A 54973-nucleotide genomic window follows, 5' to 3' on the forward strand; every position below is an offset into this window, starting at 1 on the left:
CCGTCCGCTGCCTGCCCCTACCCCGTCGCGGTCATGCCCCGCACACGAAGAAGCCCCTGCTCATCGAACAGGGACTCCCTTTGCCACAACGCACTCAGATAACTGTGGGCAGGGCGAGGTTCTGACCTGCGGTGCCTACGGTTGAGTGGGACAAGTTGGCGGTCGGTGTCCCGCTCAACCGTAGGCAGCGTGGTGGTTCACCCGCGGAGCCAAGCCAGCAGGCGCGCCGTGGAGTCGGTCGCCATGTACTGGCCAGCATGGAGCGGGGGCCGATTTGGCTTTCCTGACTTGCTGGGTGAGTCGGTATTCGTCCGCCTCGCGGATGAGTTCGTGGGAGCGGACCTGGTGCAACTCGAAGTGCATGCCGCTCGCTCCTACTGCTGGAGCTCCATGACACCGGCGACCACGCAGCTGACGTTGTCGGGGCCGCCGGAGCCGTTGGCGAGGGCGACGAGTTCGCGGACCGCCTGCTCGGGCTCGCTGATGTCGGAGAGCACTCGGCGGATTTCTTCGATCGACACGACGGTGGACAGGCCGTCGGAGCAGAGCAGGTATCGATCTCCCTGCTGGGCGTCGTGCAGACGCATGTCGGGGGTGGAGTCGGCCCCTTGGCCCAGGGCACGTATCAGCAGGGACCGCTGGGGGTGGGAGGCGGCTTCCTCCGGGCTGAGGCGCCCTTCGTCGACCATCGACTGCACCATGGTGTGGTCGTGGGTGATCTGGAACAGCTCTCCATCTCGCAGGAGGTAGACGCGGGAGTCACCGATGTGGACGAGGGCCAGCTGCGAGCCGGTCCAGAGCATCGCGGTGAGTGTGGTGCCGGCGTCCTCGGAGGAAGGGCCGAGTCCGGAGATGCCGTGCACGGCCTGCTTGGCCTGGTCGATTGCGTCTTCGAGGACGTTGAGGAGATTGCCCGCCGGGATGCTGTCGGTTTCGAGGCTCTTGAGCGCGTCGACAGCGGCGGCGCTTGCGGGGGCACCTCCGCTGCCGAAGCCGTCGGCGACGGCGAGCAGGCGGGACCCTGCGTAGGCGGTGTCCTGGTTGCTCTCTCGGACAAGGCCGGTGTCGGAAAGGGCGGCGTAACGGATACCCAGGGGCTTGGCGGTCGGGGACATAGCAGGGTCCTTCCAGGAGAGGTGGTCGATGAGGAAGGTGGCCAAGTCCCGCCGTGCGGCGGTGTCGGCTTCGACCTGGGCCCAGAACGCGCGGATCTCTTCGGCTGCCGGACCTGCCTCCAGCGAGCAGACCTGTTGGATGCGGGCGAGAGGCATCCCCAGCCGCCGGAGCCAGGCAACCAGCCGGGCCTGATCCAGTTGCTCCGGTGCGTAGAGGCGGTAGCCGGTCACCGGGTCGACGCGAGCGGGAGTTAGCAGGCCGAGCTCGTCGTAAAGACGCAGCGCCTTCGGTGACAGCCGGGACGCCTTCGCGAACGTCCCGATGGTCAGCAACCCCATGCTCGTTCCTCCTCATGCCAGGCACGTCGCCCGGCCCCACTGATGCTGTGGGCTCCCCCAAGGTGAAGGTCAACCAAGGGCTCCATTCGGCCCGTCTGAATGGTCTCCTACTCGGTCGGAGGCTGCGTGACCAACCGGGGACGCTGGTCCGCCGTTGGGCTCACTGGGCAGGCCCAAGAGCGCTTCGATCTGTGTTGCTGTGGCGGTGATAGTCGTGCTGAGCCATGTGCGGCTGGTGCCTCGCAGGGGCGTCTGCAACGGGAAACGGCGGTGGAATTCGGCGAGGGCCTGCGTGGCGGCGAGGAGGTCGTCGCTGAGGATGGACCGCCTCCAGTGGACTTGCGCGAACAGGCTGATCAGCGTGATGTGCTCCGGATATCCAGCGGCGATCCGCCAAGGGGCCGTCCTGTCCGGTTCAACTGTCGGTCCCTTGACTCGGACCAGATCGTGGAGGAGTTCGACCCGGCGGTTGAGCCGGTAGTGGCGGTGGGCCAGGCCGCTCCAGAGCTTGCTGGTGGCTTCCTGGCAGATATCGGTGACGCTTGGGCCGTAGCGTCGTCGGAGTCGCCAGTAACGTCGTTGAGCGCGGCTGACGTCGGGGGTCCGGGACAGGTCGAGCTGCTGCTCGGGGGCAAAGACGTCTTGGCCGATCCAGAGGTTGTGACGGAGACAGACCTCGTCGTGGACGCAAGCCCAGGCACGGACGGGAAGAGTCCATCCGGTGCGTGCGGCGACGCAGCGGCGGCAGGCCCAGCGAAGAACGTGATCGTCCGGGATGGGGGGCCGGGCCGGGGGGAAGACCTTCGGTGTAAAGGTCGGGGATCGTGCGGGCCAGGTGCTCTCGGGACTGGCCGCTGAGGATCCAGAGAGTGTCTGCGGTGGCCAGGTGGGGCTTCAGCCAGCGTGACGGGGCCCGAAGCCGGGCCAGGGGGACACGGTTGGCTTGGGACAGCCGGTCCCAGTAGGACGACTCGCACTCGCCGGGAAACGGCGGCAGCTGGATCGGCAGAGGACGAATCAGGGCCGGGCGGAACACGTTCACCCCGTGCGGGGCAGAGACGAGGGGCGGCCGTGGCCGGACGACTCGCTGCTGTGGTCGATGCGGATGTTCTTGATCGTGGCTCGCGTGATCCGCTCGCTCTGGTCGAGGATCGCGGAGATGGCCGCGGCCCGGACGAGGTGGGAGAGGCTTCCGATCATGCCGCCGGTGCGCTGGTGGAGGTACTTCGCCATCGTCACCAAGGTGCTCGGCTCGTGCCGGTGGAGACGGAGAGTGGTCTCCATGGAGGCGATCAAGGACCGCCACTCGGCGTTGAAGGGGAAGGGGCCGGTGCGGACGAGGACGCAGCGGCCGGCGAGCTGCTTGCCGCGGATACCGGTGAACAGCCCGGATTGTTCGACGTTGATGCCGGCATAGACGAAGGTCGCGGGCAGGTGCTCGGTGAAGTACTTCATGTGGTCGGAGAGGTCTTCACCAGCGATCGTGGCGTGGTTGAGCAGGTGGATTTCGTCGACCAGCACCAGGTCTGTGCGGGCCTCGATGAGCACCTGGCAGACGGCGCTGGTGACGTCGATGGTGTTGTGCCTCGGGCCGATCACGGGCAGGCCGAGGAATCGGGCGAACTCCATGGCGAGTTTGCGCGGGGAGCCCTTGGGCGGTGCGGTGATGTAGACGACCGGGATGCGGTCGCTGCCCGGGTAGCGCTGCCGGACGCGCAGTTCATGCAGGCGGCCGAGCTGCTTGAGCGCGGTGGTCTTCCCGGTGGTCCATTCGCCGGAGACGATGAGTCCGCGGCGGGCGCCGTGCTCGCGCTGGTTGAGCAGGGTCAGCAGCCTTCCCTGGTGGGCGATGTCCTTGACCGTGGACGTGCGCACGACCTGGAGTTCGGAGTGGTAGGCGATGCGGGCCTCGTCGTAGGCGTCCCGCATCGGCGGGCTCAGGGCCTGCCACTGGCTGTTCGGGCAGCAGGTCGAAGACAGCCGGGTCCTCTTCGACGAACCGGCGCCAGCCCTCCAGCCGTGTCGACGGGTCCGTGCGGTCCTCGCCAGGCTCCGGTACTTCCTCGCCGTCCAGGTTCGGTGCGTTCACCACCACCTTTCGGCCTCCTTGCGTGCGTCGAAGATCTCCAGCGGGATCACGTCGGCGAGTTCGTCTTCGTCCGTCTCCACCGATTCGGCAATGGCCTCGGCGGCCGGCTCGTCCGGCCGGGGCCAGCAAGGCTCGGCGGTGGCCCGGGTGCGGGCGGCGACCTTGCGGTCCCGGCCGCTGCGGCGCGATGCGCGGGACGGTTCCGCGGGTGCGTCCTCCGGGCCGTCGGCAGCGCGGTCCAGCAGGGCGACGGCGGCCTGGGCGCTCTCCTCTTCGGTCGCCGGGTCGGTGCCGCGCTGGGCCAGGATGCGGCGGGCGTGGTCCCAGGCGAGCTCGCCCATCGGCATCGGGGCAGTACGAAGGTGCCGCCAGATCACGGTGATCCAGCCGCCCTCGCGGTGGTTGCGTACCCAGACGCGGGAGATGTCGTAGGGGTCGTAGTGGACCTCCCAGCTCCGCCCGTCCGGGCCGGCTCCGGACGGCTGGCGGCGGAGCGGGTTCAACTCCGCGCTGTCGTAGGTGCGGTGACCCAGACGGATGCCGTAGGAGTTGATCCGCCGCCGACAGCGGGGCAGCAGTTCGATGTACTCGTCCGGGCTGAGCGGGACCGGGACGTGCCCGGCCGCCACGACCAGGGCGGCGTACTTCTCGTTCGGAGTCAGCGCCTTGCCTGGCATCAGCGGGTCCCGCAGCCCGTCGTGGGGCCGGTTCTGCCAGTGGACGATCCATTCCTGGAGCAGTTCCTGAAGCTGGTGGATCGTCCAGAGGGCTTCCCCGGCAGGATTGGTGCCCCGGTGTTCGGTGCTGCGTCCCTTGTAACCGGGAAGGTGCTGGACGAACATCGTCGCCACCGAGCCCAGCATCGTCTCGATGTGCGGTTTGTCCGTCGGCGAGTCGGGATGAGCGGGCTGGAAGGAGATTTCCAGCGACTGGCAGGCCGAGCGGAACGTGTCGGAGATGTAGGCCTTGCCGCGGTCGCAGACGATCGTCTCTGGCGTGATCACGGGAACGGCTGCCGCCTGGGCCAGACGTTCGTCCAGCGCCGTGAGTGAGGCGAGTGGCAGGACCGAGCGGGACATCCGCAGGGCGTCCGCCCAGCCGGGCCGCATCGGTTCCGGCGTCATCGCCCGCGCCAGCAGCAACGCTGCGTCCACTGCTTTCGTCGACGGCCTCAGCACCGCAGCGGCCAGCGTGCGGGTGGCGATGTCGATGATGCCGGTCAGCTCGATGGTGTCCACCGTGCCGTCATCGTGAACGACCAGCACGTCCAGAGGAAGTCGAGTCGATCTCCATCACCTCGCCCGGGCGGACCGCCGTGAGCTGGCCGAACATGCCGTCCGGCTGCTTGGCCAGCGAACGGCGGGTGCGGGCCGAGCCCAGCGTGTGCCGCCCGGAGCTCACCGCCTTCAGCAGCCGGTAGAACGCCGTGCGCGACGGCAATGGCACCACCCCAGGACCGTGTTCGGTCTCCAGAAGGCGTTCCATCCGGCGCCGCAGCACCTGCGCGGAGACCCTGGACCGGCCCGTCTGATCCTCCACGACCTTCCGCAGCGCCTCGACCACCCGCCGGTCGGCGCGGCCCGTGCCGTCCGAGGCTGCCCGCAGCCGCGGGTCGACCAGGCCCAGCACTCCTTCGTTCTCGAAGCGGCGCCGCATCCTCTGGATCAGCGCCAGCGACGTACTGTGCCCGGCCGCGGCCAGTTCGGCCGCCTTGGCCAGCTCCCGCTGCCGCAGCGACCTCACCGCCGGGTCGTACTCAGACCGCACGGGCCCCTGCGGGTCCTCCAGCGGACGGCCCGTGAGCATCTCCACCAAGTGCCGCTGCCACCACTCGGCCCGCTCCACAGCCTTGGCCGGAAGCCCCACCAGCGCCCCGGCCGCCGGGACCACCGTTCGCACCGAGGCCGGTGTGACCACCTTGAAGCCGCTGGAGGACAGCAGGTGGGCCAGCATCACCACGCTCGCCGACTGTGCCTCGTCGACCAGCCGGACAGCGGTCCCCTCCAAGGCGGCCACCGTGTGCAGCCGCCCGTCGAACCGGACCACATCACCCGCTCGCAGCAGCCGCGGACGCGACGGCACCCTGGCCTCTTTCCCGCACCACGGCGAGCCGGACGCGTGTGTCCGCTGACAACAGCCCGGCCTCCAGATCCACGGCCAGGGCCCGGCGCCAGAGCAGATGGAACAGCACCGGCAGCACCACGATCTGATCACCCACCCTCCGGGCCCCGGCCAGCAGCCGACCGCCGTCGGCGAACGCCTCCGGCAAGCGCGCGGCGACCTCCGGGCGGTGCACCCGCGGGTGCCGGTAGCCGGCCAGCCACCGCACGTTCGCCATCAGCACCGCATCCGGCGTCCCCACCCGCACGAAGTCCCAGCCCACCGACCGGCAGGCCGCCGCCGTCACGGTGAACTTCGCCACGTCATCCGGCTCGATCCGCTCGTCCGGACGCACGTCCACCACCAAGCCCGTGCCATCGGCGCGGCGTACGAAGAAGCCCGGCGTGTGCCGCACTCGCTTCCCATCCGGGCCTGCCCAGGACAGCCGAAACGGCTGTGAGGACATGCCCGTCACCAGCGGATCGAAATCGAGCAGCATCAGGCGGTCGCGCTCCAGCCACGACTCATAGCCCACATGCCCGCCGCACGTCGCCGACCAGTACCAGCCGCACCAGTTGTCCTGAACACGAAATGCCGGGAACCGGCGCTCAGGCCGTACCGACTCGAACCGGACCGGCCACAGGCGCCCCAAAGATCCTCGTTCACGGATGCCGGCCGCGCTGACGTACTCCAGATCGACGTTCTCCGCCGACACCTCGTGCACATCCATCCGGGCCTCCGGTACGACGCCGACCAGCCACTTCGACCGTAGAAGCGCGGTGATCGCCGTACCTACACAAGACCGGAACTCGCCTACACATGACCGGGCCCGAGACGCACATGCCTACAGATGAGCGGGACTGCCTACGCATCGCAGAGACAGGACAACACGACACTTAGCGTGACGAGTCACAGTCACCCTCGCGAGTGGTGTAGCGCACTTTTGCAAGCGCGTGCTTGCAATAGTTAGCGGGGGTGGGGCATGGTGGAGGCATGGCATCGCTCAACGTCGGCAATCTCGGTGAGTACCTGCGTGAACAGCGGCGAAACGCGCAGCTGTCGCTCAGGCAGCTCGCCGACGCCGCCGGGGTGTCCAATCCGTATCTGAGCCAGATCGAGCGCGGGCTGCGCAAGCCGAGCGCGGAGGTGTTGCAGCAGGTCGCCAAGGCGCTGCGGATCTCCGCCGAGACGCTGTACGTGCGGGCCGGCATCCTCGACGCCGAGCGGGACGGAGAGGAGCGCCGACGTGAGGACGCCACGCGCGCCGTCATACTCGCCGATCCCACGCTCAACGAGCGGCAGAAGCAGGTGCTGCTCCAGATCTACGAGTCCTTCCGCAAGGAGAACGGGTTCGAGGTCGACCTCGGCGATGGCATGGAGACGGACGCCGAGAAACCCTCGACCTCCGGCCCTCGTACGGCCGACGACAGAGACGTCGGTCCGCGGGAGACGGCGAGTTGATCACCTTGACGACCACCGGGACGACCTGCACGGCCCGGACGGTTCGGGCGGCTCGGACGACCCGGGCCGCTTGGACGACCCGGTCGGCCCGGGCGGCTCGGGCGACCTGACGGCGCCTTCGACCACGGACCGGAACGACACGACAACCCTCAGCTCAACCCACACGGGAGGACCATCACCATGGCCATCACCGACGACATCCGCAAGGCCGTCACCGACCCGACGCCGTTCTACTTCGCCGCCGGCACCGCCGACCTCGCGCTTCAGCAGGCGAAGAAGGTCCCCGGTCTCGTCGAGCAGCTCCGCGCCGAGGCCCCGGGCCGGATCGACGCCGTGCGCCAGACCGACCCCAAGGCCGTTCAGGAGAAGGCGACCGCCCGGGTCAAGGAGACCCAGGAGAACCTCCAGACCAAGGTCACCGAAATCCTCGGCACCCTCGACACCGACCTGAAGAAGTTCGGTGAGACCGCCCAGGACTTCGCGCTGCGCAGCGTCGGCGTCGCCGCCGAGTACGCGGTGAAGGCACGGGAGACCTACGAGAAGGTCGCCGAGCACGGTGAGCAGGCCGTGAGGACCTGGCGTGGCGAGGCCGCGGAGGAGATCGAGGAGTTCGCGATCGCCGTCGAGCCGAAGTCCCAGCCGGTCGAGGTCAAGGCCGAGTCGACGACCGCCAAGCCGGCGACCGCCAAGCCGGCCCCGGCTCAGGCCGTGCCCGCCCCCGCCGCCAAGAAGACGGCGGCGAAGAAGGCCCCGGCCCGCAAGACGACCACCGCGAAGAAGACCACCCCGCCCGCCAAGTGAGCGGCGGCAGGGGCGGCAGGCGAACCGCCGCGTGGGCGGCATAGCCGATGACGGCGTCGGTGACAGTGACAGTGACAGAGCGAGAGATACGCACGGCGCGCGAGGTACGCGCGTAGTGCCTCGTACGACCTCGCGTACGGAGACGGGCCGGGCACCTTTGGGGTGACCGGCCCGTTCTACGGGTACGGTGACCGCGTAGGAGAAACGGTCGTCATTCGGAAGCACGAACGGAACGGGTGGTGGTGGGCGGCATGCTGATGAACGGCTTCGCGGGGTTCATGGGGCTGTTGCAGCTCGCTGTGATCGCCCTGGCCGCTTTCGCTCTGATCGACGCCGTGTTCCGGCGCGAGGACGCGTTCCGCGCGACGGACAAGCAGACCAAGGTGTTCTGGCTGATCATTCTCGGTGTCGCGTTCGTCGTGAGCCTCCTGTTCCCGATCCTGTCGTTCCTGCCGATCATCGGTCTCATCGCCAGCATCGTGTACATCGTCGATGTACGCCCTGCGGTGCGGCAGATCTCCGGCGGCGGTGGCCGCGGCGGCAACCGAGGCTCCAGCAGCGACGGACCGTACGGGCCCTACAACGGCGGTCGGTGACCCCACACCCGACCGGTGGAAGTGCCGCCGGACGGCGCTGCCGCCGGACGGCGGTGGCGCTTCGCCGACGAGTCCGCGGTGATGACCCGGGCTGGCCGAGCTGTCCGGGGCTGACCGAGCTGTCCCGGGTTGTCCGGGCTGCTCCGACCGGTCAACCCTCCGGGGTGATCCGACCGGTCAGCCCTCGCGGTCCAGGAGAAGCACCGCCACGTCGTCGGTCAGCTCGCCACCGTTGAGGTCACGGACCTCGTTCACGGCGGCGCGCAGCAGTTCCTCGCCGCGCAGGCCCTCGGCGAGCTGTCGGCGGACCATCGCCACCATGCCGTCCTGGCCCAGCCGCTCCTTGCCCTCGCCGATCCGGCCCTCTATCAGACCGTCCGTGTAGAGCATCAGACTCCACGCCGCGCCCAGCTCGATCTGGGTGCGCGGCCAGCGGGCGTTCGGGAGCAGGCCCAGGGCGGGGCCGCCGTTGTCGTACGGCAGCAGTTCGGCCGGCGGGGTGGGCCGGATGCCTTGGCCGTGGCGGGCGATCAGCGGGGCCGGGTGGCCGGCGAGGCAGAGGCCCGCGCGGCGGCCGTCGGGGGCGATGTCGACCGTGCAGAGCGTCGCGAAGATCTCGTCGCTCTCGCGCTCGTGCTCCAGGACCCGCTGCAGGGTGGAGAGCAACTCGTCGCCGCAGAGACCCGCGAAGGTCAACGCCCGCCAGGCGATCCTCAGTTCGACACCGAGCGCGGCCTCGTCGGGGCCGTGCCCACAGACGTCGCCGATCATGACGTGCACGGTGCCGTCGGGCGTGCGGACCGTGTCGTAAAAGTCGCCGCCGAGCAGGGCACGGGAACGGCCCGGCCGGTAGCGGGCGGCGAACCGCAGGGACGAACCCTCCAGCAGGGGCGTCGGCAGCAGGCCGCGCTCCAGCCGGGCGTTCTCCTGGGCACGCAGCTTGGACTCCGTGAGCCGGCGCTCGGCCGTGTCCGACCGCTTCCGCTCCACGGCGTAGCGGATGGCGCGGCTGAGGAGACGGCCGTCCAGTTCGTCCCGGAAGAGGTAGTCCTGTGCGCCGACTCGTACCGCCTCCGTGCCGCGTTCGGCGTCGCCGGAGTCGGTGAGGGCCAGCACGGCGTGGCGGGGGGCCAGTTCGAGGACGTGCTTGAGGACGGCGAGTTCGTCGTCGGTTCGGTGGGCCGCGTCGGCGTCCGCCTCGGTGGGGCGGGTCGGCGCCGGGAGGGCCAAATCCAGGAGGATGCAGTTGACGTCGTGGGTCAGCAGCCGCTTGGCCTCGGTGAGGTTGCGGGCGGTGCGGACGCGGATCGGCTTGCCCGCGGAGTCGAGCAGCTCGGGCACGTTGAGGGAACCCGCAGGGTCGTCCTCGATGAGGAGGACCGTGAGGTTGGTGGGGCCGGGCTGGGCGGTGGGGCCGGCCGGGCCCGTGCTGCCGCCGGGGCCGTGGGAGCCGCGGGGGCCGCTGGGACCGCTGGGGCCGTGCGCGTTGACTGTGGAGTTGTCTGCGGGGGCCAGGGCCGAGGCGTTCAGGGCTGCCCCCTCTCCGGATGGGCCGCTGGGTGCGGACACGGCGTGCGCCTGACCACTCTCCACGGCCGGGATCGCTCTCTGCCGCGGTACGGGTACGGGCATCGTCTTGGGTTCCTTCCCTCCCCCCGAGGGCACGGTGGGGCGAGGGACCTCGACCCACCGACGGGGACCTTAGCGTCAGGCGCCGCCGCAACGGAATGGTAGGCGGGGCGTCGGGTGGCAATCAGCCGGTGTCATATGCCTCATCCCGTACCGCATTTGGACATGGACGGGCCTTCTCCTGGGATGACGAATGTCACGCGGCCGGGGTTGAGCCGGGGCGGGAGAGGTGGCGAGAGTCACGTGGGATGGGTCACGGCGCGCTTTGGGGTAGTTGGGGCGGTTGGGGCGGGTTGCCGCCCCCGGGGGCTGGGCTGAGCGCGCGGTTCCCCACGTCCCTTTCGGGCCTTCGCCCAGGCTCACGCGTCCGGGCGTACGACCCCGAGGATCCGCATCGTTCCCGCTCCGGCGATGGTGACCGTACGGCCCGGGCGGGGGGCGTGGATCACGGAGCCGTCGCCTATGTACATCGCGACGTGGCTGGCGTCGGAGTTGTAGATGATGAGGTCGCCGGGGCGCATGTCCTGGATGTCGATGTGCCGGAGCTGCCGCCACTGCTCCTGGGAGGTCCGGGGGATGGTGCGGCCGGCGGCCGCCCAGGCCTGGCTGGTGAGGCCGGAGCAGTCGTAGGTCTCGGGGCCCTCGGCGCCCCATTCGTACGGCTTGCCCATCTGGTCCGTCGCGTACTTCACGGCCTTCTTGCCCTGCTCGGTCGCCCTGCCGTTGATCTCGTCGAGGATGCCGGAGTCCAGCCAGGCGGCCTGTGACTCCTGCGCGGCTTCCTCCTCCAGCTGCGCCAGGCGCTCCCGCTCGTCGTCCTCCAGTTGCGCTTCGAGCTCCTCGGCGGCGGCGATCTGCTTCTTGATCTTCTTCTTGGCCTTCTCCTTGGCCTTGCGGTTGGCCTCCAGCTTCTCCCAGCGGGCGGAGGCGTCCTTCGAGTACTGCTCCAAGTCCTGCTGGGTCTTGGTCATTTCGGCGAGCAGGCCCTTGGTCGCGAGCTGGCCCTGGCGGAGGCGGTCCGCGCCCTCCAGGAAGTCCTGGGGGTTCTCGCTCAGCCACAGCCGCACCTCGGGCGGGAGGCCGCCGCCGCGGTACTGGGCGCGGGCCGCGGCGCCGATGAGGTCCTGCAACGTGTCCAGCTTCTCCTGGCCCTCGACGATCTCGTGCGCCAGATCGACGATCTCGGCGGACTGCTTGTCCGCCTTCTCCTCGGCCGCGTTGTACGCGTCCGTGGCGACCGCCGCATCGTGGTAGAGGCCCTCCAGCTTCAGGCGCACTGCCTCCAGCTCCTCGTTGGTCACGGGAGTCGAGTCGGGACTCGCGGTGCCCGAACTGCCCGAAGCGGAAGGGGTCGGCGTCGGGCTCGGGGTCGGCTCGGTCGGTATCGACTGGCTCGCGTACGCGGTGACCGGCGCGCCCAGCACGGTCATCGCGCAGACCACGGCCACGGCCGCCATGGTCAGGTTCCGCTTGCCGGATCCCATACGCCTTGCACCCCGCCTCAAACAGAATTGGTTAACCGTCAGTAACTTCCCGGTGTCCGGGTGATCGTGTCACGGCGTCGCGCAATGCGACAGAGGCGGGCAACAACTCACTTCTCCTCACTTCTCCTTGGTCCCACCCGTATGACCGTGTCCCTGTCTGTGTGACGAACGGCGCCGCGAGTTCGTTCCCGTGAGTCACGATCACATCGCTCTGCGTGATCGCCCCTGTGATCGCCACTGTGATCGTGGCGTGTGACCGTGCCGCGTGATCGCGCTGCGCGGTGCTCACTCGCGCGGCGCCAACGCCTCCCACGCCACTGTCACTTCGCCCTGCCGCCACCGCGTCGCCCCGTCCCGCACCGGCCAGTCCGTGCTCAGCGTGCGGACCGTGCGGATCCAGCGCTGGCGGGCGCCGTACGAGGCGTAGGGGGAGGCGGCGGCCCAGGCGCGGTCGAAGTCGCGGAGGAAGGCGTGCACCGGCTCGCCGGGGACGTTGCGGTGGATGAGGGCCTTGGGGAGGCGTTCGGCCAGGTCGGAGGGGCGGTCCAGGGAGCCGAGCCGGGTGGCGAAGGTGACCGTGCGGGGCCCCTCCGGGCCGAGGGCGACCCAGACGTGCCGACGGCCGATCTCGTCACAGGTGCCGTCGACCAGCAGGCCCCCGGCGGGGGAGGTCCCGCCGGAGTGTCCGGGTGTGGCCGGTGCGAGGCGGGCGCACAGGCGTTGCCAGACGGCGGCGACCTCTTCCTCGTCGTACTGGCGCAGGACGTTCGCCGCCCGGATGAGGGTCGGGCGCCCCGGTACCGGCACCTCGAAGCCCCCGTGCCGGAAGTCCAGGCCCTCGCATGCGTACGGTTTCGCCGCCGCGACCCTGGCAGGGTCGATCTCGATGCCGACGACCCGGGTGCCGGGCGCTGTCGTGCGGAGGCGGCGGAGCAGTTCGACGGCGGTCCAGGGGGCGGCGCCGTAGCCGAGGTCCACGGCGAGAGGAGTGGTGGCGCGGCGGAGTTCCGCGCCGTGGGTGGCGGCGATCCAGCGGTCCATGCGGCGGAGGCGGTTGGGATTGGTGGTGCCGCGCGTCACGGTGCCGATGGGGGTGGGGGCCATGGGGTCGAGGGTATGTGGGCCCGGGGCCGCTGGGTGCCGCCGGTTCCTGGGGCTGAACACCCGTCCACAGGCCCCCACTCGCCTCATCCTCGAACGGTTGAGCGAGTTTCGGTAATAATTCTGCAAAGAGGAAATGGAATGGCACCCTCCGGTGTTCCCGCACACCAGAGGGTCCCGAACGCCCTCCGAACGCCATGCCCGGAGCGAGGAGGAACGTCACGTGAGCCACTACGTCAGCAGGCTCGGGCGACGCTCTCCGGCCACCTCCGCACGGCTGCGGCTGCACCGTAGGCCACGGCGGGTCGCGATGCTGTCGGTGCACACGTCGCCGCTGCACCAGCCGGGAACGGGCGACGCGGGCGGCATGAACGTGTACATCGTGGAGCTGGCGCAACGGCTCGCCGCGCACGGCATCGAAGTGGAGATCTTCACCCGGGCCACGACCGGCGCGCTGCCCCCGAGGGTCGAGCTGGCACCGGGCGTCCTGGTCCGGCACGTCGACGCGGGTCCGTACGAGGGGCTGGCGAAGGAGGACCTCCCGGCCCAGCTCTGCGCCTTCACCCACGGTGTGATGCAGGCGTGGGCGGGCCACCGCCCCGGCTACTACGACCTCGTCCACTCGCACTACTGGCTCTCCGGCCAGGTCGGCTGGCTGGCCGCCGAACGCTGGGGCGTCCCCCTGGTGCACGCCATGCACACCATGGCGAAGGTCAAGAACGCCGCGCTCGCCACCGGCGACACCCCCGAGCCCGCCGCCCGCGTCATCGGCGAGACCCAGATCGTGCGCGCCGCCGACCGCCTCATCGCCAACACGGCCGAGGAGGCCGACGAACTCGTACGCCACTACGAGGCCGACCGAGCCAAGGTCGCCGTCGTCCACCCGGGCGTGAACCTCGGCCGCTTCCGCCCGGCGGACGGCCGTGCGGCGGCACGAGCCCGTCTCGGCCTGCCCCAGGACGCCCTGATACCCCTCTTCGCCGGACGCATCCAGCCGCTGAAGGCCCCCGACGTCCTGCTCCGCGCCGTCGCCGTGCTCCTCGACGAACGCCCCGAGCTGCGGTCCAGGATCGTCGTCCCGGTGGTCGGCGGGCCGAGCGGCAGCGGGCTGGCCAAGCCGGAGGGCCTGCAGAAGCTGGCCGCGCGGCTGGGCATCGCCGATGTCGTACGGTTCCGGCCGCCCGTGGGGCAGGAGCAGCTCGCCGACTGGTTCCGGGCGGCGTCCGTGCTGGTCATGCCGTCGTACAGCGAGTCCTTCGGGCTCGTGGCCATCGAGGCGCAGGCGGCCGGTACGCCGGTGCTGGCGGCCTCGGTCGGCGGCCTCCCGGTCGCCGTGCGGGACGGGCGGACCGGTTTCCTGGTCCAGGGGCACGATCCCGCCGCGTACGCGCGGGTGCTGCGCGATTTCGCCGACGCCCCCGACCTCCCGGCCCGCATGGGCGCCGCCGCCGCCCGCCACGCCGAGTGCTTCGGCTGGGATGCGTCGGCCGCCGCCACCGCGGACGTGTACACGGCGGCCATGCAGGACCACCGCCGCCGGTGGGCGCGGGCCCACCACGGCTGACGTACGCCGTGCCGGCCGGGGAGCTACCGGCTGAGTGCGCCTGTGCCGGCCGGGGGCTCCCGGGGGGCGTGCGTCTGTGCGGGCCGTGGGCCTCCCGGCCGGCGTGCACCTGTGTCCGGCCGGGGGTCTCCCGGCCGGTGGTGTACCGGCGGGTACGCTCGCCCCATGGCTGACGCAGCGTCGATCATCGAGCAGGTCCTCACCGAGGCCGAGCTGGAGTGGGAGAGCCCGGACCCCGGCACCTACGTCGTCAAACTCCCCGGCACCCGCAAACTCTCGACGACCGTCTCCCTCCTCGTCGGCAAGCACTCCCTCTCCCTCAACGCCTTCGTGATCCGCCACCCCGACGAGAACGAGGCGGGCGTCCACCGCTGGCTCCTGGAGCGCAACCTCAAGCTGTATGGGGTGAGTTACGCCGTCGACCGGCTCGGCGACATCTACGTCACGGCGCGGTTGCCGCTGTCCGCCGTCACCCCTGAGGGCATCGACGGCCTCCTCGGCCAGGTCCTGGAAGCGGCCGACGGCGCCTTCAACACCCTCCTCGAACTGGGTTTCGCCTCAGCGATCCGCAAGGAGTACGCGTGGCGGGTGTCGCGCGGGGAGTCCACCCGCAACCTGGACGCGTTCGGCCATCTCACACGCGGGGCTGCCGACCAGCCCGGTAGCGGCCGGGAGTGACACCGACCCACCGCCTGAAGTGCCGCGTGAGATGAGCCTGGTCGTAGAACCCGGCCGCCACCGCCGCCTCGCCCGGCCGCATTCCCTGCAACAGCAGCCGCCGGGCCCGCTCCACCCGCCGGGACATCAGATACTGATGCGGCGCGATCCCGAAGGCCGCCCCGAACGCCCTGACCAGATGGGCGGGATGGACGTGTACGACGCGGGCGGCCTCCTCCAGGGTCAGCCCGTCCACGACCCGCTCGTCGAGCAACTCCCGCAGCCGATGGGCGACCGTACGACCGCCGGAGAACGTACGACCGCCGGGGACCGTACGACCGCCGGGGGCGACCGCGGAACCGCCGAGGTCGGCAGTCCCGCGTACCCGCCTCGGCCGGAGGTGCCCCCGCAACCGCTCCCCGACGAGCGCCAGCCGGCTCTCCGCCTCCCACTCGTCGCCCGGCCGCGCGAGCGCCGCGTGCAACTGCCCCACGCGCAGCCGCAGCAGTGGATCCCGCAGATCCGGCGAGTCCACCGCGGCCCCGATGAGGCTCTCGTCCAGCTCCAACGCGCTTGATTCCAGGTCCAGGTACACCACGCGCTTGCGGAAACCCTCGTCCGTCACGGGCTCCCCGTTGTGCGGCACATACGGCGGCAACAACGTGACCGTATCGCTCGGCGTCCCGTGCTCATGCCGGTCCAACTCGTACCGCACGGCCCCGTCGTCGACGATCAGCAACGTCCAGACGTCGTGCACATGCATCGGATACGCGTACTCGGTGTAGTGCGCGTGGAAGACCTCGACGACGCCGGGCACACGGGGCTGCCAGACGGAGACTTCGCGCCGAGGTGACTGCCCAGGTGACTGTCGAGGGGCCTGTCGAGGGGACTTCGGCCTCAGGGGGCGCATGCAAAGAACGTACAAGACGGCGTCGTACGCCGGTCGGCAGTCTCGCCCCATGAGCAGCGAGACACCTGTGGACATGCCCCCCATGCGCTTCGACACGAAGATCGCCGTCCTCCTCCGCGACGACCTCGAGACCTGGCAACGCCTCAACGTCACGTCCTTCCTGGTCAGCGGCCTCGGCCCGACCGAGCCCGAGGTGATCGGCGAGCCGTACGAGGACGCCGACGGCACGGCCTACCTCCCGATGTTCCGCCAGCCGGTCCTCGTCTTCGAGGGCACGAAGGAGGTGCTCAAGGCCGCCCACGCCCGCGCCCTCGCCCGCGCCCTCCCTCGCGCCGTCTTCACGTCCGACCTCTTCGGCACCGGCAACGACCGCGACAACCGGGCGGCCGTACGGGCGGTCGGAACAGGGGAGTTGGACGTCGTGGGCCTGGCGGTCTACGGGCCGCGCAACGGGGTGGACAAGGTGGTGAAGGGGGCGCGGATGCATCCGTGAGTCGCTCAGACCGAGCCCGTACGCGCCTCGGCCTCCGAGGAGGCCACCGGAGGTTTCCGCTCGCCGGGCGTGACCACGACGGGTTCCCCGGCAACGAATTCCCTGCCGGTGGGCTCCCCGGCGGCGGCCTCTCGGGAGGAGAACTCCACGCCAGTGGGCTTCACGCCAGTGGGCTTCATGCCGGCGGGCTTCACGCCGTCGGGCACCTCGACAGCGAGTTCCCCGACCTCAGACGTGACTTCCTCGCGCATCCGCCGCATCAGCGCCCAATACCCCACCCCCGCCAGGGTCCCGATCACGGCGCACAGCCCCCACAGCCACTCCGCGCCCCACCGGTCGATGACGACGCCGGACAGGAGCGGAGCGACGAGCGCGGCGACGGACCACGACATGGTGTACATGCCCTGGTAGCGGCCGCGCCCTTGCACGGGGGAGAGCCGGACGACGACGCCGGTCTGGGTGGGCGCGTTGACGATCTCGGCGAGGGTCCAGACGCAGACGGTGAGGGCGAAGACCCCGATCGACCCGGCGAAGGCGGTGAGGCCGAAGCCGTACCCGGCGAGCAAGGAGGAGATGACGAGGAGCCGTCCCGGGTCCCGGTGCTCGATGAAACGCGTGACCGGGATCTGCAGGGCGACGATCAGCACACCGTTGACGGCGATGGCGAGGCCGTAGTCCGCCGGTGTGAAGCCCGCCTCGCCCATCGCGATAGGCAGGGCCACCGACCCCTGCTGGAAGATCAGCGCGACGAGGAAGGACAGCCCCACGACACCCATGAACCGCCCGTCACGGACCACCGTCCCCAACCCGACCTCGTCCGTGCCGCCGCTGGCCCGCTCCACCGCCGTACGCTCCGGCCGCGACTCCGGCACCTTCAGGAAGACGACGACGGCGCAGGCCAGCGTCATCCCCGCCTCGATCAGGAACCCGGCGAGATAGCTGGCCTCGGCGATGAACCCGGCCGCCATGGAGGAGACGGCGAAGCCGAGGTTGATGGCCCAGTAGTTGAGGGAGAACGCGCGGACGCGGTCCTCGGGCCGCACGATGTCCGCCATCATCGCCTGCACGGCGGGGCGGGAGGCGTTGCTGGTCGCGCCGACGAGAAACGCCACGGCCGCGATCGCGACCGGATCCCGTACGAAGCCGAGGAGCGCGACCGACAGGGCGGTGGAGGACTGCGCGATGAGCAGCGTGGGCCGCCGCCCGAGCCGGTCGGCCATGACCCCGCCGCCGAGCGAGGAGATGACGCCGCCGAGCCCGTGCAGCGAGGCCACGAGTCCGGCGTACGAGGCGGAGTACCCGCGGTCGAGCGTCAGGTACAGCGCCATGAACGTGGCGACGAACGCGCCAAGCCGGTTGACGAGTGTGCTGGTCCACAGCCACCAGAACTCCCGGGGCAGCCCCGAGACGGACTCCCGGACGGCACGTCTGGCAGCGACGAGTGGCATGAAGGTCCCCCCACGGACATGAGACGTAAGTGGCTAAGGCAGTGAGCACACCTTACGAATGCCTTCCCGGTCACGGCCACCCGATTAGCAACCACCGTCAACTGTCGAAGACGAGGAGGCGGGAGAGGGCGAGGGAAAGGAGGACCAGAGGGTCAGCTGTCCGCCTGTCGGCCACACGTGTGGCCGATCCTGACCGTCGATTACGCTCGGAGCCATGGCCGACGCACCGTACAAGCTGATCCTCCTCCGCCACGGCGAGAGCGAGTGGAACGAGAAGAACCTGTTCACCGGCTGGGTGGACGTCAACCTCACGCCGAAGGGAGAGAAGGAGGCGACGCGCGGCGGTGAGCTGCTGAAGGACGCCGGCCTGCTCCCGGACGTGCTCCACACCTCTCTCCAGAGGCGCGCCATCCGCACCGCGCAGCTCGCCCTGGATTCCGCCGACCGCCACTGGATTCCCGTACACCGTTCGTGGCGCCTGAACGAGCGCCATTACGGTGCCCTGCAGGGCAAGGACAAGGCGCAGACCCTGGCGGAGTTCGGCGAGGAGCAGTTCATGCTGTGGCGCCGCTCGTACGACACCCCGCCGCCCCCGCTCGCGGACGACTCGGAGTTCTCCCAGGCCTCGGACGCGCGCTACGCGACGATCCCGCCGGAGCTCCGCCCCCGCACGGAGTGCCTCAAGGACGTCGTCACCCGCATGCTTCCCTACTGGTACGACGGCATCGTCCCCGACCTCCTCGCCGGCCGCACGGTCCTCGTCGCCGCCCACGGCAACAGCCTCCGCGCCCTCGTCAAGCACCTCGACAACATCTCGGACGCCGACATCGCCGGCCTCAACATCCCCACCGGCATCCCCCTCGCCTACGAACTGGACGCCGACTTCAAGCCCCTGAACCCTGGCGGCACCTACCTCGACCCCGAGGCCGCCGCAGCCGCGATCGAGGCGGTCAAAAACCAGGGCAAGAAGAAGTAGGCTGTGTGATCATGCCCCCGACCTGCGCATACGGCGCGGGGCGGGGGCGTTTTCGCGTCCTGGGCCCTCTGCGGGACCTCGGCGCGGCGAGCCCTGTGGTGGTCGGAGTGCCATCCGGCTCACCGCGGGGCTCCTGCTGGGCAAAGCAGGGCAACCCGACCGCCTGTCAAAGACCTGCCATCGCACCCACGGCGTCACTTACTTCCACGGCTGCTCCTCCGTGGGCGACGACCGTCTGTGGACGTCAACCGGCGCCGCAAGGACGGCCGCCAACACCCTGGCTGCGCTGAAGTCGATCCGCGCCGCCCGACCCAACGGCGCCCTGATCCACATCATTCTGGACAACCTGTGCATCACCCCGAACTTCAGGGACGGAAGGTGCGGCGGTAGGTGTCGGGTGGGACGCCGACGCTGCGGTGGAAGTGGCGGCGCAGGGTGGTGGCGGTGCCCATGCCGGTGGCCGCGGCGATGGTGTCCACGGTGGCGTCGGTGGTCTCCAGCAGTTCCTGGGCGTGGCGGATGCGCTGGGTGTGGAGCCATTGCAGTGGCGTGGTGCCGGTGAGGTGCTTGAAGTGGCGGCCGAGGTGGCGGGAGCTCATGCGGGCCTGGCGGGCCAGGTCCTCCACGGTCAGCGGCTGGTCCAACCGCTCCAGTGCCCAGGGGAAGAGCTCGCCCAGGGGGTGGTTGCCTGGGGCGGGGAGGGGGGTGGCGATGAACTGGGCCTGGCCGCCCTCGCGGTGGGGTGGGATGACCAGGCGTCGGGCGATCTTGTTGGCGTTGGCCGAGCCGTGGTCGAGGCGGACCAGGTGCAGGCACAGGTCCATGGCGGCGGCTTTGCCCGCGGAGGTGAGGACGTCGCCGTTGTCGATGTAGAGGACGTCCGGATCGACGGTGGCCGCCGGGTGGCGCCGGGCCAGTTCCCGTGTGTGGGCCCAGTGTGTGGTGGCGCGCCTGCCGTCGAGCAGTCCTGCCGCGCCCAGGATGAAGGCGCCCGTGCACAGGGAGGCCACGCGGGCACCGGCCGCGTGCGCCGCACGCACCGCCTCGACCAGCTCAGTGGGCGGGTCGCGGTCGGTGTCGGCCCAACCGGGAATGATCACTGTGTCCGCGTGCGCGAGGTGGTCGAGTCCGTGGTCGGGTTCCAGGCGGAAGCGGTTGACCTGCACCGGACCGCTCCCGCAGAGGGAGAAGTCGTACCAGGGGTCCACGATGTGGGTCAGGTCTGCTCCGAAGACCTCGACGGCCACGGACAGTTCGTAGTGGAGCATGCCGTCGGTGACGGCCAGTGCAACAGCGGGCATGTCCGAAACTGTACGCGGCATGTCGTTTCCGACGCTCGCGCGGGGCGCTGCCGGAGGGACAGGATGTGGATGTCAGGCCGCAGCGGATCGACCTCGCAGCGGGCGTTTCGATTACACGGGAGCAGTCTCATGGGGTCAGGTCAGCTGGTGACGGTGTTCGGCGCCTACGGTCACACCGGGCGGTTCGTGGTCGCGGAGCTGGCCGCGCGTGGGTTCGTCCCGGTGCTGTCCGGGCGCAACGCGCAGCCCCTGAAGGAGCTGGCCCACGAGCACAGGCTGGAGGCCCGGGTGGCGTCGGTCGACGACCCGGCCTCGCTGGACCGGGCCCTGGCGGGAACGGCGGCGGTCATCAACTGCGCCGGCCCCTTCGCATCGACCGTCGGCCCGCTGATCGAGGCCGCGCTCCGCGCCGAGATCCCCTACCTGGACGTGGCCGCCGAACTCGAGGCCAACCTCGACACCTTCGCCCACTACCGCGAGCGAGCCCGGGACGCGGGAGCGGTGATCGTCCCGGCCATGGCCTTCTTCGGCGGCCTCGGCGACCTGCTGGCCACCGCGGCGATGGGCGACTGGACAGAAGCCGACGAGGCACACATCGCCTACGCGCTCAGCAACTGGCACCCCACCGCCGGTACCCGGCTCTCGGGCGCGGTCTCCCGCGAGCGACGCGGCGGCCACCGCCTGCGCTACAGCGGCGGACAGTGGGAGCGCCGCACCGATGCCGCGCCCACCCTGGAGTGGACCTTCCCGGAACCGATGGGGCCCCGGCCGGTGATCGGGGAATTCACGATGGCCGACGTCGTCACCGTCCCCCAGCACCTCTCCATCCCCGATGTGACCACCTACATGACCGCCGAGGCGGCCCGAGACGTCGCCGCCCCCCACACACCGGCCCCGGCCGCCGCCGACGAGAGCGGGCGCTCGAACCAGACCTTCCTCGTCGACGTCGTCGTCCGCTCCGGCGGAGCCGAACGCCGGGCCACGGCCGGCGGTCAGGACATCTACGCCGTCACCGCGCCCCTCGTCACCGAGGCCCTCGAGCGCGTCCTGACCGGCCGCACCAAGACCGTCGGTGTCGTCTCCGCCGGCGAGATCTTCGACGCCGCCGACTTCCTGCACGCGCTCGACCCGCACATCACCGTCGACCTGCACCCGCAGAAGCAGAACGCCTGACCCAAGCCATCCGCCCGGCCGTCGGGCGCGCGCCGTGAGCACTGATGGAGCCCTGATGGAACCGTGATGGAGCCCTGCGGGGGCCGGTCAAACGGGAGTTGGGGCCCGTGGATACTGGGCTTCCATGAAGCGATTGCGTCGGGGTGTGGTGTCTGCGGTGCTGGCGGCCGGCCTGCTGGCGGGGTGCGCGTCGGGCCCGGAAAAGGCTTCGGGGACGGTGCGGGACGGGGCACTGGTGTTCTCGGCCGGTGAGCGGCAGAAGATGCCGGTGCTGGAGGGCCCGAACCCGCTGGGCGGCCGGGCCTCTCTTGCCGGGGCGCGGGGCAAGGTGGTGGTGCTGAACGCCTGGGCGTCCTGGTGTGGTCCGTGCCGGGCGGAGGCGCCGGGCCTGGAGCGTGTCCAGAAGGACTGGGGCGGCCTCGGCGTGCAGGTGGTGGGGCTGGGCGGCGACAACAGTGCGCGTGCGGCGCGGGCGTTCATCGAGGAGTACAGGCTGTCGTATCCGACGCTGCTGGATGAGGGGGGCCGTCAGTCGCTGCAGATCCCGCAGGGGGTGGTGCCGCAGCGGGGGTATCCGTACACGGTGTTCCTCGACCGGCGGGGGCGGGTCGCGGCGTCGGTGGCGGGCGCGGTGTCGGAGGATCAGGTGCGGCGTCTGGTGAAGCCGCTCCTGGCCGAGGAGGCCGGGTAAGCCGGTCTCCGTCGCCGGATGAGCTGCGCCCTCCCTTGCGGGCAGTGCCCTTTGGGACAGCTCCCGATGAGACATTACGCGCCGCGTGTTTCGTGCGTACGTTCGTGATCCGGGGCGTGCGCATGAGGGCGCGCGGCCACGTCGAACGGGGAGTTGGTCTTCTGATGCTGAAGGCGCGTGCGGGCAAGGCTGCGGGTGCGCTGACGATGGCGGCGCTGATGGGGCTGGGGGCGGCGGGGCAGTCGGCTGCGGCCGCGTACGGCGGCTCGTGGCAGGGCGAGTGGAAGACGACGGGCAAGAAGCAGGTGACCGGCACGCACAACATGAAGAAGGGCAAGTACTTCCTGCACTTCGGCGTGTACGGCAACGGCAAGCACAAGTTCACGGCGAAGGTGTACCGGATCGTTGGCAAGAAGGACGGGGCGAAGCACAAGAACGATGTCCTTGTGCAGACCCGTAAGGGCGATGACCGGGGTGCGTCGTGGATGACCAACCCGAAGAAGTACAGCAAGGGCAGCTACTACATCGTCTTCTCCTACGGAGTGAAGGGGAAGAAGGCGTTCGGCGGGGTGCAGGCAGGCTGATCGGCCCACATGGCCCCGGGGCTGCCCCGGCCCACCCTCGGGTGGGCCGGCCTTCGCCATCCGCGGCGGGGCTGCCCGGCAGCAGCAGGCGTGGTCGGTGGACGCACGGGCTCTGCGGCGGGCTTGGGGCCGGCCGGGTCGCAGTGGGCGAACGACGCTGTCTCGCTCAGGGAGTCAGCCGCTGAACTCAGCGAGCGGCGTCACCGATGGGCTCGCTCCGTCGATGTCCGACGCGCTGCTGCGCCGTCGCTGTCCGGCACTCACGACGAAGGCCCCGACCTGCGGATTCTTCGCAGGCGGGGCCTTGTCGTGCTTCGTTCGGCATCTTTCGTTCGTTCGCATCTTTCGTTCGCATCCCTCGTTCGCAACTCGCAGGCCGGTCGTCCCCTGCCGTTCGGGGGACACGCGGGTCGTCCGCGGCGCGGTTCCGTCGCCTTGGGGCATCCCTGGAAGGGACGAAAGGGAGACGTGATGCCGCTCTATCTGTCGAGGTTCAGCTACACGCCGGAGACCTGGGCGAGGCTGATCGGCCACCCCGAGGACCGTGCGAAGGCAGCTCGGTCGTACATCGAGTCCGTCGGCGGGAAGCTTCATGGCTTCTGGTACGCCTTCGGGACTCATGACGGCTACAACCTGTGGGAGGCCCCGGACAACGTGTCCATGGCCTCGGTCGCGCTGGCCATCAGCGGAGGCGGCGCGCTCAGCTCGTTCGAGACGACCGTTCTCCTGACCGTCGACGAAACGCTGGACGCCCTGCGCCAGGCGGAACGGATCCAGTACCGGGCTCCCGGCGCATAGCGGCCGCGGGTCGCGGGTGGTTCCTACGCGGCGCCGGTGATGCCGGGGGCGATGAAACGGCGGTGCAGGGGGCTGAAGCTGGTCTCGGGGGCGCCCGGGATGCCGGCTTTCTGCAGCGCGGGCGCGAGTCGTTCGGCGAGGAAGGTCTCGAACGCCTGCTGGGATTCCCGGACGTCGATGACGTGGAGCCCCTGCTCGTCGAACCAGGCCACGTGAAGCTGACCACCGGCGGCCGGCAGTTCCTCCCAGTCGACCGCGTCTCGCACGGTGTCGTACTGCTCCGTCGTCACCTCGGCCCAGCGCATCGACATCACCACGTCTGCGGCCATGTGCGGACCCCCTTGTAGTACCGGTATCGGCAAGAGGATGGTTCCATCGCACGCACTCGCCCGGACAGGGGCGTACGGATGCGTACCGGCGCTTGCCGCAAGCCTTCGCACGCTTGTCTGTCGGCGGCTGTTCAGACCGTCAGGGGTACCGGATGGACCTCGTCCGCCTTGTGGCCGGCACGTTCGTGAATGCGCTGGACGGCCTCCGCCGAGGGAGCCTCGGAGAGGCAGTAGACCGTGCCGGACTCGGGGTCGGCCCAGGCGCGCTCGAAGTGGACGTTCTCGTCCTTCTCGATGGCAAGGTCAGCCCTGTGGGCCGCCTGGAGCTGGTCGGCGGTGATGCCCTTCATCCCATGGTGGACGTCCATGAACTTGGTCATGGCCCGCACCTCCCTCTTCCCTTTTCCAGTTGCTTCTTCCTCTTCCTCTCCCTTCATGCTGCGCCCGTACTGCCGTACGGGCGACCTTTCGCGAGCCCGCCCCATCACGGACGAGCCATTGCGGGAGGGACCGGGTGCGGGAGTGACCGAGCGAGCGAAGGGGCCGTCAGTAGTGACGGCCCCTTCCGCAAGCAGACGTACAGCGGCAGCCCCAGCCGGTCAGCCGCACTGGCAGGGGTTGCCGGACTGACACCCGCAGGCGCACCCGGAACCGCAGCCGCAGGCGCCGACGAGAGGCAGGATCTTGATGTCGGCGGGCTGATGGGTGTCGCGGACCTGTGTCGGGTCGGGGGTACTGGGGCTGGCGGGGGAGTCGGTCATGGTTACTCCTCTAAGGCCGGTGCCTGTGCCCATTGGATTGCCCCATTGGACGCCGCTTCAGCCGGGCGCATCAACGGCGCATGGAGGCGTCCGCACGCCTTGCCGGAGCATCGAGCGCCGGAGCCCCGCGAGGCCGGGCTCCCCCGAGCGGGCCCACGGCCACCCCGCCCCCACTCCCCCTCCGCCCCCTACGCCTCCTCCGCCCCCTCGCCCCTACGCCCCCGCGACCGGCGGAGCCGGCTGGACCGGCTGGATGTCCGCCTGGAGGTCGTCCGCGTGTTCACCCGTCACCAGGTACACCACCCGCTTGGCGACGGACACCGCGTGGTCGGCGAAGCGCTCGTAGTAGCGGCCGAGGAGGGTGACGTCGACGGCGGTCTCGATGCCGTGCTTCCAGCGGTCGTCCATGAGGTGCTGGAAGAGTGTGCGGTGGAGCAGGTCCATCGCGTCGTCGTCCTGCTCCAGCTGGAGCGCGAGGTCGACGTCCTTGGTGATGATGACCTCGGCGGCCTTGGCCATCAGACGCTGCGCGAGCTGGCCCATCTCCAGGATCGTGGCGTGCAGGTCACGAGGGACCGTGCGGTCGGGGAAGCGCAGCCGGGTCAGCTTGGCCACGTGCTGGGCCAGGTCACCGGAGCGCTCCAGGTCGGCGGACATGCGCAGCGAGGTCACGACGATACGGAGGTCCGTCGCGACCGGCTGCTGTCGCGCCAGCAGGGCTATCGCTCGGGCTTCCAGGTCGTGCTGCAGGTCGTCGACCTTCTTGTCGGCCTCGATCACGCTCTCGGCCAGCTTCAGGTCGGCGTCGAGCATCGCCGTCGTGGCGCGTCCGATCGCCGACCCCACCAGTCGGGCCATCTCGACCAGGCCCTCACCGATCGAGTCAAGTTCCTCGTGGTACGCGTCCCGCATCAGGGTGTCCCTCTCTTACGTACGTCTGCTCGTGGGTAACCAGAAAAGCCGTGACGGTAGCCGTTCCGCCAGGCCAGGGCAGCCGAAAGAACGGCGGCCGAAAGCCCCGACGAACCCCACGCTCCCACGTTCCGGCCTGTACGCGTCCGTTTCCGCCTTCCCAAATGAACCAATACTGGCTCCAAGGTGAACTCTGGGCGACGAGTGTTCGAGGTCGCCCCCCGACCGCTGTGGGGATGTCCGACCTCGTGCCTAACCTGGTGGCATGGACGTGAACGCGGCGGTCGCCGCAGCGGCAGCGATCGCCGGAGTGCTCACCGGCGTCATCGCCATGCTCGCGTTCCGCTTCAGCGAGCGCGAACAGAGGCGTCCTACCCGGACCTCCCTGCACACCGACCCGGTGCTTCCGCCCGGCGTCGACACCGTGCTGTCCGTGCTCCGCTCCTCCGCCGTGGTGCTCGACGAGGCCGACGCCGTCGTCAAGGCCAGCTCCGCCGCGTACGCCCTCGGTCTCGTCCGTGGCGGAAAGCTCTCCATCGAGCCGATGCTCAAAATGGCCCGCGACACCCGACGGGACGGCGAGATACGCCAGGTCGAGCTGGACCTGCCCCGGCGTGGCACCGGACGCGGCGAAGCCCTCGCCGTCTCCGCGCGCGTGGCGCCGCTGGGCTCCCGGCTGGTGATGCTGCTCGTCGAGGACCTCACCGAGGCCCGTCGTATCGAAGCCGTACGCCGTGACTTCGTCGCCAACGTCAGCCATGAGCTGAAGACCCCGGTCGGCGCCCTCTCCCTCCTCTCGGAGGCCGTGATGGACGCCAGCGACGACCCCGAGGCAGTGGAACGGTTCGCTGGTCGCATGCAGATCGAGGCCACCCGGCTGACCAACCTCGTGCAGGAGCTCATCGACCTCTCCCGGGTGCAGAACGACGACCCGCTGGAGGACGCCGAGCCCGTTCGGGTGGACGAACTGGTGGCCGAGGCCGTCGACCGCTGCCGCCACCAGGCCGGCACCAAGCAGATCACGATGGCTTCGAACATGGGCGCGCCCGAAGGACTTGAGCAGGGTGAGGGCGGACGACAGACGGGCGGCACCGCCGAGCTGCGCGTCTGGGGCAACCGCGGCCAGCTCGCCGCCGCCCTCGGCAACCTCGTCGAGAACGCCGTCAACTACTCCCCGGCCCGCACCCGCGTCGGCATAGCCGCACGCCGGGTGACCGCGCCGGGCGGGGACCATATCGAGATCGCCGTGACCGACCAGGGCATCGGCATCTCGGACAAGGACAAGGAGCGCATCTTCGAGCGCTTCTACCGCGTGGACCCGGCCCGTTCCCGCCAGACCGGCGGTACGGGTCTAGGTCTCGCGATCGTCAAGCACGTGGCCGCCTCGCACGGCGGGGAGGTCACGGTGTGGAGCTCGGAGGGACAGGGCTCCACGTTCACCCTCAGGCTGCCGGAGGCGGGCGCGTCCCGCGACCGAGCGGCCAAGCACCCGGACCTCGACGACGAGGACGGACAGCCTCACCCCGACCCATCCCCGTACGGACCGTACGAATCGCTTCCCGCCCCGGAGGTCCTTCCGTGACCCGAGTGCTCGTCGTCGAGGACGAGGAGTCCTTCTCCGACGCCCTGTCCTACATGCTCCGCAAAGAGGGCTTCGAGGTCGCCATCGCGACCACCGGGCCCGACGGCCTCGACGAGTTCGAGCGCAACGGAGCCGACCTCGTCCTCCTCGACCTGATGCTGCCCGGCCTGCCGGGCACCGAGGTCTGCCGCCAGCTGCGCGGCCGTTCCAACGTCCCGGTGATCATGGTGACCGCCAAGGACAGCGAGATCGACAAGGTCGTGGGCCTGGAGATAGGAGCCGATGACTATGTCACCAAGCCCTTCTCCTCCCGCGAGCTCGTCGCCCGTATCCGGGCCGTACTGCGCCGCCGCGGCGAGCCCGAGGAGGTCACCCCGGCCGCGCTGGAGGCAGGCCCGGTCCGCATGGACGTCGACCGTCACGTGGTCACTGTCTCGGGCTCCAAGGTCGACCTCCCCCTCAAGGAGTTCGACCTGCTCGAAATGCTGCTGCGCAACGCGGGCCGCGTCCTGACCCGAATGCAGCTCATCGACCGCGTCTGGGGCGCCGACTACGTGGGCGACACCAAGACCCTCGACGTCCACGTCAAGCGTCTCCGCGCCAAGATCGAGCCCGACCCGGGCGCGCCGAGATATCTGGTGACGGTGCGTGGCCTCGGCTACAAGTTCGAGCCGTAGACCGACTGCCACGTCGTGGAGCGAAGCGCGGCGCGCCGTAGAAGTAGAACGAAGCGCGGAACGCCGTAGGACGAAGGGCGGCACCCCCCCGGGGGGTGCCGCCCTTCGTGTTGTCCGGACTACGGCGCTCAGTGGCCGGAGGTCTCCTCGGAGGCCGAGGCGGACGGGGACGCCGTGGAGCCGGCGGCGCCCTCCTCGGTCGTGCCCTCCTCGTCGGGCGAGCCCGAGACGGACGCGGACGGGGAGCCGGAGGTCTCCTCGTTCGGTGTGGGGCTGCCGGCCGGGGCCTCGGGGACGTCGGTCGGGCCCCACTTCTCGAAGTAGTGCTCAGCGGGTACGACGAAGGCGCGCAGGCTGACCTCGCCGGTCTCGCTGAAGGTGAAGGTGACCTTCTGGGCGTTGCCGTCCTTGACGGTGTCGCCGGCGTCCGCCAGGACCGCGGAGGCGTTGCCCTCGCCGCCCAGGATCACGGAGCCGCCGGCCGGGACGACGACCTTGCCGCCCTGGCCCTCGCCCTTGGCCGGCGTGATCTCGGCTTCGCCGGCGCCCTCCACGGTGATGGAGTCCAGTGTCTGGTCGGTGGTGGCGGCGTTGAACAGGGTGGCGGAGACCACGGCGGGACCCTTGGCCTCGGTCCCCGGCTGGGTGACCACGATCGCGTTCTGGATCTTGATGTCGCCGACGCTGGTCGCCGCGTTGTCCGGCTTGACCTGAAGCGTCTGGGCGTTGCTGCCGGCGCTGCACGCGGCGAGCGAGGCGATCGAGAACGCGAGGGCGGCGGCGGCGAGGGCGCCGCGTCGAATGCTGCTGCTCACGGCGGCGGCAACTCCTTGGACGTGGGCGGTACGTGGTCTGTAGCGGGCTTAGGTTATCGAGCCGCCCCGCCGCCGCCGCACCCGACCCTCCCCAAGTCCCGGACCAGTCGCCGAGCAGTCACGACCAGTCCCCGAGCAGGTGCTGCGCAGTCCTCGCCCGGTCATCGGAGGCAATTCGGTGGCCACGCCACCCACAGATCCGTCCGGCATTCACATAACCACCATCGATACCGCCGGCGATACCACCCTCGATCCCTTCGCCGTCTCCCGGATTTCGGGTAAGGAATGCGGAGCGCCACAGAAAATCGATCACCCGGCAGAACGGCGCGGAACACGATCCGGTAACGGCGGAACATCGGCGGGAGATCGAACTCCTTGATCAATTCCGGATTCGTCTCGTACCCGACTCCGCTCACCGAACGGAGTAGCGTAAGTCGCACACATGGAGTCGGACAAAACGGGATGTTCAGGCGCTCGTGGAGCCCTCCGGATGCGTGTAACGTACGCGTTTCACTCTGTCCGGAGAGCCGCTCCCACCTGCGAATACCCACTCCCGTCCGGTCCCCGCAGCACGTTCCTGTCGCAGTTGTCAAGCCCCGAGATATGCCCTGACCTGCGAAAACGCCATTCAGAACCCGCCGTTTCCGTGTTACCCTGGATAGCCACGGAAGGGGTACCTGTCACATGACGTTCAAGGTTGGCGACACCGTGGTCTATCCCCATCACGGGGCCGCGCTGATCGAGGCCATCGAAACTCGCCAGATCAAAGGCGTGGACAAGACCTACTTGGTGCTCAAGGTCGCTCAGGGCGACCTGACGGTGCGTGTGCCAGCGGACAATGCGGAGTTCGTCGGCGTGCGTGATGTGGTCGGTCAAGACGGCCTGGACCGGGTCTTCGAGGTGCTGCGCGCGCCGTATGCCGAGGAGCCCACGAACTGGTCGCGTCGCTACAAGGCAAACCTGGAGAAGCTCGCCTCCGGCGATGTCATCAAGGTCGCGGAAGTCGTGCGTGACCTGTGGCGTCGTGAGCGCGAGCGCGGACTGTCCGCCGGTGAGAAGCGCATGCTCGCCAAGGCTCGCCAGATTCTGGTGAGCGAGCTCGCCCTCGCGGAGAACACGAACGAGGACAAGGCCGAGGCCCTGCTCGACGAGGTTCTCGCGTCCTGAACTGACTTCTGAGGCAGGCAGCCAGCCCGCTCAGCCGTTCAGCGCAGCACACATGTAAATGCCGCGGTGCCCGATGACGTACGTAATGTCGCCGGGCGCTGCGGCATGTCCGTACCCAGATGCCGTACGCCGGAATGGGGTCCCCGATACTTGGCGTTCCCCGGTACTCGACGAGTACTCCTGAGCCGTCCCGAGTACTCGTACTAGGCGTGCCGGGCCCGGGCAGCTGGCTCGACCAGATGTCACGGAAGGGGTCCGGTCAAGGCGTCGCGCCCGGCACGCTGTGGCCATACCCACCTAGGCCGAGCACACAAACCTGACAGGAACCGATGTCTGACGATTCGCGCCCTTCGCCTTCCGGAGCCGGTACGGCAACCCGTACGGCGGCCGTGATCCCGGCCGCCGGTCGGGGCGTACGCCTCGGTCCGGGCGCCCCCAAAGCGCTGCGCGCGCTGAACGGCACCCCGATGCTGATCCACGCGGTGCGCGCCATGGCCGCGTCCCGCGCCGTCTCCCTCGTGATCGTCGTGGCACCGCCCGACGGCACCGCCGAGGTCAAGACCCTGCTCGACGCGCACGCGTTGCCCGAACGCACGGACTTCGTCGTCGTACCGGGCGGCGAGTCGCGGCAGGAGTCGGTGCGGCTCGGCCTCGACGCCCTGCCGCCCGGCTACGCCATCGTGCTGGTGCACGACGCGGCCCGTCCGCTCGTCCCCGTCGACACCGTCGACGCGGTCATCGAGGCCGTTCGGGACGGTGCGCCGGCCGTGGTGCCCGCGCTCCCGCTCGCCGACACGGTCAAGGAGGTGCGGCCGGCGGACGCGCCCGGCGCGCCGGAGCCCGTCGTCGCCACGCCGGAGCGGGCACGGCTGCGGGCGGTGCAGACACCGCAGGGATTCGACCGGGAGACGCTGGTGCGGGCGCACGAGACGGTCACCGGCGAGGTGACCGACGACGCGAGCATGGTCGAGCGGCTCGGGCTGGGCGTCGTGGTCGTGCCCGGACACGAGGAGGCGTTCAAGGTGACGCGGCCGCTGGATCTGGTGCTCGCGGAGGCGGTCCTGGCGCGCAGGAGGCTGAACGATGGGTTCTGAGACACCCCTCGTAGTGCTTCCCCAGGTCGGCATCGGCACCGACATCCACGCCTTCGAGGAGGGGCGGGAGCTGTGGTGCGCCGGGCTGAAGTGGGAAGGACAGGGGCCGGGGCTCGCCGGGCACTCCGACGCGGATGTCGTCGCGCACGCCGCCTGCAACGCGCTGTTCTCCGCTGCCGGAATGGGTGACCTCGGACAGCACTTCGGCACGGGGCGGCCCGAGTGGTCGGGGGCGTCCGGGGTGACCTTGCTGGCGGAGGCCGCGAGGATCGTGCGGGAAGCGGGGTTCGTCATCGGCAACGTGGCGGTGCAGGTGGTGGGGGACCGGCCGAAGATCGGGAAGCGGCGGGACGAGGCGCAGAAAGTGCTGTCGGAGGTGGTGGGGGCGCCTGTCTCGGTGTCGGGGGCCACGACCGACGGGCTCGGGTTTCCCGGACGGGGTGAGGGGTTGATGGCGATCGCCACGGCCCTGGTCGTACGGGTGGGGTGACGCCGGGTTCTCTCGCCCCCGCCGCCCCTACCCGTCCATCCCGGGGGCTGCGCCCGCCAGCCCCCGGAGCGCTGCGTTGTCGGCTGCCGGAGCGACGTGGTTGCTCGCGCAGTTCCCCGCGCCCCTTGTGGGCCTGCGGCCCGTCGGGGGGCGCGGTCCACATCACGAAACTGTCGTCCTTGGGGTCAAGGGCTCGGGGCACGGGCGCCGGGCCACTACCCTGGTGGCGTGACTATTCGCCTGTACGACACCAGCGCCCGGCAGATCCGTGACTTCGCCCCGCTCACGCCGGGTTGCGTCTCGATCTACCTGTGTGGCGCCACGGTGCAGGCGGCCCCGCACATCGGGCACATCCGGTCGGGGCTCAACTTCGACATCATGCGCCGGTGGTTCGAGTACCGCGGGTACGACGTGACGTTCGTCCGGAACGTCACGGACATCGACGACAAGATCATCGCCAAGTCGGCCGACCAGGGCCGCCCCTGGTGGTCGATCGGCTACGAGAACGAGCGCGCGTTCAACGACGGCTACGAGGCGCTCGGTTGCCTTCCGCCCACCTACGAGCCGCGTGCCACCGGGCACGTGACCGAGATGGTCGAGATGATGCGCGGGCTGATCGAGCGCGGCCACGCGTACGAGGCCGACGGGAACGTGTACTTCGACGTGCGGTCGTTCCCCGAGTACCTGCGGCTGTCCAACCAGGAACTCGACAACCTGCTCCAGCCCTCCGGGGAGGGCGAGACCGGCAAGCGCGACCCGCGTGACTTCGCCATGTGGAAGTCGGCGAAGCCGGGGGAGCCGACCTGGGAGACGCCCTGGGGGCGCGGCCGGCCGGGCTGGCACCTTGAGTGCTCGGCCATGGCGCACAAGTACCTGGGCAGCGCCTTCGACATCCACGGTGGCGGCCTCGACCTGATCTTCCCGCACCACGAGAACGAGATCGCGCAGGCCAAGGCCTTCGGTGACGAGTTCGCCACCTACTGGGTGCACAACGCCTGGGTCACCATGAGCGGCGAGAAGATGTCCAAGTCGCTGGGCAACTCGGTGCTCGTGAGCGAGATGGTCAAGCACTGGCGGCCCATCGTGCTCCGGTACTACCTGGGCACCCCGCACTACCGCTCGATGATCGAGTACAGCGCGGACGCCCTGCGCGAGGCCGAGTCGGCGTTCGCCCGTATCGAGGGGTTCGTGCAGCGGGTCGTCGAGAAGGCGGGCGGGGTCGTCGAGCCCGCCGCCGAGGTGCCGCCGGCGTTCGCCGAGGCGATGGACGACGACCTGGGCGTACCGCAGGCGCTCGCCGTCGTGCACACCACCGTCCGGCAGGGCAACAGCGCACTGGCCGCCGACGACAAGGAAGCGGCCGTGGCGCGGCTCGCCGAGGTGCGGGCCATGCTCGGCGTACTCGGCCTCGATCCGCTGCACCCGCACTGGGCCGGCGACGGCGCCGACCGGGGCGAGGACCTCCACGGGGTCGTCGACAGCCTCGTCGGACTGGTCCTCCAGCAGCGCGAGGCCGCCCGCTCCCGCAAGGACTGGGCCACCGCGGACGCCATCCGCGACCAGCTCAACCAGTCGGGTCTGGTCATCGAGGACAGCCCCGACGGGCCACGCTGGACCCTGGGACCACGCTGACCCTCCGGTCCCCCTGATCGATCGACCTTGATCGATTGTGCCGCCCGGCCGTCCGGGCGGCACACTGCATTGAGCACACACGACATACGTACACACGCACACTTCGCAGGAGACGGGTAGGTCATGGCCGCTAACAACCGCCGCATGTCCGGCAAGAAGGGCGCGCAGGTCGGCAGTGGCGGCCAGCGGCGCAAGGGTCTCGAGGGCAAGGGCCCGACGCCGCCCGCCGAGATGCGCAAGAAGCACAAGAAGAATCGGATCGCCACCGCCAAGGCCAAGCAGGCCGCGCGCCGCCCCGTGCCGCGCGGACGCGGTGGCAAGGGCACGTCCGAGATGGTCGTCGGGCGCAACCCCGTCGTCGAGGCGCTGCGCGAGGGCGTGCCCGCGACGACGCTCTACGTCCAGCAGTTCATCGACAACGACGAGCGCGTACGCGAGGCGCTGCAACTCGCGGCCGAGCGCGGTGGCATCAACCTCATGGAGGCGCCCCGCCCCGAGCTGGACCGCATGACCAACGGCCTCAACCACCAGGGTCTCGTCCTCCAGGTCCCGCCCTACGAGTACGCCCACCCCGAGGACCTGGTGGCCGCCGCGTACGACGAGGGCGAGGACCCGCTGATCGTCGCCCTCGACGGCGTGACCGACCCGCGCAACCTCGGCGCCGTCGTCCGGTCCGTCTCCGCGTTCGGCGGCCACGGCGTCGTCGTACCCGAGCGGCGCGCGGCCGGCATGACCGCCGGCGCCTGGAAGACGTCCGCCGGTACGGCCGCCCGTACGCCCGTCGCCCGCGCCACCAACCTCACGCGCGCGCTGGAGGCGTACAAGAAGGCAGGTGTCGTCGTGGTCGGCCTGGCCGCGGACGGCGAGGCCGAGGTCGGCGAGCTGGAGGCCCTGGAGGGGCCCGTCGTCATCGTCGTCGGCAGCGAGGGCAAGGGCCTGTCCCGGCTCGTCGGGGAGACCTGTGACTTCCGGGTACGAATCCCGATGCCGGGCGGCGCCGAGTCGTTGAACGCGGGTGTCGCGGCGGGAGTCGTGCTGTACGAGGCGGCGCGCCGCAGGGCCTGAAAAACGGGCTCCCGGCCGGGCGCTCGGGGCGTTCTGGATCACCTTGACGCGGTCCGGACAGATCGGGGCGGTCAAGACAGTGTCCTAACGACACGTCACTCGGTTAGATGAGTGTGGACACCAGAACACCCCGCACACCCACGGGGGACCGTTCGTCGGGATTCGACTCGGGAATCGACGACGCTCCCGCGCTGAGCATGGTGAAGGTGCCGAGCGATCCGGCGCAGGTCATCGTCAACCACGCGAGTTTCCGCGTGCAGTTGGGCGCCTCCACGCGGGCGTCCCCGCGTATCGCACGGCACTTGAGCGCCGGCGAGGACACCACGCGCATGCCCGTCGTGGGCACGCCGGGCCGGTCCGGCGCGCCTGCCGCCGGGCGCCGGCGCGCGCCCGTCGTCTGGAGCGGGAAGTCCGCGCCGGACGACACGGGAGCCCACCGGCTCCTCCAGGCGGTCCGAGGCGCGGGCCTCGGCGTCGGCGCTCCCGACCCGCTGGGCGACACCGGCTCCACCCAGGTCATCCCGCGCGTCGACGGCCCGGGAAGCAGGGGCTACGACCCCGACAGCGGACGCTACGGCGCGGACGGCGGGCGCTACGGAGTCGAAGGCGGGGGCTACGGCGCAGACCTGACCGTGGAGACCGTCGAGACGCCCATCGTCGGCAGCCAGCGCACCCACGGCGATCACGCCGCCTCCGAAGGCACCCGGCTGCTGCCCACCATGCGCACGGTCGACAGCGCGTACGACGAACCCCGCTACGACCAGGCCCGGTACGGCCAGGACACCTACGTGGACGGGGAGTTCCCGGAGTCGTACGACGGCGACGGCGACCGTCACGACGACGGCGGGGACGAGCGGAGCGGGCGGCGCGCCGCCAACGAGCCCGTACGGCACGCCTACTACCCCGGGCGTCGGATGAACCTCGGCGTGGTGCTGCTGCCGCTGCGCGTCTTCCTCGGCTTCATCTCCGTCTACGCCGGCATGGGCAAGCTCTGCGACCCGCACTACTTCGACGGCGGCAAACGCGGCTCCATGGTGAAGTGGCTGAACACGCTGCATCCGTGGGAAGTCGCCGAGCCCCTGCGGCAGTTCGCGCTGGAACACCCGGTCGGCTCCGGGCTCGTCATCGCCTTCGCCCAGGTCGTCGTCGGCGTGCTGACCGTCCTCGGACTGTGGCAGCGGGTCGCCGCCGGGGTCGGTGCGCTGCTGTCGGCCGCGCTGCTCGTCACCGTGAGCTGGAAGACCGTCCCCGTCTACGAGACGCCCGACATCATCTACCTCGCCGCCTGGTCCCCGCTGATCATCGCGGGCGCGCCGGTGTACTCCGTCGACGGGCGGCTCGCGGCCGGCGCCTGGCGCACACTCGGGCCGCGCGCCGACATCTGGGAGCTGCGGCGGTACGTGCTGCGGCGGGGCGTGCTCGTCACCGCCATCGTCGTCGGGCTGACGATGCTGGTCGGGGCCGTCCTCGGCGGGGCCGTGCGGGACGCCGACCGGATCGTCGTCCCCGGGCCGGGGGAGGCGCCCCGCAACGAGCTGCCGGGGTCGCCGTTGCCGGGTGAGCCCGGCAAGCGGCGCGAGAACAGCCCCTCCGCGTCCAACTCCCCCACCGCGGGCGCGACATCGGCGAGTCCGTCGCAGGAGGCGACGACGCCGGCGGCCACGCGGGACACCGGGGCGGTCACCGGCGGGCAGCCCAGTGAGACACAGGGGACGGCCGGGCAGGCGCCGCCGCAGCAGTCCTCGCCGGTGCAGCAGGTGCCGAGCACGACCGCTGGGCCCAGCTCCAGTGGAGGGGCCTCCGGCGGAGCGACCAGTGGGGCTACGGGGTCCACCGGGTCCACCGGGGGAAGCTCCTCGGGTGGGCAGCAGCCCGGGCTGGTGGGAGGCTTGCTCGGGTAGTCCCGTCGGCCGCGTCGAAACGAGTGGGCCCCGCGTGTTTCCTGCGCGGGGCCCACTGTTGTGTGTGCGGGAACTCCGGATGGCACGGGGGTGCGCTTCGCGGGCGACTGCGGGTTGGTCGTGCCTGTCGCGCGGTTCCCCGCCCCCCAGGGGGCCGGTGGTTACCGGGCGCCCTGGGACCTGGCCCGTCCGGTCCTCTACCGCCCCAGCGCCGCCAGCTCCTTCGCTGCCTCTGTCAGGTCCTTGGCCGTGTCGATGGCTCGCCAGTAGGCGCCCTGGGGGATGGGGAAGCCCGCCAGGCGGCGTTCTCGGGCCAGGCGGGGGAAGGTGGCGCGCTCGTGGTCGCCGCGTTCGGGGAGGAGGCCGGCGAACTCGGGGGAGAAGACGTAGACGCCGGCGTTGATCTCGTACGTCGTGGGCGGGGCCTCGATGAAGTCGGTGACGCGGCCGAAACCGTCCGTCCTGACGGCACCCCAGGGGATGCGGGGGCGGGCGAGGGCGAGCGTGGCGAGGGCGTCGCGTTCGGTGTGGAAGTCCGCCATGTCGCGGAGCGAGAAGCGGGTCCAGATGTCGCCGTTGGTGGCGTACCAGGGCCGGTCGGGGTGGGGGAGGTGCGAGGCGGCGTACTTGAGGCCTCCGCCCCGGCCCAGGGGTTCCGTCTCGACGACCGTGGTGACGCGGCACGGCAGGTCGGCCGCGTCCAGCCACTTCTGCAGGACGTCGGCGAGGTGGCCGCAGGAGACGACCACGTCGGTCACGCCCTCCTCGGCGAGCCAGGCGAGCTGATGGCCGATGATCGGTGTGCCCGTGCCGGGGATCTCGACCATGGGCTTGGGCCGGTCGTCGGTGTACGGACGCAGCCGGGAGCCCTGGCCACCGGCGAGGACCACGGCTTGAACGGGGCGCGACGCGGCGTTCGGATCGGTCATGACCGAACTGTACGTGGCGCCCCGCTCGCGGGAGCACGGCCCTGGGATCGGTATACGGGAAGAACGGGTCGGTATACGGGGGGTGCGAGCCCTGGAGCCCTTGGGGACCTGCGGGGGACCTGGCAGGCGTGCCGCGTGTGGCGCACGACCTGCGGGTCCTCAGCCGTGCTGGGCGGCCACTCCTGTCGCGAAGGACGTGTCGCAGACCGGGCGGGCGTAGGACTGCGCGCGGGTGGGGCCGTAGGCGCGGACGGCGGCGCGGCCGAGGGCGCGGGCGATGGAGGTGCAGTGCCTGGCCAGCGTGGGCCGGCCGTTCACCGCCTGCTGCAGGTGGGTGAGGGCGACGCCCGGGTCCTGCTCCTGCAGCTCCACGAGGAGCTTGTCGCGCAGCACCTCGTGCGGGGCGCGGGCCTTGGCGCGCGGGGAGACCTCCGAGGCGGCGAGGACCGAGTCGGCGGGGTCGGCGCCCGACCAGTCGACACGGGTGACCGCGAGGGTGCCGGAGAGGACCAGGACGACCGGCAGGACCAGGGCCAGGGAACGGCCGATCCGGCGGGCGGGGCCGCGGCCGTGCCGCGTCCGTTGGGTGTAGGTGTGGGTGTGCTTCACGCGAGTGAGGGTAGCGCGGGGTAGTGATATGGCGACATTAGGTCACCGAATCGGGGGACGTCGAAGTGCCGTTCTCTGGGTGACAGGTTGACGTACAGTGGTCGAAATGGGTGGATTTGCCGGGGTAGTTGCAGGCAGTGAAGAGGGCCCCGCAGATGTCTGCGGGGCCCTCTTCGTCAACCTGGGTGATTTATCCCGGGTCGGTGGTTTCGCGCAGGGCGCGTCCACCGCGTCGGGGGATCAGTCGGTGAGGCGCTCGCCCGTCGAGGTCGAGAACACGTGGGTCTCGCCCGGACGCGGGACGACGTGCAGCGTCGCGCCCTTCTCCGGGACCTGGCGGCCGTTGACACGGACCACGAGGTCCTTGGTCTCGCCGCCGACCTCGGCGGTGCCGTAGACGTAACCGTCGGCGCCGAGCTCCTCCACGACGTTGACGGAGACGGCGAGGCCGGCCGGGGCGTCCTCGGTGTCCTTCGACAGGGCGGAGGCGACGGCGCCGCCGTGCTCCACGATGTCGAAGTGCTCGGGGCGGACACCGACGGTGACGGTGGTGTCACCCTTGTCGGAGGCGGCCTTCAGCGCGTCACGGTTGACCGGGACGACGCTGTTGCCGAACTTCACACCGCCGTCGGTGATCGGCACCGCGACCAGGTTCATGGCCGGGGAGCCGATGAAGCCGGCGACGAAGAGGTTGGCCGGGCGGTCGTACATGTTGCGCGGGGTGTCGACCTGCTGGAGCAGACCGTCCTTCAGCACGGCGACCCGGTCGCCCATCGTCATGGCCTCGACCTGGTCGTGGGTGACGTAGACGGTGGTGATGCCGAGGCGGCGCTGGAGCGACGCGATCTGCGTACGGGTCGAGACACGGAGCTTGGCGTCGAGGTTCGACAGCGGCTCGTCCATGAGGAAGACCTGCGGCTCACGCACGATGGCGCGACCCATGGCGACACGCTGGCGCTGACCACCGGAGAGGGCCTTCGGCTTGCGGTCCAGGTACTCGGTGAGGTCGAGGATCTTCGCGGCCTCCTCGACCTTCTGCCGGATCTCCGCCTTGTTGACGCCGGCGATCTTGAGGGCGAAGCCCATGTTGTCGGCGACGGTCATGTGCGGGTAGAGCGCGTAGTTCTGGAACACCATGGCGATGTCCCGGTCCTTCGGCGGCAGGTGCGTGACATCGCGGTCACCGATGCGGATGGCGCCGCCGTTGACGTCCTCGAGCCCCGCGAGCATGCGGAGCGAGGTGGACTTGCCGCAACCGGACGGTCCGACCAGAACGAGGAACTCGCCGTCCTCGATCTCGATCTCGAGACCGTCGACGGCGGGCTTGGTGGAACCCGGGTAGATCCGGGTCGCCTTGTCGAACGAGACTGTGGCCATGGGTCGTAGGCCCCCTTCACCGGCAGGAACGTGCCGGACGATCCGTTGTAAAGGTGGTGATCCACCACGGCGTCGCCGCGGTGGTGTAGTCCACGGGAGTGGATTGGGTCAGGACGGTACCTGTCGTTCACCTGGTCTGTCAGTACCTGGGCGGCTGTGAACTTCGCGGAAATCTTTCGATGAGTGGCAGGGCATCGCACTTTCGGCCTTGCCTCGGTCAGCTGGAGCGATCCCCTTGTGACCTCGCACCGAGGCTTCCTGCTCCACCGGCAGGCCTCGAAGGTCCTCTCCACCTGCTCGGCCTGTTCGCCGGTCGGACAGAAGCGGAACCGGTAGAGGCGGTGGTGGGTGTCGGGATCCTTGGCATGTCCCTTCAGGGGGTCTCCTTGCGTGAGTGGTGCTTGTGGCGGTCGCCGATGCCGAGGGCCTCGCGCTTGACGCGCTTGGCCTCCTCGCCCCTGACCACGGTCGGCTTCGACTTCTCCGCCGCCCCGCTCATGCATCCCTTCCCCGACGATCGGATCTTCGGAACAGCGCGTCAGACCGATCGACGAACGAGTGCACGGTTGGTTACGCGCAGTTCTCTGCCCGAGGTGGGTGCAGAACTCCGTGGCTTGGGGAAACGGGCTCTGTGTAGAGTGGAGCAGCCTTCGCCCATGGCGTTGTACTGGGCGACGCCCCCTTAGCTCAGTTGGCCAGAGCGCGTGACTTGTAATCTCGAGGTCGTCGGTTCGATTCCGACAGGGGGCTCCAGGGGATCCCGGGTCACATCAGTGGCCCGGGATCGTTCGTTTGCTGGTCAGCGCAGGCGGCGGGCGAGTTCCAGGTCGTCGGGGTCGAGGGAGCGGCCCTCCTCGATCTCCCAGACGGCGTTCTGCAGGAGGCGGGCCAGGGTCCAGGCGCGGGCTTGTTCGCGGTCGAGGCCGAGGGTGGCCGTCATCGCGTCGAAGCGCCAGCGGGCCTCGGCGGGGTCGAAGCGGTTGTTGAGGGCCGGCCAGAGTTCGAAGGCGGGGTGGCCGGCGAGGGGCTTGGGGTCGATGGCGAGCCAGGGGGCCCGGTCGGCGCCGAGGACGTTGTCGAAGTGGAGGTCCCAGTGGAGGAGGCGGTCGCCGGGGGCGTCGATCACCTCGCGGAGTGCCGCCGCGCAGTCGGCGATCAGGCGGTGGTCGGCCGGGTCCGGGATGCGGGCCAGGACCGGTGGGGTGCGGTCCAGCATGTTCGCCGCGATGTCGGCGAGGCGGCGCATGGTCGGTGGGGCCGGGGTCGCCGTGAGGTGGGCCAGCAGGTGGGCGATGACCAGGACGGCCGCGCGGGTGTCCGGCTCGTGGCTGAGCATGCGGGCCGGGTCGAGGCGTTCGAGGAGCATGGTGCCCGTCACGGCGTCGTGGCTCAGGAGGCGTACGGCTCCGTCGCCGTCCCAGGTGCGCAGGGCGAGCGGTTCGCCCTCGCTCTCGTCGTCGAGGATCTGGAGTTTGAGGACGGCCGGGGTGGCGTCGGTCGTCCGGATCACGGGGAGGACCAGGGCGCACATGCCGTGCATGGGGTGGCCGTCGAGGCGTAGGTCCCAGCGGTCGAGGAAGCCGGCCGCCAGGTCGGGGAGGGCTGCCGCGAAGGCCAGGCCCTTCTCCTCGTAGAACATCCCCAGGGTGGCGGCCAGTTGCTCCGGGACGGAGATGTCAGGGGTCATGTGGGCGACACTACGGGCGTGCCGTCTCTGGTTTCGCTGGATTTCCGGGCGGGTGGGGCTTGTGTGCGACGGAACGGAAGTCGCCGTCGGCTGGGGCGCGTCGGCCGGTACGGCGGGGGCGGAGGAGCTTGAGCATGCCGAAGGGCGGTGTGCGGCGCAGGGTGCCCCGGTAGTGCAGGCGCAGTCGGGCGGCTTCCAGGGGCGGGTGGGGCGCGAGCGGTCCGATCAGGTCGTGTCGGCTGAGTCAGGTCCAGTGCGGGCGCCGTTGTACAGCGCGTGCGGGTCCTCGTTCGTGCGGTACGGCCCTCCGTGGTCCGGGCTCGGCCCAAGAGTGTGTGGTGCGCCTCGTACAGGGTGACCTTGGCGCCCGCCTCGGCCGCGGTGATCGCGGCGGTGAGTCCGGCGAAACCGCCGCCGATGACGGTGAGGGGGTGGGGGAGGGGCGGTTGGGGGGACGGAGCGCGGTGCATGGCTGGTTTCCTCGGCGTCGGTGTCGGTTGCTCGGGAGTACGACACGTGGAGGGCGCCGGAAGGTGACATGCGTCTTCGGTGGGGGCCGGCGGGGGTTTGCTCGGTGGATTCGCGCAGGTCAGATGGTTTGTCAGTGATGGGGTGCAGGATGGGGGCATGGTGCGGGCGAGGTCGGTGGTGAAGGCGGCGCGGCGGCCGGAGGTGCGGTTGCCGGTGCTGGAGACGTACGAGGGCGGGGGGCTGGAGCCGGACGGGGACTACGACGGGTTGGAGTTCCGGGAGGAGGACTTCGGCGGGCAGGACGGTGGGGGTGCGCGGTTCATGGACTGCGTGCTGACGGGCTGTGCGCTGGACGACACGCGGCTGCGGCGGGCTCGGGTGCTCGACTCCGTCCTCACGGGTGTGCGGGGCGTGGGTACGGATCTCGCCGAAGCGACCTTGCGGGATGTCGAGCTGGTGGAGGCTCGGCTGGGAGGGGTGGGGTTGCACGGGGCCGTGCTGGAGCGGGTTCTCGTGCGTGGCGGCAAGATCGACTATCTCAACCTGCGTGAGGCTCGGCTGAAGGACGTGGTGTTCGAGGACTGCGTGCTCGTCGAGCCGGACTTCGGGGGTGCGCGGTTGGAGCGGGTGGCGTTCGTGGGGTGCGCGGTGAAAGGGGTCGATCTGAGTGGGGTGACCCTGGTCGACGTGGATCTGCGGGAGGCCGCGGCGGTGGAGATCGCGCGGGGCGTGGACCGGCTGTCGGGGGCGGTGATCAGTGCGGCGCAGTTGATGGATCTGGCGCCTGTGTTGGCGGGGGAGATGGGGATTCGGGTGGAGGGGTAGGGCTGACGGGGGTTGGTGTCGGGGGGTGTGGGGTTCTCGGGTCTCGCCCTCGCCGTCCTCGCCTGTCGCGTCTCCGGGGCTGCTGCCCCTTCGACCCCGAACGGCGCCCGGTGGCCCCGGGTGCGTGTGCGTCGGAGGGTGCGGGTGCGGGTGGAGTGTGGTTGCTCGCGCAGTTCCCGGCGGCCCCGGGAAGCAGGGGGTGCGCTCCGTGCTTGTCGGACCGCTGGGCGGTCGTCTGCTCCCGGGTCCCGTCTACGGGACTCGGGGGAAGCGGGACTGCAGGGTCCAGATCGCCGGGTTTTCCGCCAGGTCGTCGTGGAGGTCGGAGAGGTCGGCGATCAGGTCGTGCAGGAAGTCGCGGACCTCGCGGCGGAGGTCGGTGTGGGAGAAGGTCAGCGGAGGCTCCTCCGGTGGCATCCAGTCGGCCTCGATGTCGACCCAGCCGAAGCGGCGCTCGAAGAGCATGCGGTCCGTGGACTCGGTGAAGTCGAGTTCCGCGTACTGGGGCCGGGCGGCGCGGGAGCCCGCCGGGTCCTGGTCCAGCCGCTCCACGATGTCGCACAGGGCCCACGCGAAGTCGAGTACCGGCACCCATCCCCAGGCTGTGGACAGTTCCCGGTCCGCCTTGGTGTCGGCGAGGTAGACGTCACCGCAGAACAGATCGTGCCGCAGCGCGTACACGTCCGCGCGGCGGTAGTCGGTCTGTGGCGGGTCGGGGAACCGGTTGGAGAGGGCGTAGCCGATGTCGAGCACGTACGCGATGGTGTCATGTCCTCATAGGATCGCTGACGTGTCCCGATCTGTACCGGTGGTCCCGGCCGCCCTGCTCAGCCTCGCGCTCACCCTCACCCTCACCTCGTGCACCGGGGGCGGAGGCGGCACGGGGGAGCGCTCCCTGGGCGCCGCCGGCGTCCGGGACCCGTACTTCCCCAAGCTCGGCAACGGTGGTTACGACGTCACGCACTACGCCCTCACCCTCGGTTATGAACCTCCCTCCGAGAACGAGGACGACCGGTTGCGCGGCACCGCTGTCATCACCGCACGGGCGACACGGGACCTCGACGCGTTCAACCTCGATCTGAAGGGGATGGACGTCGAGTCGGTCGACGTGGAGGGCACGGCGGCGCGTTGGAAGCGGGCGGGGCAGGAGCTGACCGTCACTCCCGGCGACGGGCTCGACCAGGGGGAGACGTTCCGTACGACGGTCCGCTACGCCGGCACCCCGGAGACGGTCACCGACCCGGACGGTTCCCGGGAGGGCTGGCTGCGTACCGCCGACGGTGTCCTCGCCCTCGGTGAGCCGACGGGTTCGATGACCTGGTTCCCCGGCAACCACCACCCCTCCGACAAGGCCACGTACGACCTCGCGGTCACTGTCCCCGAGGGGCTGCGGGCCGTCTCCAACGGGGAGTTGAAGGGCGAGAGCACCGAGGGGGGCCGTACGACGTACTCCTGGCACACCGCCGAACCGATGGCGAGCTATGTGGCCACGATCGCGATCGGCGAGTACGAGATCCGCCGTTCGACGGTGGCCGAGCGGGTCGACGGGGACGCGGGCGGGCTGCCCGTGTACGTCGCCGTAGATCCCGCGCAGGCCGAGGACAGCCGTGAGGTGCTCGGCCGGATCCCGGAGGTCATGGAGTGGGCGGAGACGAACTTCGGTCCGTACCCCTTCTCCTCCACCGGCGCGATCGTCGACGAACCGGAGGACGTCGGGTACGCCCTGGAGACCCAGAACCGCCCCGTCTTCCCCGGTACCCCCGACATCTCGCTGCTCGTCCACGAACTGGCCCACCAGTGGTACGGCGACTCGGTCACTCCGAAGAGCTGGCGGGACATGTGGCTCAACGAGGGCTTCGCCACGTATGCCGAGTGGCTGTGGGAGGAGGACGACGGCGGCGACACGGCCCAGGAGAACTTCGACGCGCTGTACGAGGGCGAGTACTTCGAGGACGCCGCCTCGAACGAGGCCGTCTGGGACTTCCCGCCCGCGAAGCCGCCGAGCGCGGCCCGGATCTCCGACAGCCCGGTGTACGAACGCGGCGCCATGGTCCTCCACAAGATCCGCGAGGCCATAGGCGACGACGCCTTCTTCGGCCTCCTCCAGGACTGGGCCACCACCCGTCGCCATGGCAACGCGGACACGGCCGACTTCACCGCGTACGTGGAGGAGTACGCGAGGAAGAGGGCCCCGGAGGCGGACCTGACCCCGGTGTGGGAGGACTGGCTGTACGGGGAGGGGAAGCCGTCAAAGGCCTGACGGGTCGGGCGCTGGGTCGGTCGTCGACGGATCGGTCGTCGACGGATCGTTCGTCGTTTGATCGTTCGCTCCGGTTGCCTCGAACTCCGTGAGCAGTTCGGCGAGTTCGGCCGGCCAGATGGGCTCCGGTGACCTGATGAGGTCCTGGCGGGTCCACCAGCGCCAGGTCAGGATGCCGTCCTGGGCGTGGGAGGCGGTGAGGTGGTCGCCGGTGGGTTCGCGGCGTGGGCCCCGGGCCACATAGATGTGCTCGTGCTGGTGGACGGGCACCCCGGAGTGGGTGAGGTCGACTTCCCAGGTGTGCAGCAGAGGGCCGGGCTCCAGGTCCGTCCAGCCGGTCTCCTCGCGCAGTTCGCGCAGGGCGCCCTCGCGTGGGGTCTCGCCCGCCTCCAGACCACCGCCGGGCATGGCCCAGTGCGGACCGATCTCGATGTTGTCGTACCGGAAGAGGAAGACGGCACCCTCGGGGTCGAGTACGGCGATCCGAGCGGCCCGGCGCGGTGTGCGCAGCGTCTTGCGCAACACGGCGCAGGGGCGGCCCTGTTGGCGGTCGCGGCGACGCGCGACGACCTCGTAGCCGAGGGATGTCCAGAAGGCGAGGGCGCCGGGGTTGTTGTCGAGCACGGCCAGCCGTACGGCGGTACGCCCCGCCTGCCGGAAGCGTTCCTCGACCAGTGCCGCCACCTGCCGTCCGTGGCCTCGCCGTTGCGCTCCCGCGTCGACCAGCAGCAGGCCGATCCAGGGGTCGGGGTCGGCCGGGTCGGGATGGTGAGCGAGGGTGATGACGAGCCCGACGAGCGGCCGGCCGCGGTTGTCCCCGTCCCCGCCCCCGTCCCCGCCCTCGGCGGCGGCGCCGTCGCGTGCGAGGAGGATCTCCACGTCCGGGTTGGCCAGCTCCACCGCCAGTGCTGCGCTCACCTGGTGGGGGCGGATGTCGTTCGCGTCCGGGAAGTCGCCGCTCAGGGCGTGGAAGTCGCGGTTGGCGGCGTGCAGGGCGGTGAGTTCGGTGAGGAGGGGGCCGGGGACGGTGCCGTCCTCGGCCGTGCGGAGGGGTTCGAGCAGCAGCATGCCCCGCACGCTACCGATCAGGTCCGACACCCGGCTCTCGGCCTACAGTGCGTCAGGTGGTCCAGCCGGACCCCAGGGGGTGCGAGGAGGCGTGTGGAACAGCGGGTGCGTGTGCACAGGGCGCGGCTCGGGGGTGAGGAGTACCGCGTGGTTCGACCTGCCCCGGCCCCCGTCCCGGCGCGGCTGGCGTTGCGCGACGACCATCACTGGCTGTCGATGTATGTCGACCGGGACGGCGCGGAGCAACTCCTCGCCCTGTGGGCGCTGGCCGCCCGGTCCGCCCGATCGCTGGTCCATCTGCCGATCCGGGCCAACCCCGTTCCCGACGGGGTCGTGGGTGACGGCGTACCCGTCTCGCTGGACCTGGTCCTGCTCCACCACAGCCTGGGGTTCCCGACCGCCTCCTGGAAGCGGGTACGGTCACGCCTCGACGCCGGCCGGCCCGGGACGACGGCCACCCCGGACCAGGACTTCCCGGACGAGGCCGCCATCGACCACCGGCGGCGGGAGTACCGGTCGTTCCGCGACCACCTCGCCTTCGACATCGCGGCGCACACGCTGTTCGTCGTGGGCAGTTCCACGGCGTTCCGCGAGCACGGCACCGCGCTACGCGGCCTCGTCGACCAGGCCCCGTCGTATCCGCAGCGGTACCCGCACGCCGGTCACTTCTGTGTCGAGTTGGGCGCGGGGCCCTGGTCCCGGCCCCGGAACCGGCCGCGGGTGCCCGGCCTGCTGCACATCCAGTACTCCGGGGACTGGCGGGCCTGAGGCAGAGGGTGTGCCCGAGGCGGCGGCTGAGGCAGCCGAGGGCCGCGGCTGAGACAGCCGAAGGCCCCGCCGCGACGGTCGGTGCCGGTCGTGGCGGGGCCTTCGACGGTGTGCTGCGGGACGCTGGTCGCCCCGGCGGACGTCAGACGTTGACGCCGAAGTCCTGGGCGATGCCCACGAGGCCCGAGGCGTAACCCTGGCCGACCGCGCGGAACTTCCACTCGGCGCCGTTGCGGTACAGCTCGCCGAAGACCATGGCGGTCTCGGTGGCGGCGTCCTCGGAGAGGTCGTAGCGGGCGATCTCGGCGCCGCCGGCCTGGTTGATGATGCGGATGTAGGCGTTGCGGACCTGGCCGAAGTTCTGCGAGCGGTTCTCGGCGTCGTAGATGGAGACCGGGAAGACGATCTTGTCTACATCGGCGGGGAGACCCGCCAGGTTGACGTTGATCGCCTCGTCGTCGCCCGCGCCCTCACCCGTGCGGTTGTCGCCGGTGTGGACGATCGTCTGGTCCGGGGTCTGCTTGTTGTTGAAGAAGACGAAGTGGCCGTCCGAGTAGACCTTGCCCTGCGTGTTGACCGCGATCGCGGAGGCGTCCAGGTCGAAGTCCGTGCCGGTGGTGGTGCGGACGTCCCAGCCGAGGCCCACGGTGACGGCGGTCAGGCCCGGAGCCTCCTTGGTGAGCGAGACGTTGCCACCCTTGGACAGGCTTACAGCCATGGTTTGGGAGTCCTTCCCTCGTTACGTACGTGCCTTACGGGCTTCGTGCCGGGGACGAAGCTACCTGTACCCCTATGAACGTCGGGAGGGGCGCCAGAGGTTCCAGCGGTTTTTACTTTCTTTACCCACCGCCCCACCTCGCCCGGGGTGCCCCGATCGTGGACGGCCGCGGTTGAAAAGGGCGTGACGTGGACGGGACATCCGCGCGACCATGGGGGCATGTCCGGTCCTTACGTCGTTCGTGGCTCCGTCTCCCTTCCGGAGGCCGAGCTCATGTGGCGTTTCTCCCGGTCCTCCGGCCCCGGCGGACAGCACGTCAACACCAGTGACTCGCAGGTCGAGCTGCGCTTCGACCTCGCGAACACCGAAGCGCTGCCCGAGGTGTGGAAGGCGCGGGCGCTGGAGCGGCTCGCCGGGCGGCTCGTCGACGGAGTCGTCAGTGTGCGGGCCTCCGAGCACCGGTCCCAGTGGCGCAATCGGGAGACGGCGGCCGTACGGCTCGCCGCGCTGCTCGCGGAGGCGACCGCGCCGCCGCCGAAGCCGCGGCGGGCGACCCGGATCCCGAGGGGGATCAACGAACGGCGCCTGCGGGAGAAGAAGCAGCGGTCCGACACCAAGCGGGGGCGGTCGGGGCAGGACTGGGGCTGACGTGTGGTCCGGCGGGCGCGGGTGTTCGTGATCGCTCGCGGTTCCCCATGCCCCTGAAGGGGCGAGGCCCTCTCAGTCCAACTGCCTGTAGCGGCCCCGGAAATAGGTCAAGGGGCCGCCGTCCGCGCCCGGCACCGTCGCGGTCAGGACCCGGCCGACGACGAGGGTGTGGTCGCCGGCGGTCACGCGCTGCTCGGTGTGGCATTCGAGGGTGGCGAGGGCGCCGTCGATCAGGAGTGCTCCGGAGGTGTCGCCCCGGGTGTGGGGGATGGAGGCGAAGAGGAGGCGGTCGCTCACCCGGTTCCTCATGGCGAAGCGGCCGGCGACGGAGCGTTGGTGGTCGGCGAGGAGGGAGACGGCCCAGTGGGGCTGCTCGGCGAGGAGGTCGTCCATACGGGAGCCCTCGCGGAGGCTGACCAGGACGAGGGGCGGGTCGAGGGACACGGACATGAAGGAGGTGGCGGTCATGCCGACGTCCTCGCCGCGTGGTCCCTCCGGATCCAGTGCGGGCTCGTGCGCGGTCACCAGGACCACACCCGCCGCCAGCCGGGACATCGCGGCACGGAACTCGTCTTCGCTCACCCCTTCAGCATGCCCGCCGTGGACGGGACCGGGCGTGGCCGGGGCGGTCGGGGTGGTCGGGGTGCCCCCGACGGGCGCGGCCGCCCGGGAGGCTTTTGCAAGAGGAACCGGGGCGGGGGTCGGGAGCGTGGTCGTCCGCGATGTCGCCGCCCGGGGAGGGGGAGGGGGCGGGGGCACGGGTGGCGCTGACGCTGGAATCTTCGGCACACCAGCACGCTAGTTCTCGGCCGGCGCCCACCACATCGGGCCAGGGCCCGACCCTCGCCCGGGACCTATGACCTAGGCAGGCCCGCCCGACGACCTCCGGGCCCTCGGCCCCGTGTCGGTCCTCGGCCCCGTGTCGGCCTTCGGCCCGCGCCGTGTCCGTCGGCCTTCGGCCCCCGTCGTGTCCGCGACCAGCAGGCTCCCGGCGCCCCGCTCAACCCTGTGCACAGCGCCTACACAGAGTTCTGGATTCTGTTCAGAACCCGCACGGGAGAAACGCATAAACTCCACTCAATTGCTCATGTTCTGCTGTGACTTGAGTCACAGGGGCCATATTTTGTTGACCCTGTGTACCGAGTGGGCTTCGCGCTGTGATTCAGTGGCGGGGAAGCTGCAAGCTGTAAGCGGGAACTGTAAGCGGTAGTAAGCCCGCGAGTTAAGCAGGTTACCTGGAGCCTGGAGCTGCCACGAGATCTCGGGGGGAGGGCCAATGGAAACCGAGTCGGAGCCCTACGTCCGTCTGACGACGCTGCGGCAGCTGCACCAGGTGATGGCGGACATGAACACCGCGCGCAGCCTGGCCGACACGCTGCAGACCGTCGCCGACGGTGTGGTCAACGGCCTGGGCTACGAACTGGCCTGTGTGAACCTCGTCCGTCCCGACGGCGACCTGGTCGTCGCCGCCCTCTCCGGGAACTCCGCCGCCGAGGCCCTGATCTCCGGCCGCGTCGGCTCCCGCGCCTCCTGGGACCGCCGGCTGACCATGGGCGAGGCCTGGGGTGACCTGCGGTTCATACCGCACACCGAGGGCTGGGTCCTGGACGAGGACGATGTACCGCAGTGGTACACCGATGGTCCCGCGCCCCGCTTCGAGGACGAGTGGCATCCGTCGGACCGGCTGTTCGCGCCCATGTACACCCCGGGCGCGGGAGGTGCCTCCTGCGGCGAACTGCTGGGCGTCATCTCCGTGGACCGGCCCAGGAACGGTCGGCGACCGGGTGCCTGGGGGCGCGAAGCACTCCAGATGTACGCCTTCCAGGCCGCCATCGCGATCAGCAACGCGCGTCTACGCGCAAATATGCAGCGTGCACTGGTCAGGCTCGAAAGGGAGCAGCAGGCGCTGCGCGCCAGCGAGGAATCCTTCCGGCAGGCCTTCGAGTACGCCCCGAGCGGTATGGCCATCGCCGAGATGGGCGGCGATCAGCAGGGCCGGATCCTGCGGACGAACGACGCCCTGTGCCGGCTGCTCGGACGGCCCGCCTCCGCCATGCGGCGGTACGCGTTCTCCGACCTCGTCCACCCCGAGGACATAGGCACCCTGCTGCGGACCTCGGCCGAGGGTGGCCGCGCCGAGCTGCGGCTGGGGCGGCGCGACGGGACGTACGTATGGGTGTCGCTGCGCAACAGCGTGGTCGCGGACGCCGCCGACGGGCCCCGCTTCCTGCTCACCCATGTCGAGGACATCGAGGAGCGCAAGCGGCGTGAGCTGCAGCTCGCGCACCGCGCCTCGCACGACGCGCTCACGGGCCTGCCGAACTCCGCCGAGCTGCGCTCGCGCCTCTCCGCCCGCATCTGTCAGCGCCCCCAGTCCCTCCCGGCCGGCGCGTCGGCCGACTCGGCCGACTCGATGAACGCGGCCTTCGGGCAGTTCGGGGAGCAGGGCGAGTTCGGCGGGGAGTACGGAGAGTTCGGTGCCGCCGCCGAGCAGGCGGCGCGGCTGCCGCACCCGTCCTTCGACGCCTACGAGGCCGGGGGGCACGCCTTCGACTTCCACGCGGCCGGAAGGCCGTACGACGCCTTCGACCACCATGTGCACACCGTGGCGCCCGAGGACGAGCGGGACGACGGGGCCAAGGGGCTCGCGGTGCTCTTCTGCGACCTCGACGGATTCAAGTCCATCAACGACCGCTTCGGGCACAACGCGGGTGACGCCGTCCTCATCGAGGTGGCCCGGCGGCTCAGCCGGGGCGTGCGCGACGGCGACACCGTGGCCCGGCTCGGCGGTGACGAGTTCGTCGTCCTCGCCGACGGCCTCGGCCGCGCGGACGCGCAGGACCTCGCCGTTCGCCTCCGCAACGAGATCATCCAGCCGATCCGGGTGGACGGCCGCGCGATGCGCGTAGGCGCGAGTTTCGGCATCGGATGGGCACACTGCGGCATGACGGCGGACGAGGTGTTGAAATCGGCTGACGAGCGGATGTACGTCGAGAAACGATCTCGTCCCAGACAGCACCGGCGGGCCGGATAACGACCGGAGTGACCCGCGAGACAAACGGAAAGAATCCCAGGTCACAGCGGGCTCGTGGCGGGAAAGTGCCTGGTCGGCGGAGCGTCGGCCGGGCGATGAGGCCTGAGTCACCCGTTTGGACCAGCGCGAGCGGGTAGGCTCGCTCTTCTACACCCCGACACACCAATCCGCCACCGTACGCGCATGTACCGCACCGCTGAGGAGACCTAGGGATGACGCCCGGCAACAACGGCGCGAGCACGCCCGAGGACGACGACCCGTTCGGCTACCTCTACGCCGACGGGCAGGCCCGAGGAGCCCAGCCGCCCACCGGGAGCTACGGCTACCCGAACGCGGTCAACCGGGTGCGACCGGTCGGTGAACGCCAGTACGGGCAGCAGACCCAGCAGGCTCCGCAGGCCCCGACCGCGCAGTACGGGCAGGTATCGCAGCAGCAGCCGTACGGCCAGCCGCAGGGCGGCTACGGCCAGCCGAACGCGCACTACCAGGCCCCCGAGAACCTCCCCGGCGGCCCCCAGGCGACCCGCCCGCAGGGACACGGCAACGGAGGCGGCGGCCGTGGCCGTGGCCCCAACACCAAGGGCCTCCTCATCGGCGCGATCGCCGTCGTGGCGGCCGTGGTGATCGGCATCGGCGTCGCCATGGTCGTCGGCGACGACGGTGAGAATTCCGCCGACGGCGACAACGGGGCCTCGACCGCCCCCACCGCCAAGGAGAACACCGACCCCAGCCCGTCGCCCAGCAAGTCGAAGGAAGCGAACTCCGGCGAACTGCCGAAGGCCGAGGCCAAGACCCTCCTCCTCGGCGGCAACGCGGCCATCGCCTCCGACGTCCCCGGCGCCAAGTCGGAGGGCGGGTTCTACGTGGGGAACTTCAACTCGGTCGGCTCGTCCATCACCTGGAAGATGGAGGACGTCCCGGCGGCCGGCAAGTACACGCTTTTCGTCGACTACGGTGTCCCGGGCAAGAAGGCCAACGCCACCCTCACGGTCAACGGCACGGCCCAGACCCGTCCGCTCAACCTGGACAACTTCGCCGAGGGCCCCGAGGGCGACTACGAGAAGGGGTGGACGAACACCTACGCGTCCATCCAGCTCAACAAGGGCAGCAACGAAGTAAAGATTTCCTGCGAGGACGGCAACTCCTGCGACGTCAACTTCGACCAGCTTTACCTGGAGAAGGGCTGGAAGACCTGAGCCCCGCCCTCAGGGGCCGGTCCTCACGCCGCTGTGACCTCCCTCGTCACCGCCACCTGCCCCGCCATCTCCTCGTACGCCTGACGGTCGAACTCGCCCGCCACCGGTGTCAGCACGGTTGCCGCGGACAGGGCGGTGGCTCGGGCCAGGCACTCGGGCCAGGGGCGGCGGTCGACCAGGCCTGAGAGCAGGCCCGCGACCACGGAATCGCCAGCGCCGGTCGGGTTGCCCCGGAAGCGGCGCGGCGGGACGGCGCGCCAGTGGCCCTCGGGGGTGTGGGCGAGGAGACCGTCGGGGCCGAGGGAGGCCACGATCGACCGGGCGCCGCGTCGGCGGGCGTCGCGGGCGGCCCGGAACGGCTCGTGGGAGCCGGTCAGTTCGGCCAGTTCGTCGGCGTTCGGCTTCACCAGGTCGGGGCGGGCCGCCACCCCACGTCGCAACGGCTCACCGCTCGTGTCCAGCAGGACGGGGACGGACAGGGTGCGGGCCGTACGGATCAGTCCCGCGTACGCGCCCACCGGTACCCCCGGCGGCAGGCTGCCGCACAGAGCCACCACCGAGGCCGAGCGCAGCAGATCGACGTACGCCTCCTGGAAGGCGGACCACTCGGCGGGGGTGATGAGCGGTCCCGGTTCGTTGAGCTGGGTCGTGTCGCCACTCGCGTCGGCCACGGCGATCGTCCGGCGGGTCGGCCCCTCCACCGGGACCAGCGCGTCCACGACACCCGGTGTGTGCGTGAGCCGGTCCTGCACGGCCCGGCCGGTCGCGCCGCCGACGAAACCGGTGACCGTCACCTCGTGGCCGAGCGCCGCCAGCACCCGGGCCACGTTCAGGCCCTTGCCGCCGGGCCGTTCGGTCACGTCGGTCACCCGGTGCGTGGCGTGGGGCGTCAGGTCCCGTACGCGGTAGGTGATGTCGAGAGCGGTGTTCAGTGTGACCGTGAGGATCACCTGGGCCCACCCCTTTGGGTTTCGACTGAGCGGGTCCCGGTCTTCCTCGACCGGAACGCGCTCGTCGGAGGCTGTCGCTGAGGCTCGATCATGCCAAAAGAGCGGCGGTCGGCCCAGTCCCCCGGGACGACCGCGCCATGCTCACCACCTGCCAACAACAGGGACGATCAGACCAGTTGGGGATCCTTTACCCATTCGCCCTTCCGGAGGACTCCCCTGAGCTCGAAGTCCGCGTCGAGGAGGACGAGGTCGGCGTCCTTGCCCGGTTCCAGGGAGCCCACCCGGTCGTCGAGGCCGAGGAGCTTCGCCGGGTTGGCGCAGAGGGCGGCAACGGTGTCCTCGACCGAGAGGCCGTCGACGGTGACCGCCCGCTTGAAGGCGCGGTCCTGGGTGAGGGTGGAGCCCGCGATCGAGCCGCCCTCCACCAGGCGGGCCACACCGTTCACGACCTCGACCGCCAGCGGGCCCAGCGTGTAGCGGCCGTCGCCGAAGCCGGCCGCGTCCATGGCGTCGGTGATGAACGCGACCCGGGCGGCGCCCGCGTGACGGAACGCCAGCTGGAGGGAGGCGGGGTGGAGGTGCGTGCCGTCGTTGATCAGCTCGACCGTGATCCGCTCGTCCTCCAGGAGCGCCGCGATCGGTCCGGGCTCGCGGTGGCCGAGCTGGGGCATCGCGTTGAAGAGGTGGGTGGCCACGGTCGCGCCCGCGTCGATGGCCTGAACCGTCTGCTCGTACGTCGCGTCCGTGTGGCCGATCGCCGCGATGACGCCGTGTTCGGCGAGGAGGCGTACGGAGCCGAGGCCGCCGGGGAGTTCGGTGGCCAGCGTGACCATGGCCGCCCGGCCGCGCGCGGCGTCGATCAGTTTGCGGACGTCCGCCGGGTCGGGGTGGCGGAGCAGCGCCTCGGAGTGCGCTCCCTTGCGGCACGGGGAGATGAACGGGCCCTCGAAGTGGATACCGGCGATGTCGCCCTGTTCGGCGAGTTCGGAGAGGAGGCCGGCGCGGTGGGCGAGGCCGTCCATGTCGTCGGTGACCGTGGAGGCGACGAGGGTGGTGGTGCCGTGGAGGCGGTGGGTGTGGATGCCGTGCAGTACGTCCTCGACCGTGCCGGAGGTGAAGGAGGCTCCGCCGCCGCCGTGGTTGTGGAGGTCGATGAAGCCGGGGACCACCCAGTGGGTGCGGACGTCGATGGTGTGGGCGTTCTCCGGGGTGTGGGCGGCGATCTTGGTGCCGTCGATGGTGAGACGGCCGTTTTTCACCGTGCCGGTGGGGAGGACTACGTTTGCGCCTTCGAGGACGTAGGGGTGCGCCTTGTGGGGCGGCTGCGGGTTCGTCGTGGCTTGTCGCGCAGTTCCCCGCGCCCCTTTCGGAGCGGACCCGGTGTCGGAAAGGGTGGGGGCCATCAGGTCGTTACCTCCGAAGGGGCCTTGGGGGCCGAGGGGGCGATGAGGTCCCAGGCCATCAGGCCGGCGCCCAGGCGGCCCGCGGCGTCGCCGAGTGTGGCGGGGACGATGGTGGGGACCTTCTGGAAGGTCACCCGGTGTTCCACGGCGGCTCGCAGGGGTGTGAACAGGGTTTCACCGGCTTCGGCCAGGCCGCCACCGACGATGAGGGTGCGGGGGTCCAGCAGGGTGAGGGCGGTGACGAGACCGTCGGCGAGGGCGTCGACGGCGTGCTGCCAGACGGCGCTCGCCCGCGGGTCGCCCGACTCGACGGCCTTGGCGCAGTCCGCCGCGTCGGCCCCGGAGTCGCCGGTGGCCTCCGCCCAGGCCTGGCTGACGGCCGCCGCCGAGGCGAACCGTTCCAGACAGCCGCGCTGGCCGCAGGGGCAGGGGGCACCCCCGGGCCGTACGACGATGTGGCCGATCTCGCCCGCGAAGCCGTGGGCGCCCGCCTCCACCCGGCCGTCGACGCCGATCGCGCCGGCGATGCCCGTGCCCAGCGCCACGAAGAGGAAGCGGTCCGCGCCCCGCCCCGCGCCCACGCGCCCCTCGGCGAGCCCGCCGGTGCGGACGTCGTGGCCGAGGGCGACCGGGACCCCGCCCAGGCGCTCGGCGAGCAGCGCGCGCAGGGGGACGTCGCGCCAGCCGAGGTTGGCGGCGTAGACGGCGATGCCCCGGTCGGAGTCGACGATGCCGGGCACGGCGACACCGGCGGCGGCGGCGGGCTCGCCGAAGCGCCGTTCGCCATGGACGCGCAGCTCGGTGGCGAAGTCGAGGACCGACGCGACGACGGCGTCCGCTCCGCGCTCGCGGCCGGTGGCCAGGCGCGCCTGGTGCAGCAGCTCGCCGTCGGCCCCGACCAGTGCGGCCTTCATCCCGGTGCCGCCCACATCGAGCGCGATGACATGTCTCACGGAGGACAGTGTGACCCGTCGACCCATGAGAGGTCTAGTCCACTGACGTGGTGTAGACCTTATGGAGAAGTTCGAGAAGTTGAGCGATTGACGGGCTTGGACGCTGAGCCTGTGATCCAGGCTGATGCGTGCGGGGCCGTGCGAACAGGTTGGGGCAGTACGAGTGCGACAGTGGCAGCGGCGGACGAGGACCGGCTTCGGGAACAGCGGAACGGCGGCACTGACCGCGCTGGGACTGATGGCGACGCTTGCGGGCTGCGGAGCCTCGCAGGCCGACGGTCCGGACGTCACGCTGAGACTCGTCGCCGCCGACTACGGCGACTCCCAGTCGAACAGTTCCCA

General features: G+C 70.5%; 54 protein-coding genes, 1 tRNA gene and 2 pseudogenes (1 of these 57 cut by a window edge). 27 read left to right on the plus strand and 30 right to left on the minus strand.

Annotation, left to right across the window (positions count from 1 at the left end):
- Nucleotides 1-374: 374 nt before the first annotated feature.
- From ACFY9I_RS37335 to ACFY9I_RS37355, 5 genes are all read right to left on the minus strand, one after another.
- Nucleotides 375-1454, minus strand: a complete 1080-nt coding sequence (locus ACFY9I_RS37335; RefSeq protein ID WP_391010400.1) for a MerR family transcriptional regulator — start codon at nucleotides 1452-1454, stop codon at nucleotides 375-377.
- Nucleotides 1455-2492: 1038 nt separating this feature from the next.
- Nucleotides 2493-3383 carry a TniB family NTP-binding protein gene (locus tag ACFY9I_RS37340; RefSeq protein ID WP_391010403.1) on the minus strand — a complete coding sequence of 297 codons (891 nt, stop codon included), beginning with the start codon at nucleotides 3381-3383 and terminating at the stop codon, nucleotides 2493-2495.
- A gap of 156 nt (nucleotides 3384-3539) precedes the next feature.
- Nucleotides 3540-4808 (minus strand): Mu transposase C-terminal domain-containing protein, encoded by a 1269-nt coding sequence (locus ACFY9I_RS37345; RefSeq protein ID WP_391010406.1) that lies wholly within the window; start codon nucleotides 4806-4808, stop codon nucleotides 3540-3542.
- Entirely contained in the window at nucleotides 4789-5625 is an 837-nt protein-coding gene (locus ACFY9I_RS37350) for a hypothetical protein (protein ID WP_391010408.1), read from the minus strand. Before ACFY9I_RS37350 ends, ACFY9I_RS37345 begins: the two co-directional genes overlap by 20 nt.
- Nucleotides 5591-6373, minus strand: a complete 783-nt coding sequence (locus tag ACFY9I_RS37355; protein WP_391010410.1) for a TnsA-like heteromeric transposase endonuclease subunit — start codon at nucleotides 6371-6373, stop codon at nucleotides 5591-5593. The genes ACFY9I_RS37350 and ACFY9I_RS37355 overlap by 35 nt, the downstream gene beginning before the upstream one ends.
- A 263-nt stretch (nucleotides 6374-6636) precedes the next feature.
- Between ACFY9I_RS37355 and ACFY9I_RS37360 the strand changes: the two genes are divergently transcribed.
- The 3 genes from ACFY9I_RS37360 (at nucleotide 6637) to ACFY9I_RS37370 (ending at nucleotide 8501) form a co-directional block, all read left to right on the plus strand.
- Entirely contained in the window at nucleotides 6637-7104 is a 468-nt protein-coding gene (locus tag ACFY9I_RS37360) for a helix-turn-helix domain-containing protein (protein ID WP_391010413.1), read from the plus strand.
- Nucleotides 7105-7284: 180 nt separating this feature from the next.
- The gene (locus tag ACFY9I_RS37365; RefSeq protein ID WP_391010415.1) at nucleotides 7285-7905 is read left to right on the plus strand and encodes a hypothetical protein; all 621 of its coding nucleotides are present in this window, start codon (nucleotides 7285-7287) and stop codon (nucleotides 7903-7905) included.
- 251 nt (nucleotides 7906-8156) lie between these two features.
- Nucleotides 8157-8501: a DUF2516 family protein gene (locus ACFY9I_RS37370; protein ID WP_391010418.1), complete on the plus strand. Its 345-nt coding sequence runs from the start codon at nucleotides 8157-8159 to the stop codon at nucleotides 8499-8501.
- A 177-nt stretch (nucleotides 8502-8678) separates the two neighbouring features.
- On the opposite strand, the gene ACFY9I_RS37375 is transcribed toward ACFY9I_RS37370, so the two are convergent.
- The 3 genes from ACFY9I_RS37375 to ACFY9I_RS37385 all read right to left on the minus strand — a co-directional run bounded on the left by ACFY9I_RS37375 (nucleotide 8679) and on the right by ACFY9I_RS37385 (nucleotide 12718).
- Complete coding sequence (locus ACFY9I_RS37375) at nucleotides 8679-10133, minus strand: SpoIIE family protein phosphatase (protein WP_391010421.1); 1455 nt, start codon at nucleotides 10131-10133, stop codon at nucleotides 8679-8681.
- 356 nt (nucleotides 10134-10489) lie between these two features.
- On the minus strand, nucleotides 10490-11614 hold the full coding sequence (locus ACFY9I_RS37380; protein ID WP_391010424.1) for an NlpC/P60 family protein: 1125 nt from the start codon (nucleotides 11612-11614) through the stop codon (nucleotides 10490-10492).
- Nucleotides 11615-11899: 285 nt separating this feature from the next.
- A complete protein-coding gene (locus ACFY9I_RS37385; RefSeq protein ID WP_391010427.1) occupies nucleotides 11900-12718 on the minus strand; it encodes a class I SAM-dependent methyltransferase in 819 nt (272 codons plus the stop codon).
- Nucleotides 12719-12938: 220 nt separating this feature from the next.
- Between ACFY9I_RS37385 and mshA the strand changes: the two genes are divergently transcribed.
- Both mshA and ACFY9I_RS37395 read left to right on the plus strand, forming a co-directional pair.
- Entirely contained in the window at nucleotides 12939-14279 is a 1341-nt protein-coding gene (gene mshA, locus ACFY9I_RS37390) for a D-inositol-3-phosphate glycosyltransferase (protein ID WP_391010430.1), read from the plus strand.
- A 165-nt stretch (nucleotides 14280-14444) separates the two neighbouring features.
- Nucleotides 14445-14957, plus strand: coding sequence for a YbjN domain-containing protein (locus tag ACFY9I_RS37395; RefSeq protein ID WP_391010433.1), 513 nt, complete (start codon nucleotides 14445-14447; stop codon nucleotides 14955-14957).
- On the opposite strand, the gene ACFY9I_RS37400 is transcribed toward ACFY9I_RS37395, so the two are convergent.
- Nucleotides 14914-15846 (minus strand): AraC family ligand binding domain-containing protein, encoded by a 933-nt coding sequence (locus ACFY9I_RS37400; RefSeq protein WP_391010436.1) that lies wholly within the window; start codon nucleotides 15844-15846, stop codon nucleotides 14914-14916. The genes ACFY9I_RS37395 and ACFY9I_RS37400 overlap by 44 nt on opposite strands.
- Before the next feature lie 49 nt (nucleotides 15847-15895).
- On the opposite strand from ACFY9I_RS37400, the gene ACFY9I_RS37405 reads away from it, so the two are divergent.
- Entirely contained in the window at nucleotides 15896-16339 is a 444-nt protein-coding gene (locus ACFY9I_RS37405) for a DUF2000 family protein (protein WP_391010439.1), read from the plus strand.
- A gap of 5 nt (nucleotides 16340-16344) precedes the next feature.
- Here the strand turns inward: ACFY9I_RS37405 and ACFY9I_RS37410 are convergent, their stop codons facing one another.
- Nucleotides 16345-17787: an MFS transporter gene (locus ACFY9I_RS37410; protein WP_391010442.1), complete on the minus strand. Its 1443-nt coding sequence runs from the start codon at nucleotides 17785-17787 to the stop codon at nucleotides 16345-16347.
- 214 nt (nucleotides 17788-18001) lie between these two features.
- Between ACFY9I_RS37410 and ACFY9I_RS37415 the strand changes: the two genes are divergently transcribed.
- Nucleotides 18002-18763: a phosphoglyceromutase gene (locus ACFY9I_RS37415; protein WP_391010445.1), complete on the plus strand. Its 762-nt coding sequence runs from the start codon at nucleotides 18002-18004 to the stop codon at nucleotides 18761-18763.
- 365 nt (nucleotides 18764-19128) lie between these two features.
- Here ACFY9I_RS37415 and ACFY9I_RS37420 read toward each other — a convergent pair whose 3' ends face one another.
- Complete coding sequence (locus ACFY9I_RS37420; RefSeq protein WP_391010448.1) at nucleotides 19129-20064, minus strand: helix-turn-helix domain-containing protein; 936 nt, start codon at nucleotides 20062-20064, stop codon at nucleotides 19129-19131.
- Nucleotides 20065-20193: 129 nt separating this feature from the next.
- On the opposite strand from ACFY9I_RS37420, the gene ACFY9I_RS37425 reads away from it, so the two are divergent.
- The 4 genes from ACFY9I_RS37425 to ACFY9I_RS37440 all read left to right on the plus strand — a co-directional run bounded on the left by ACFY9I_RS37425 (nucleotide 20194) and on the right by ACFY9I_RS37440 (nucleotide 23310).
- A complete protein-coding gene (locus ACFY9I_RS37425) occupies nucleotides 20194-21237 on the plus strand; it encodes a saccharopine dehydrogenase NADP-binding domain-containing protein (RefSeq protein WP_391010450.1) in 1044 nt (347 codons plus the stop codon).
- A 124-nt stretch (nucleotides 21238-21361) separates the two neighbouring features.
- Entirely contained in the window at nucleotides 21362-21928 is a 567-nt protein-coding gene (locus ACFY9I_RS37430; RefSeq protein WP_391010453.1) for a redoxin domain-containing protein, read from the plus strand.
- A 164-nt stretch (nucleotides 21929-22092) separates the two neighbouring features.
- A complete protein-coding gene (locus ACFY9I_RS37435) occupies nucleotides 22093-22512 on the plus strand; it encodes a hypothetical protein (RefSeq protein ID WP_391010456.1) in 420 nt (139 codons plus the stop codon).
- A gap of 471 nt (nucleotides 22513-22983) precedes the next feature.
- Nucleotides 22984-23310 (plus strand): GYD domain-containing protein, encoded by a 327-nt coding sequence (locus tag ACFY9I_RS37440; protein ID WP_391010459.1) that lies wholly within the window; start codon nucleotides 22984-22986, stop codon nucleotides 23308-23310.
- Between the two features lie 23 nt (nucleotides 23311-23333).
- On the opposite strand, the gene ACFY9I_RS37445 is transcribed toward ACFY9I_RS37440, so the two are convergent.
- The 4 genes from ACFY9I_RS37445 to phoU all read right to left on the minus strand — a co-directional run bounded on the left by ACFY9I_RS37445 (nucleotide 23334) and on the right by phoU (nucleotide 25312).
- Nucleotides 23334-23639 carry a hypothetical protein gene (locus ACFY9I_RS37445; protein WP_391010462.1) on the minus strand — a complete coding sequence of 102 codons (306 nt, stop codon included), beginning with the start codon at nucleotides 23637-23639 and terminating at the stop codon, nucleotides 23334-23336.
- 131 nt (nucleotides 23640-23770) lie between these two features.
- The gene (locus tag ACFY9I_RS37450) at nucleotides 23771-24019 is read right to left on the minus strand and encodes an SCO4226 family nickel-binding protein (RefSeq protein WP_391010465.1); all 249 of its coding nucleotides are present in this window, start codon (nucleotides 24017-24019) and stop codon (nucleotides 23771-23773) included.
- 219 nt (nucleotides 24020-24238) lie between these two features.
- Nucleotides 24239-24400, minus strand: a complete 162-nt coding sequence (locus ACFY9I_RS37455) for a hypothetical protein (protein WP_391010468.1) — start codon at nucleotides 24398-24400, stop codon at nucleotides 24239-24241.
- 213 nt (nucleotides 24401-24613) lie between these two features.
- Nucleotides 24614-25312, minus strand: a complete 699-nt coding sequence (phoU, locus tag ACFY9I_RS37460) for a phosphate signaling complex protein PhoU (protein WP_391010471.1) — start codon at nucleotides 25310-25312, stop codon at nucleotides 24614-24616.
- Between the two features lie 265 nt (nucleotides 25313-25577).
- Here phoU and ACFY9I_RS37465 point away from each other — a divergent pair, with 265 nt between their 5' ends.
- Both ACFY9I_RS37465 and ACFY9I_RS37470 read left to right on the plus strand, forming a co-directional pair.
- The gene (locus ACFY9I_RS37465; protein ID WP_391010473.1) at nucleotides 25578-26894 is read left to right on the plus strand and encodes an ATP-binding protein; all 1317 of its coding nucleotides are present in this window, start codon (nucleotides 25578-25580) and stop codon (nucleotides 26892-26894) included.
- Nucleotides 26891-27571: a response regulator transcription factor gene (locus tag ACFY9I_RS37470; RefSeq protein WP_009340348.1), complete on the plus strand. Its 681-nt coding sequence runs from the start codon at nucleotides 26891-26893 to the stop codon at nucleotides 27569-27571. The genes ACFY9I_RS37465 and ACFY9I_RS37470 overlap by 4 nt, the downstream gene beginning before the upstream one ends.
- A 128-nt stretch (nucleotides 27572-27699) precedes the next feature.
- Here the strand turns inward: ACFY9I_RS37470 and ACFY9I_RS37475 are convergent, their stop codons facing one another.
- The gene (locus ACFY9I_RS37475; protein ID WP_391010477.1) at nucleotides 27700-28386 is read right to left on the minus strand and encodes a copper chaperone PCu(A)C; all 687 of its coding nucleotides are present in this window, start codon (nucleotides 28384-28386) and stop codon (nucleotides 27700-27702) included.
- Nucleotides 28387-29070: 684 nt separating this feature from the next.
- On the opposite strand from ACFY9I_RS37475, the gene ACFY9I_RS37480 reads away from it, so the two are divergent.
- The 6 genes from ACFY9I_RS37480 to ACFY9I_RS37505 all read left to right on the plus strand — a co-directional run bounded on the left by ACFY9I_RS37480 (nucleotide 29071) and on the right by ACFY9I_RS37505 (nucleotide 35735).
- The gene (locus tag ACFY9I_RS37480; RefSeq protein WP_003953493.1) at nucleotides 29071-29553 is read left to right on the plus strand and encodes a CarD family transcriptional regulator; all 483 of its coding nucleotides are present in this window, start codon (nucleotides 29071-29073) and stop codon (nucleotides 29551-29553) included.
- Between the two features lie 329 nt (nucleotides 29554-29882).
- Entirely contained in the window at nucleotides 29883-30647 is a 765-nt protein-coding gene (gene ispD, locus ACFY9I_RS37485; RefSeq protein WP_391010480.1) for a 2-C-methyl-D-erythritol 4-phosphate cytidylyltransferase, read from the plus strand.
- Nucleotides 30637-31137 carry a 2-C-methyl-D-erythritol 2,4-cyclodiphosphate synthase gene (ispF, locus tag ACFY9I_RS37490; protein WP_391010483.1) on the plus strand — a complete coding sequence of 167 codons (501 nt, stop codon included), beginning with the start codon at nucleotides 30637-30639 and terminating at the stop codon, nucleotides 31135-31137. The genes ispD and ispF overlap by 11 nt, the downstream gene beginning before the upstream one ends.
- 228 nt (nucleotides 31138-31365) lie before the next feature.
- Nucleotides 31366-32769, plus strand: coding sequence for a cysteine--tRNA ligase (cysS, locus tag ACFY9I_RS37495; protein WP_391010486.1), 1404 nt, complete (start codon nucleotides 31366-31368; stop codon nucleotides 32767-32769).
- A gap of 123 nt (nucleotides 32770-32892) precedes the next feature.
- Entirely contained in the window at nucleotides 32893-33834 is a 942-nt protein-coding gene (gene rlmB / locus ACFY9I_RS37500) for a 23S rRNA (guanosine(2251)-2'-O)-methyltransferase RlmB (RefSeq protein ID WP_391010489.1), read from the plus strand.
- Nucleotides 33835-33947: 113 nt separating this feature from the next.
- Nucleotides 33948-35735, plus strand: a complete 1788-nt coding sequence (locus ACFY9I_RS37505) for a DoxX family membrane protein (protein WP_391010639.1) — start codon at nucleotides 33948-33950, stop codon at nucleotides 35733-35735.
- A 197-nt stretch (nucleotides 35736-35932) separates the two neighbouring features.
- Here the strand turns inward: ACFY9I_RS37505 and ACFY9I_RS37510 are convergent, their stop codons facing one another.
- The 5 genes and pseudogenes from ACFY9I_RS37510 to ACFY9I_RS37530 all read right to left on the minus strand — a co-directional run bounded on the left by ACFY9I_RS37510 (nucleotide 35933) and on the right by ACFY9I_RS37530 (nucleotide 39149).
- Complete coding sequence (locus ACFY9I_RS37510; protein ID WP_391010492.1) at nucleotides 35933-36664, minus strand: sugar phosphate nucleotidyltransferase; 732 nt, start codon at nucleotides 36662-36664, stop codon at nucleotides 35933-35935.
- A gap of 159 nt (nucleotides 36665-36823) precedes the next feature.
- Entirely contained in the window at nucleotides 36824-37273 is a 450-nt protein-coding gene (locus tag ACFY9I_RS37515; RefSeq protein ID WP_391010495.1) for a hypothetical protein, read from the minus strand.
- A 240-nt stretch (nucleotides 37274-37513) separates the two neighbouring features.
- Complete coding sequence (locus ACFY9I_RS37520) at nucleotides 37514-38650, minus strand: sn-glycerol-3-phosphate ABC transporter ATP-binding protein UgpC (protein WP_391010498.1); 1137 nt, start codon at nucleotides 38648-38650, stop codon at nucleotides 37514-37516.
- 299 nt (nucleotides 38651-38949) lie between these two features.
- A pseudogene (locus ACFY9I_RS37525) lies at nucleotides 38950-39027 on the minus strand (hypothetical protein); the annotation flags it as partial.
- Nucleotides 39024-39149, minus strand: a complete 126-nt coding sequence (locus ACFY9I_RS37530) for a hypothetical protein (protein ID WP_391010657.1) — start codon at nucleotides 39147-39149, stop codon at nucleotides 39024-39026. The gene ACFY9I_RS37530 and the pseudogene ACFY9I_RS37525, both read right to left, overlap by 4 nt.
- A 177-nt stretch (nucleotides 39150-39326) precedes the next feature.
- On the opposite strand from ACFY9I_RS37530, the gene ACFY9I_RS37535 reads away from it, so the two are divergent.
- Nucleotides 39327-39403 (plus strand) — tRNA-Thr (locus ACFY9I_RS37535).
- A 46-nt stretch (nucleotides 39404-39449) separates the two neighbouring features.
- Here the strand turns inward: ACFY9I_RS37535 and ACFY9I_RS37540 are convergent.
- A complete protein-coding gene (locus tag ACFY9I_RS37540) occupies nucleotides 39450-40337 on the minus strand; it encodes an aminoglycoside phosphotransferase family protein (protein ID WP_391010500.1) in 888 nt (295 codons plus the stop codon).
- Between the two features lie 76 nt (nucleotides 40338-40413).
- Nucleotides 40414-40807, minus strand: a pseudogene (locus ACFY9I_RS37545) (NAD(P)-binding protein); the annotation flags it as partial.
- Between the two features lie 157 nt (nucleotides 40808-40964).
- Between ACFY9I_RS37545 and ACFY9I_RS37550 the strand changes: the two are divergent.
- Nucleotides 40965-41633: a pentapeptide repeat-containing protein gene (locus ACFY9I_RS37550; RefSeq protein WP_391010503.1), complete on the plus strand. Its 669-nt coding sequence runs from the start codon at nucleotides 40965-40967 to the stop codon at nucleotides 41631-41633.
- 252 nt (nucleotides 41634-41885) lie between these two features.
- On the opposite strand, the gene ACFY9I_RS37555 is transcribed toward ACFY9I_RS37550, so the two are convergent.
- Complete coding sequence (locus tag ACFY9I_RS37555; protein WP_391010506.1) at nucleotides 41886-42386, minus strand: hypothetical protein; 501 nt, start codon at nucleotides 42384-42386, stop codon at nucleotides 41886-41888.
- Between the two features lie 7 nt (nucleotides 42387-42393).
- Between ACFY9I_RS37555 and ACFY9I_RS37560 the strand changes: the two genes are divergently transcribed.
- Nucleotides 42394-43893, plus strand: coding sequence for a M1 family aminopeptidase (locus ACFY9I_RS37560; protein ID WP_391010642.1), 1500 nt, complete (start codon nucleotides 42394-42396; stop codon nucleotides 43891-43893).
- Here ACFY9I_RS37560 and ACFY9I_RS37565 read toward each other — a convergent pair.
- On the minus strand, nucleotides 43882-44958 hold the full coding sequence (locus ACFY9I_RS37565) for a GNAT family N-acetyltransferase (protein ID WP_391010645.1): 1077 nt from the start codon (nucleotides 44956-44958) through the stop codon (nucleotides 43882-43884). The genes ACFY9I_RS37560 and ACFY9I_RS37565 overlap by 12 nt on opposite strands.
- Nucleotides 44959-45108: 150 nt before the next feature.
- On the opposite strand from ACFY9I_RS37565, the gene ACFY9I_RS37570 reads away from it, so the two are divergent.
- Nucleotides 45109-45729: a hypothetical protein gene (locus ACFY9I_RS37570; RefSeq protein ID WP_391010509.1), complete on the plus strand. Its 621-nt coding sequence runs from the start codon at nucleotides 45109-45111 to the stop codon at nucleotides 45727-45729.
- Between the two features lie 142 nt (nucleotides 45730-45871).
- Here ACFY9I_RS37570 and ACFY9I_RS37575 read toward each other — a convergent pair whose 3' ends face one another.
- On the minus strand, nucleotides 45872-46447 hold the full coding sequence (locus ACFY9I_RS37575) for a TerD family protein (protein ID WP_054235130.1): 576 nt from the start codon (nucleotides 46445-46447) through the stop codon (nucleotides 45872-45874).
- Nucleotides 46448-46666: 219 nt separating this feature from the next.
- On the opposite strand from ACFY9I_RS37575, the gene arfB reads away from it, so the two are divergent.
- Entirely contained in the window at nucleotides 46667-47095 is a 429-nt protein-coding gene (gene arfB, locus ACFY9I_RS37580) for an alternative ribosome rescue aminoacyl-tRNA hydrolase ArfB (protein ID WP_391010512.1), read from the plus strand.
- A gap of 72 nt (nucleotides 47096-47167) precedes the next feature.
- On the opposite strand, the gene ACFY9I_RS37585 is transcribed toward arfB, so the two are convergent.
- Nucleotides 47168-47677 carry a flavin reductase gene (locus ACFY9I_RS37585; RefSeq protein ID WP_391010515.1) on the minus strand — a complete coding sequence of 170 codons (510 nt, stop codon included), beginning with the start codon at nucleotides 47675-47677 and terminating at the stop codon, nucleotides 47168-47170.
- A 694-nt stretch (nucleotides 47678-48371) separates the two neighbouring features.
- Here ACFY9I_RS37585 and cdgB point away from each other — a divergent pair.
- Both cdgB and ACFY9I_RS37595 read left to right on the plus strand, forming a co-directional pair.
- A complete protein-coding gene (cdgB, locus tag ACFY9I_RS37590; RefSeq protein WP_391010518.1) occupies nucleotides 48372-50129 on the plus strand; it encodes a diguanylate cyclase CdgB in 1758 nt (585 codons plus the stop codon).
- Between the two features lie 212 nt (nucleotides 50130-50341).
- On the plus strand, nucleotides 50342-51325 hold the full coding sequence (locus tag ACFY9I_RS37595; RefSeq protein WP_391010521.1) for a CBM35 domain-containing protein: 984 nt from the start codon (nucleotides 50342-50344) through the stop codon (nucleotides 51323-51325).
- A gap of 23 nt (nucleotides 51326-51348) precedes the next feature.
- On the opposite strand, the gene ACFY9I_RS37600 is transcribed toward ACFY9I_RS37595, so the two are convergent.
- The 3 genes from ACFY9I_RS37600 to ACFY9I_RS37610 form a co-directional block, all read right to left on the minus strand.
- The gene (locus ACFY9I_RS37600; protein WP_391010524.1) at nucleotides 51349-52275 is read right to left on the minus strand and encodes a hexose kinase; all 927 of its coding nucleotides are present in this window, start codon (nucleotides 52273-52275) and stop codon (nucleotides 51349-51351) included.
- Between the two features lie 167 nt (nucleotides 52276-52442).
- Nucleotides 52443-53678 carry an N-acetylglucosamine-6-phosphate deacetylase gene (nagA, locus tag ACFY9I_RS37605; RefSeq protein WP_391010527.1) on the minus strand — a complete coding sequence of 412 codons (1236 nt, stop codon included), beginning with the start codon at nucleotides 53676-53678 and terminating at the stop codon, nucleotides 52443-52445.
- Nucleotides 53678-54658, minus strand: coding sequence for an ROK family protein (locus ACFY9I_RS37610; protein ID WP_391010530.1), 981 nt, complete (start codon nucleotides 54656-54658; stop codon nucleotides 53678-53680). The genes nagA and ACFY9I_RS37610 overlap by 1 nt, the downstream gene beginning before the upstream one ends.
- Nucleotides 54659-54869: 211 nt before the next feature.
- Between ACFY9I_RS37610 and ACFY9I_RS37615 the strand changes: the two genes are divergently transcribed.
- Nucleotides 54870-54973, plus strand: the beginning of a protein-coding gene (locus ACFY9I_RS37615; RefSeq protein WP_391010648.1) for an extracellular solute-binding protein. It continues 1114 nt past the right edge of the window; the window shows 104 of its 1218 coding nt (coding positions 1-104); it begins with the start codon at nucleotides 54870-54872; the stop codon falls past the right edge of the window.

Source organism: Streptomyces sp. NPDC012510, from assembly GCF_042955065.1.
Lineage (GTDB): Bacteria > Actinomycetota > Actinomycetes > Streptomycetales > Streptomycetaceae > Streptomyces.

Coding starts and splice junctions, on each gene's coding strand:
- ACFY9I_RS37335 (WP_391010400.1), bottom strand. CDS start 1,454: ATGGGGTTGCTGACCATCGGGACGTTCGCGAAGGCGTCCCGGCTGTCA.
- ACFY9I_RS37340 (WP_391010403.1), bottom strand. CDS start 3,383: ATGCGGGACGCCTACGACGAGGCCCGCATCGCCTACCACTCCGAACTC.
- ACFY9I_RS37355 (WP_391010410.1), bottom strand. CDS start 6,373: ATGGATGTGCACGAGGTGTCGGCGGAGAACGTCGATCTGGAGTACGTC.
- ACFY9I_RS37360 (WP_391010413.1), top strand. CDS start 6,637: ATGGCATCGCTCAACGTCGGCAATCTCGGTGAGTACCTGCGTGAACAG.
- ACFY9I_RS37365 (WP_391010415.1), top strand. CDS start 7,285: ATGGCCATCACCGACGACATCCGCAAGGCCGTCACCGACCCGACGCCG.
- ACFY9I_RS37370 (WP_391010418.1), top strand. CDS start 8,157: ATGCTGATGAACGGCTTCGCGGGGTTCATGGGGCTGTTGCAGCTCGCT.
- ACFY9I_RS37375 (WP_391010421.1), bottom strand. CDS start 10,133: ATGCCCGTACCCGTACCGCGGCAGAGAGCGATCCCGGCCGTGGAGAGT.
- ACFY9I_RS37380 (WP_391010424.1), bottom strand. CDS start 11,614: ATGGGATCCGGCAAGCGGAACCTGACCATGGCGGCCGTGGCCGTGGTC.
- ACFY9I_RS37385 (WP_391010427.1), bottom strand. CDS start 12,718: ATGGCCCCCACCCCCATCGGCACCGTGACGCGCGGCACCACCAATCCC.
- ACFY9I_RS37395 (WP_391010433.1), top strand. CDS start 14,445: ATGGCTGACGCAGCGTCGATCATCGAGCAGGTCCTCACCGAGGCCGAG.
- ACFY9I_RS37400 (WP_391010436.1), bottom strand. CDS start 15,846: ATGCGCCCCCTGAGGCCGAAGTCCCCTCGACAGGCCCCTCGACAGTCA.
- ACFY9I_RS37405 (WP_391010439.1), top strand. CDS start 15,896: ATGAGCAGCGAGACACCTGTGGACATGCCCCCCATGCGCTTCGACACG.
- ACFY9I_RS37410 (WP_391010442.1), bottom strand. CDS start 17,787: ATGCCACTCGTCGCTGCCAGACGTGCCGTCCGGGAGTCCGTCTCGGGG.
- ACFY9I_RS37415 (WP_391010445.1), top strand. CDS start 18,002: ATGGCCGACGCACCGTACAAGCTGATCCTCCTCCGCCACGGCGAGAGC.
- ACFY9I_RS37420 (WP_391010448.1), bottom strand. CDS start 20,064: ATGCCCGCTGTTGCACTGGCCGTCACCGACGGCATGCTCCACTACGAA.
- ACFY9I_RS37425 (WP_391010450.1), top strand. CDS start 20,194: ATGGGGTCAGGTCAGCTGGTGACGGTGTTCGGCGCCTACGGTCACACC.
- ACFY9I_RS37430 (WP_391010453.1), top strand. CDS start 21,362: ATGAAGCGATTGCGTCGGGGTGTGGTGTCTGCGGTGCTGGCGGCCGGC.
- ACFY9I_RS37435 (WP_391010456.1), top strand. CDS start 22,093: ATGCTGAAGGCGCGTGCGGGCAAGGCTGCGGGTGCGCTGACGATGGCG.
- ACFY9I_RS37440 (WP_391010459.1), top strand. CDS start 22,984: ATGCCGCTCTATCTGTCGAGGTTCAGCTACACGCCGGAGACCTGGGCG.
- ACFY9I_RS37445 (WP_391010462.1), bottom strand. CDS start 23,639: ATGGCCGCAGACGTGGTGATGTCGATGCGCTGGGCCGAGGTGACGACG.
- ACFY9I_RS37450 (WP_391010465.1), bottom strand. CDS start 24,019: ATGACCAAGTTCATGGACGTCCACCATGGGATGAAGGGCATCACCGCC.
- ACFY9I_RS37455 (WP_391010468.1), bottom strand. CDS start 24,400: ATGACCGACTCCCCCGCCAGCCCCAGTACCCCCGACCCGACACAGGTC.
- phoU (WP_391010471.1), bottom strand. CDS start 25,312: ATGCGGGACGCGTACCACGAGGAACTTGACTCGATCGGTGAGGGCCTG.
- ACFY9I_RS37465 (WP_391010473.1), top strand. CDS start 25,578: ATGGACGTGAACGCGGCGGTCGCCGCAGCGGCAGCGATCGCCGGAGTG.
- ACFY9I_RS37480 (WP_003953493.1), top strand. CDS start 29,071: ATGACGTTCAAGGTTGGCGACACCGTGGTCTATCCCCATCACGGGGCC.
- ispD (WP_391010480.1), top strand. CDS start 29,883: ATGTCTGACGATTCGCGCCCTTCGCCTTCCGGAGCCGGTACGGCAACC.
- ispF (WP_391010483.1), top strand. CDS start 30,637: ATGGGTTCTGAGACACCCCTCGTAGTGCTTCCCCAGGTCGGCATCGGC.
- rlmB (WP_391010489.1), top strand. CDS start 32,893: ATGGCCGCTAACAACCGCCGCATGTCCGGCAAGAAGGGCGCGCAGGTC.
- ACFY9I_RS37510 (WP_391010492.1), bottom strand. CDS start 36,664: ATGACCGATCCGAACGCCGCGTCGCGCCCCGTTCAAGCCGTGGTCCTC.
- ACFY9I_RS37520 (WP_391010498.1), bottom strand. CDS start 38,650: ATGGCCACAGTCTCGTTCGACAAGGCGACCCGGATCTACCCGGGTTCC.
- ACFY9I_RS37530 (WP_391010657.1), bottom strand. CDS start 39,149: ATGAGCGGGGCGGCGGAGAAGTCGAAGCCGACCGTGGTCAGGGGCGAG.
- ACFY9I_RS37540 (WP_391010500.1), bottom strand. CDS start 40,337: ATGACCCCTGACATCTCCGTCCCGGAGCAACTGGCCGCCACCCTGGGG.
- ACFY9I_RS37550 (WP_391010503.1), top strand. CDS start 40,965: ATGGTGCGGGCGAGGTCGGTGGTGAAGGCGGCGCGGCGGCCGGAGGTG.
- ACFY9I_RS37560 (WP_391010642.1), top strand. CDS start 42,394: ATGGTGTCATGTCCTCATAGGATCGCTGACGTGTCCCGATCTGTACCG.
- ACFY9I_RS37575 (WP_054235130.1), bottom strand. CDS start 46,447: ATGGCTGTAAGCCTGTCCAAGGGTGGCAACGTCTCGCTCACCAAGGAG.
- arfB (WP_391010512.1), top strand. CDS start 46,667: ATGTCCGGTCCTTACGTCGTTCGTGGCTCCGTCTCCCTTCCGGAGGCC.
- cdgB (WP_391010518.1), top strand. CDS start 48,372: ATGGAAACCGAGTCGGAGCCCTACGTCCGTCTGACGACGCTGCGGCAG.
- ACFY9I_RS37595 (WP_391010521.1), top strand. CDS start 50,342: ATGACGCCCGGCAACAACGGCGCGAGCACGCCCGAGGACGACGACCCG.
- nagA (WP_391010527.1), bottom strand. CDS start 53,678: ATGGCCCCCACCCTTTCCGACACCGGGTCCGCTCCGAAAGGGGCGCGG.
- ACFY9I_RS37610 (WP_391010530.1), bottom strand. CDS start 54,658: ATGGGTCGACGGGTCACACTGTCCTCCGTGAGACATGTCATCGCGCTC.